The 50,641-nt window shown below is 58.4% G+C and carries 37 protein-coding genes and 2 pseudogenes; 15 read left to right on the top strand and 24 right to left on the bottom strand.

Translation table 11 applies throughout. The features are described 5' to 3' along the window. Window positions 1-137: 137 nt before the first annotated feature. Window positions 138-1,946, bottom strand: coding sequence for a sodium-extruding oxaloacetate decarboxylase subunit alpha (oadA, locus tag B0W55_RS00725; RefSeq protein WP_077044150.1), 1,809 nt, complete (start codon window positions 1,944-1,946; stop codon window positions 138-140). Between the two features lie 11 nt (window positions 1,947-1,957). Further along, a complete protein-coding gene (locus tag B0W55_RS00720) occupies window positions 1,958-3,373 on the bottom strand; it encodes an acetyl-CoA carboxylase biotin carboxylase subunit (RefSeq protein WP_007896523.1) in 1,416 nt (471 codons plus the stop codon). A gap of 191 nt (window positions 3,374-3,564) precedes the next feature. Here B0W55_RS00720 and B0W55_RS00715 point away from each other — a divergent pair, with 191 nt between their 5' ends. After that, window positions 3,565-4,527: a LysR family transcriptional regulator gene (locus B0W55_RS00715; protein WP_077044149.1), complete on the top strand. Its 963-nt coding sequence runs from the start codon at window positions 3,565-3,567 to the stop codon at window positions 4,525-4,527. Here the strand turns inward: B0W55_RS00715 and B0W55_RS00710 are convergent. The 3 genes from B0W55_RS00710 to B0W55_RS00700 all read right to left on the bottom strand — a co-directional run bounded on the left by B0W55_RS00710 (window position 4,469) and on the right by B0W55_RS00700 (window position 8,765). Further along, a complete protein-coding gene (locus B0W55_RS00710) occupies window positions 4,469-4,681 on the bottom strand; it encodes a PA3496 family putative envelope integrity protein (protein WP_077044148.1) in 213 nt (70 codons plus the stop codon). The genes B0W55_RS00715 and B0W55_RS00710 overlap by 59 nt on opposite strands. 217 nt (window positions 4,682-4,898) lie before the next feature. Then, window positions 4,899-5,765, bottom strand: a complete 867-nt coding sequence (gene hexR, locus B0W55_RS00705) for a transcriptional regulator HexR (protein WP_025131545.1) — start codon at window positions 5,763-5,765, stop codon at window positions 4,899-4,901. Between the two features lie 108 nt (window positions 5,766-5,873). Continuing rightward, window positions 5,874-8,765, bottom strand: a complete 2,892-nt coding sequence (locus B0W55_RS00700; RefSeq protein WP_077044147.1) for a bifunctional diguanylate cyclase/phosphodiesterase — start codon at window positions 8,763-8,765, stop codon at window positions 5,874-5,876. Window positions 8,766-9,022: 257 nt separating this feature from the next. On the opposite strand from B0W55_RS00700, the gene uvrD reads away from it, so the two are divergent. The 4 genes from uvrD (at window position 9,023) to B0W55_RS00680 (ending at window position 13,284) form a co-directional block, all read left to right on the top strand. Beyond that, the gene (uvrD, locus tag B0W55_RS00695) at window positions 9,023-11,206 is read left to right on the top strand and encodes a DNA helicase II (protein ID WP_077044146.1); all 2,184 of its coding nucleotides are present in this window, start codon (window positions 9,023-9,025) and stop codon (window positions 11,204-11,206) included. Between the two features lie 34 nt (window positions 11,207-11,240). After that, window positions 11,241-11,681 (top strand): EamA family transporter, encoded by a 441-nt coding sequence (locus tag B0W55_RS00690; protein ID WP_077044145.1) that lies wholly within the window; start codon window positions 11,241-11,243, stop codon window positions 11,679-11,681. Between the two features lie 180 nt (window positions 11,682-11,861). After that, complete coding sequence (locus B0W55_RS00685; protein WP_077044144.1) at window positions 11,862-12,740, top strand: Tim44 domain-containing protein; 879 nt, start codon at window positions 11,862-11,864, stop codon at window positions 12,738-12,740. A 136-nt stretch (window positions 12,741-12,876) separates the two neighbouring features. Next, window positions 12,877-13,284 carry an SMI1/KNR4 family protein gene (locus tag B0W55_RS00680; protein WP_014720555.1) on the top strand — a complete coding sequence of 136 codons (408 nt, stop codon included), beginning with the start codon at window positions 12,877-12,879 and terminating at the stop codon, window positions 13,282-13,284. A 21-nt stretch (window positions 13,285-13,305) separates the two neighbouring features. Here the strand turns inward: B0W55_RS00680 and B0W55_RS00675 are convergent, their stop codons facing one another. Next, a complete protein-coding gene (locus B0W55_RS00675) occupies window positions 13,306-15,069 on the bottom strand; it encodes a cation:proton antiporter (protein ID WP_077044143.1) in 1,764 nt (587 codons plus the stop codon). Window positions 15,070-15,354: 285 nt separating this feature from the next. On the opposite strand from B0W55_RS00675, the gene B0W55_RS00670 reads away from it, so the two are divergent. Further along, complete coding sequence (locus tag B0W55_RS00670) at window positions 15,355-15,837, top strand: acyl-CoA thioesterase (protein WP_077044142.1); 483 nt, start codon at window positions 15,355-15,357, stop codon at window positions 15,835-15,837. Window positions 15,838-15,983: 146 nt separating this feature from the next. Here B0W55_RS00670 and pdxY read toward each other — a convergent pair whose 3' ends face one another. Next, on the bottom strand, window positions 15,984-16,856 hold the full coding sequence (gene pdxY / locus B0W55_RS00665; protein WP_077044141.1) for a pyridoxal kinase PdxY: 873 nt from the start codon (window positions 16,854-16,856) through the stop codon (window positions 15,984-15,986). Between the two features lie 119 nt (window positions 16,857-16,975). Here pdxY and B0W55_RS00660 point away from each other — a divergent pair, with 119 nt between their 5' ends. Beyond that, on the top strand, window positions 16,976-17,389 hold the full coding sequence (locus B0W55_RS00660) for a DUF3301 domain-containing protein (protein ID WP_077044140.1): 414 nt from the start codon (window positions 16,976-16,978) through the stop codon (window positions 17,387-17,389). Window positions 17,390-17,517: 128 nt separating this feature from the next. Here the strand turns inward: B0W55_RS00660 and B0W55_RS00655 are convergent, their stop codons facing one another. Beyond that, window positions 17,518-18,489, bottom strand: a complete 972-nt coding sequence (locus B0W55_RS00655; protein WP_077044139.1) for a GTP-binding protein — start codon at window positions 18,487-18,489, stop codon at window positions 17,518-17,520. A 26-nt stretch (window positions 18,490-18,515) separates the two neighbouring features. Here B0W55_RS00655 and B0W55_RS00650 point away from each other — a divergent pair, with 26 nt between their 5' ends. Continuing rightward, entirely contained in the window at window positions 18,516-18,872 is a 357-nt protein-coding gene (locus B0W55_RS00650; protein ID WP_077044138.1) for an NADH:ubiquinone oxidoreductase, read from the top strand. Window positions 18,873-18,885: 13 nt separating this feature from the next. Here B0W55_RS00650 and zigA read toward each other — a convergent pair whose 3' ends face one another. Then, window positions 18,886-20,091: a zinc metallochaperone GTPase ZigA gene (gene zigA, locus B0W55_RS00645; RefSeq protein ID WP_077044137.1), complete on the bottom strand. Its 1,206-nt coding sequence runs from the start codon at window positions 20,089-20,091 to the stop codon at window positions 18,886-18,888. 518 nt (window positions 20,092-20,609) lie between these two features. Further along, window positions 20,610-21,131: a DUF3617 domain-containing protein gene (locus B0W55_RS00640; protein ID WP_077044136.1), complete on the bottom strand. Its 522-nt coding sequence runs from the start codon at window positions 21,129-21,131 to the stop codon at window positions 20,610-20,612. Window positions 21,132-21,263: 132 nt separating this feature from the next. Between B0W55_RS00640 and cls the strand changes: the two genes are divergently transcribed. Then, window positions 21,264-22,703 (top strand): cardiolipin synthase, encoded by a 1,440-nt coding sequence (gene cls, locus B0W55_RS00635; RefSeq protein ID WP_077044135.1) that lies wholly within the window; start codon window positions 21,264-21,266, stop codon window positions 22,701-22,703. Window positions 22,704-22,709: 6 nt separating this feature from the next. Here the strand turns inward: cls and cfaB are convergent, their stop codons facing one another. From cfaB to hflK (B0W55_RS00610), 5 genes are all read right to left on the bottom strand, one after another. Continuing rightward, window positions 22,710-23,897: a C17 cyclopropane fatty acid synthase CfaB gene (cfaB, locus tag B0W55_RS00630; RefSeq protein WP_077044134.1), complete on the bottom strand. Its 1,188-nt coding sequence runs from the start codon at window positions 23,895-23,897 to the stop codon at window positions 22,710-22,712. 196 nt (window positions 23,898-24,093) lie between these two features. Further along, a complete protein-coding gene (locus tag B0W55_RS00625; protein WP_077044133.1) occupies window positions 24,094-25,992 on the bottom strand; it encodes a cation-translocating P-type ATPase in 1,899 nt (632 codons plus the stop codon). Further along, window positions 25,989-27,047, bottom strand: coding sequence for a protease modulator HflK (hflK, locus tag B0W55_RS00620; RefSeq protein ID WP_077044132.1), 1,059 nt, complete (start codon window positions 27,045-27,047; stop codon window positions 25,989-25,991). Before hflK (B0W55_RS00620) ends, B0W55_RS00625 begins: the two co-directional genes overlap by 4 nt. Continuing rightward, window positions 27,044-28,081 (bottom strand): protease modulator HflC, encoded by a 1,038-nt coding sequence (gene hflC / locus B0W55_RS00615; RefSeq protein ID WP_077044131.1) that lies wholly within the window; start codon window positions 28,079-28,081, stop codon window positions 27,044-27,046. Before hflC ends, hflK (B0W55_RS00620) begins: the two co-directional genes overlap by 4 nt. Continuing rightward, a complete protein-coding gene (gene hflK, locus B0W55_RS00610) occupies window positions 28,078-30,036 on the bottom strand; it encodes a protease modulator HflK (protein WP_077044130.1) in 1,959 nt (652 codons plus the stop codon). The genes hflC and hflK (B0W55_RS00610) overlap by 4 nt, the downstream gene beginning before the upstream one ends. A 216-nt stretch (window positions 30,037-30,252) precedes the next feature. Here hflK (B0W55_RS00610) and lpdA point away from each other — a divergent pair, with 216 nt between their 5' ends. Then, entirely contained in the window at window positions 30,253-31,653 is a 1,401-nt protein-coding gene (gene lpdA, locus B0W55_RS00605; RefSeq protein WP_077044129.1) for a dihydrolipoyl dehydrogenase, read from the top strand. 63 nt (window positions 31,654-31,716) lie between these two features. Here the strand turns inward: lpdA and B0W55_RS00600 are convergent, their stop codons facing one another. Further along, window positions 31,717-32,190 (bottom strand): Lrp/AsnC family transcriptional regulator, encoded by a 474-nt coding sequence (locus tag B0W55_RS00600; RefSeq protein WP_077044128.1) that lies wholly within the window; start codon window positions 32,188-32,190, stop codon window positions 31,717-31,719. Between the two features lie 146 nt (window positions 32,191-32,336). Here B0W55_RS00600 and B0W55_RS00595 point away from each other — a divergent pair, with 146 nt between their 5' ends. Further along, on the top strand, window positions 32,337-32,966 hold the full coding sequence (locus B0W55_RS00595; RefSeq protein ID WP_077044127.1) for a LysE family translocator: 630 nt from the start codon (window positions 32,337-32,339) through the stop codon (window positions 32,964-32,966). Window positions 32,967-33,077: 111 nt separating this feature from the next. On the opposite strand, the gene B0W55_RS00590 is transcribed toward B0W55_RS00595, so the two are convergent. The 4 genes from B0W55_RS00590 to B0W55_RS00575 form a co-directional block, all read right to left on the bottom strand. Next, window positions 33,078-35,192, bottom strand: a complete 2,115-nt coding sequence (locus tag B0W55_RS00590) for a hypothetical protein (RefSeq protein ID WP_077044126.1) — start codon at window positions 35,190-35,192, stop codon at window positions 33,078-33,080. Then, the gene (locus tag B0W55_RS00585) at window positions 35,179-36,375 is read right to left on the bottom strand and encodes a DUF3142 domain-containing protein (protein ID WP_077044125.1); all 1,197 of its coding nucleotides are present in this window, start codon (window positions 36,373-36,375) and stop codon (window positions 35,179-35,181) included. Before B0W55_RS00585 ends, B0W55_RS00590 begins: the two co-directional genes overlap by 14 nt. Window positions 36,376-36,534: 159 nt before the next feature. Next, a complete protein-coding gene (locus B0W55_RS00580) occupies window positions 36,535-37,161 on the bottom strand; it encodes a glutathione S-transferase family protein (protein WP_077044124.1) in 627 nt (208 codons plus the stop codon). Window positions 37,162-37,293: 132 nt separating this feature from the next. Further along, complete coding sequence (locus B0W55_RS00575) at window positions 37,294-38,196, bottom strand: LysR family transcriptional regulator (RefSeq protein WP_077044123.1); 903 nt, start codon at window positions 38,194-38,196, stop codon at window positions 37,294-37,296. 569 nt (window positions 38,197-38,765) lie between these two features. Here B0W55_RS00575 and B0W55_RS30705 point away from each other — a divergent pair. Beyond that, window positions 38,766-38,912 carry a hypothetical protein gene (locus B0W55_RS30705; protein ID WP_175645446.1) on the top strand — a complete coding sequence of 49 codons (147 nt, stop codon included), beginning with the start codon at window positions 38,766-38,768 and terminating at the stop codon, window positions 38,910-38,912. A gap of 194 nt (window positions 38,913-39,106) precedes the next feature. Here the strand turns inward: B0W55_RS30705 and B0W55_RS00570 are convergent, their stop codons facing one another. Together B0W55_RS00570 and B0W55_RS00565 are read right to left on the bottom strand one after the other, a co-directional pair. After that, window positions 39,107-39,787, bottom strand: coding sequence for a response regulator transcription factor (locus B0W55_RS00570; RefSeq protein ID WP_077044122.1), 681 nt, complete (start codon window positions 39,785-39,787; stop codon window positions 39,107-39,109). A gap of 124 nt (window positions 39,788-39,911) precedes the next feature. Continuing rightward, entirely contained in the window at window positions 39,912-45,383 is a 5,472-nt protein-coding gene (locus B0W55_RS00565; RefSeq protein ID WP_077044121.1) for an AAA family ATPase, read from the bottom strand. A 523-nt stretch (window positions 45,384-45,906) separates the two neighbouring features. Here B0W55_RS00565 and B0W55_RS00560 point away from each other — a divergent pair. Then, window positions 45,907-46,341 carry a DoxX family protein gene (locus B0W55_RS00560; RefSeq protein ID WP_077044120.1) on the top strand — a complete coding sequence of 145 codons (435 nt, stop codon included), beginning with the start codon at window positions 45,907-45,909 and terminating at the stop codon, window positions 46,339-46,341. Between the two features lie 465 nt (window positions 46,342-46,806). Here the strand turns inward: B0W55_RS00560 and B0W55_RS00555 are convergent, their stop codons facing one another. Further along, window positions 46,807-47,085: a hypothetical protein gene (locus tag B0W55_RS00555; RefSeq protein WP_077044119.1), complete on the bottom strand. Its 279-nt coding sequence runs from the start codon at window positions 47,083-47,085 to the stop codon at window positions 46,807-46,809. A gap of 112 nt (window positions 47,086-47,197) precedes the next feature. On the opposite strand from B0W55_RS00555, the pseudogene B0W55_RS00545 reads away from it, so the two are divergent. Then, a pseudogene (locus B0W55_RS00545) lies at window positions 47,198-48,646 on the top strand (PLP-dependent aminotransferase family protein); the annotation flags it as partial. Window positions 48,647-48,698: 52 nt separating this feature from the next. Here B0W55_RS00545 and B0W55_RS31025 read toward each other — a convergent pair. Continuing rightward, window positions 48,699-48,856, bottom strand: a pseudogene (locus tag B0W55_RS31025) (VOC family protein); the annotation flags it as partial. A gap of 476 nt (window positions 48,857-49,332) precedes the next feature. Here B0W55_RS31025 and B0W55_RS00530 point away from each other — a divergent pair. After that, entirely contained in the window at window positions 49,333-50,388 is a 1,056-nt protein-coding gene (locus B0W55_RS00530) for a hypothetical protein (protein ID WP_077044117.1), read from the top strand. Window positions 50,389-50,641: the final 253 nt, after the last annotated feature.

The raw sequence follows: 50,641 nt of genomic DNA, 5'->3' as shown, positions 1-50,641 counted from the left end.
AGTCACCACTATCATCGACTGACACAACGCCTTCGCGAGCAAGCCCGCTCCCACAGGGTGTGCAGAGTTTCAAAAGGATAAAAAAAGGGGAGCACATGCCCCCCCGAGGTTTAAAGCGGTGTATCGAGGCTGTTAACTCAGCCTTCGATCTCGATCAGGATCTCGCCCGGGTTAACGCGGTCACCCTTGGCCACGTGAATCGCGGTGACTTTACCGGCGATGGCCGCCTGGACTTCGGTTTCCATCTTCATCGCTTCGGTGATCAACACAGCCTGGCCGGCCTTGACAGTGTCGCCTTCCTTGACCAGCACATCGACGATGTTGCCCGGCATGGTGGTGCTGACATGGCCCGGCGCTGTGGCCTGCTTGCGCTTGCTGCTGCCGCCGCTGACGAATTCGTTGAGCGGTTCGAACACCACTTCTTCCGGCATGCCGTCGATGGACAGGTAGAAGTGACGCTTGCCTTCAGCCTTGACGCCGACACCGGTAATGTCGACGCGGTAGGTTTCGCCGTGGACGTCGATGACGAATTCGGTCGGCACACCTTCGCCACCGGCCGAAGCGACCTTGCCCGCTTCCGGGATCGGCAGCAGCACTTCAGGGGTCAGGGTGCCGGCAGCACGTTCTTCGAGGAACTTGCGGCCGATGTCCGGGAACATGGCAAAGGTCAGCACGTCTTCTTCAGACTTGGCCAACGCACCGATGTCGGCACGCAGTTTGGCCATCTCCGGCTTGAGCAGGTCGGCCGGGCGCACGTCGATCACTTCTTCGCTGCCGATGGCCTGACGGCGCAGCTTCTCGCTCACAGTGCCCGGTGCCTTGCCGTAACCACCTTGCAGGTACAGCTTCACCTCGTTGGTGATGGTCTTGTAGCGCTCGCCGGCCAGCACGTTGAAGAACGCCTGGGTGCCGACGATCTGCGAAGTCGGGGTCACCAGCGGCGGGAAGCCGAGGTCTTCGCGAACACGCGGGATCTCTGCCAGCACTTCGCTCATGCGGTTCAGGGCGCCCTGCTCTTTGAGCTGGTTGGCGAGGTTGGAGATCATCCCGCCAGGCACCTGGTTGACCTGCACACGCGTGTCGACCGCGGTGAATTCGCTTTCGAACTGGTGGTACTTCTTGCGCACGGCGTAGAAGTACAGGCCGATTTCCTGCAGCAGTTCCAGGTTCAGGCCGGTGTCGTATTCGGTGCCTTTGAGGGCCGCGACCATCGACTCGGTGCCCGGATGGCTGGTGCCGGAGGCGAAACTGGAGATGGCGGTGTCGATGTGGTCGGCACCGTTCTCGATGGCCTTGAGTTGGCACATTGCGGCCAGACCGGCGGTGTCGTGGGAGTGGATGAACACCGGCAGCGACTGCTCGGCTTTCAATGCCCGGACCAGTTCGCCAGTAGCGTAAGGCGTCAGCAAACCGGCCATGTCCTTGATCGCCACCGAGTCGCAACCCATGGCTTCCATCTGCTTGGCCTGGGCCACGAACGCATCGATGGTGTGCACCGGGCTGGTGGTGTAGGCGATGGTGCCCTGGGCGTGTTTGCCGGCAGCTTTCACCGCTTCGATGGCCACGCGCAGGTTACGCACGTCGTTCATCGCGTCGAAGATACGGAACACGTCGATGCCGTTGACCGCCGCCTTGGCGACAAAGGCCTTGACCACATCGTCGCTGTAGTGGCGGTAGCCCAGCAGGTTCTGGCCGCGCAGCAGCATTTGCAGGCGAGTGTTAGGCAGCGCCGCGCGCAGTTGGCGCAGACGTTCCCACGGGTCTTCCTTGAGGAAGCGCACACAGGCGTCGAACGTGGCGCCGCCCCAGCATTCCAGCGACCAGTAGCCGACTTTGTCGAGCTTGTCGCAGATCGGCAGCATGTCTTCGGTGCGCATGCGGGTGGCGAGCAGCGATTGGTGGGCGTCGCGCAGGATGGTGTCGGTTACGTGAATCTTCTTGGACATTGTTTTATTCCTCACAGGCCTGCGTGGGCGGCGATGGCGGCGGCGATGGCCAGGGCCAGCTCTTCGGGTTTGCGCTTGATCGAGTAGTTGGTCAGTTCAGGGTGGCTTTCAACGAAGCTGGTGTTGAACTGGCCGCTACGGAATTCCGGGTTGCGAAGGATTTCCTGGTAGTACGCGGCGGTGGTCTTGACCCCTTGCAGACGCATGTCGTCCAGGGCGCGCAGGCCACGGTCCATCGCTTCTTCCCAGGTCAGCGCCCAGACCACCAGTTTCAGGCACATGGAGTCGTAGAACGGTGGAATGGTGTAGCCGGTGTAGATCGCCGTGTCGGTACGCACGCCGGGACCGCCGGGCGCGTAGTAACGGGTGATCTTGCCGAAGCTGGGCAGGAAGTTGTTTTTCGGGTCTTCGGCGTTGATCCGAAATTGCAGGGCGAAACCACGGTGCTGGATGTCTTCCTGTTTCACCGAAAGCGGCAGGCCCGAGGCGATGCGGATCTGCTCGCGGACAATGTCGATGCCGGTGATTTCTTCGGTGATGGTGTGTTCCACCTGCACCCGGGTGTTCATCTCCATGAAGTACACCTCGCCCTCGGCGAGCAGGAACTCCACGGTGCCGGCGTTCTCGTAACCCACGGCTTTGGCCGCACGCACCGAGAGGTCACCGATGTAGGCGCGCTGTTCCGGCGTCAGCTGCGGGCTCGGGGCGATCTCGATCAGCTTCTGGTTGCGACGCTGGATCGAGCAATCACGCTCGAACAGGTGCACCACGTTGCCAAAGCTGTCGCCGAGGATCTGCGCTTCGATGTGCTTGGGGTTGACGATGCACTTTTCCAGGAACACCTCCGCCGAACCGAAGGCCTTGGTGGCTTCGGAAATGACGCGGGGGAATGCCTGTTCGAGTTCTTCGCGGCTGTTGCAGCGACGGATACCGCGCCCGCCACCACCGGAAGTGGCCTTGAGCATCACCGGATAACCGATGCGATCGCCTTCGGTCAGGGCCTCTTCAATGCCCGACACGTTGCCTTCGGTGCCGGGGGTGACCGGTACGCCCGCCTTGATCATGCTGCGGCGCGCTTCGGTCTTGTCGCCCATGCGGCGAATGACTTCCGCCGATGGACCGATGAATTTGATACCGCGTTCGGCGCAGATGTCCGCCAGTTCGGCGTTTTCCGAGAGGAAGCCGTAGCCAGGGTGCAAGGCATCGCAACCGGTTTCCACCGCCAGGTTCACCAGCTTGCGCGGGTTCAGGTAACCGGCCAGAGGCTCGGCGCCGATGCTGTGGGCCTCGTCCGCACGTTTCACATGCAGCGCATGGCGATCGGCGTCGGAATAAATCGCTACCGAGCGAATGCCCATTTCGGCGCAGGCTCGTACGATTCGGACGGCGATCTCACCACGGTTGGCGATCAGGATCTTTTTTATCACTTGGAGTTTCCCTTGAGCCGGTAGTACCCACGACCCGATAGACCCAGGTCGACGCGTGACCAAATGTTTCAATTTGGTCGCAGCCCCACACTAGCGCTCGCAAGGGATTAACAAAAATGAATAATTATTGGGTCATGCATAAGTAAAGACTTATAGTTGGTGGATCTGCCTGCGTTGAGAGTTCCGGTAAAATGCGTAAGTCCTTGATGCGTATGACATTGCGTCAATTGCAGATCTTCAACGAGGTCTGTGATTTACGCTCCTACAGCCGCGCTGCCGACGAAATGTCCCTCACGCAACCAGCCGTCAGCCTACAGATCCGTCAACTCGAGGAGCTGATTGGTCAACCTTTGTTCGATTACGTCGGCAAAAAACTCTACATGACCGAAGCCGCGGAAGCCCTTCAGCGGGCCAGCCGGGATATTTTCGGGCGCCTGGAAAACCTCGACATGCAGCTGTCCGACATGCAGGGCTCGTTACAGGGTCAGTTGAAACTGGCGGTCGAATCCAGCGCCAAGTATTTCGTCCCGCATTTGTTTGCGGCGTTCAAGCGCCAGCATCCGGAGGTCAACCTGCAACTGACGGTGGTCAATCGCGGGCAGGTGATCCGCCGCCTCTCTGACAACCGCGATGACCTGGTGATCATGTCCATGGTCCCGCAGGACATGGGGCTGGAGTTTCTGCCATTCCTCAACAACCCGATCGTCGCGGTCGCACCACCGGATCACCCGCTGTGCCATATGGGCCCGTTGCGCCTGCAGGATCTTGAGCCTTACACGCTGCTGTTGCGCGAGCCCGGCTCGGGTACGCGCATGGCGTGCGAGGAGTATTTCAAAGAGAAGCGCGTGCACTTCAACCAGACCCAGGAAGTGTCGTCGGCCGAAGCCCAGCGTGAGTGTGTATTGGCGGGGTTGGGCGTTGCGCTGTTGACGCGTCACGCCCTGAACCTGGAGCTGGCGACCGGCGGCTTGATCGAGTTGCCGGTCGAAGAATTGCCGCTGTACCGCAGTTGGTGCGTGGTGCAGGCCAAGGCTAAACGCCTGTCACCGGTGGCTCACGCCTTCCTGGCGTTCGTGCGCAGCGAGCGGGTGCAGATCAGCGGGCTGGTTGAGCGTTTCGACGGGAAGTCGTCGACGCTGCCTGCCAGAAATTAAGTTCGAAGTCTTCGGGAAAATCGCCGATTTCGGCGAGAAGCTGGCGGCGTTCGCAGCGATCTTCAATAGCGCGACGGAATTCCATGCGGCGCTGATCTTCCTGCTGACGACGGGTTTTGACAGCGCTGTTGCGTTCTTCGTAGGGCTGGGCCATTTCGAGTCTCCCAAGGCGAGTACGGGAGCTTCAAGATAGGCGCAGGGGATGACGGTTTGGCGGCTGGCGGGTTACAGCAAGATGAAAGTTACCACTGCTTTTGTGGCGAGGGAGCTTGCTCCCGCTCGGCTGCGCAGCAGTCGCCGGCTTTGAAGGGCCGCTTCGCAGCCCGACGGGAGCAAGCTCCCTCGCCACAGGGATAGCGCCAACCCTTGGATCAATCGTCCAGCGCTTTCACTGACTTGGGCGACAGCCGCAAGCTGCGAAGGCTGCGCTTGACGCTCTTGAGGTGGTTCACCAGGCTCGGACCACGTGCCATGGCCACGCCCATCGCCAGCACGTCGATCACCACCAGGTGCGCGATCCGCGAGGTCAACGGCGTATATATTTCGGTGTCTTCGTGCACATCGATTGCCAGGTTGACGGTCGATAGCTCAGCCAACGGCGTCTGGCTCGGGCACAGAGTGATCAGCGAGGCTCCGCTTTCACGCACCAGGTTGGCGGTGATCAGCAGGTCCTTGGAGCGCCCGGACTGGGAGATGCAGATCGCCACGTCGCTGGGCTTGAGGGTCACTGCCGACATCGCCTGCATGTGCGGGTCGGAATACGCCGCCGCAGTCAGCAGCAAGCGGAAGAACTTGTGCTGGGCATCGGCCGCCACCGCGCCAGAAGCACCGAAGCCATAGAATTCGACCCGTTGGGCCTGGGACATCAGCGTCACCGCCCGTTGCAGTTCCACCGGATCGAGCTTCTCGCGAACCTCCATCAGGGTGTGCAGGGTGGTGTCGAAAATTTTCAGGCTGTAGTCGGCAACCGAGTCATCTTCATGGATAGCGAATTGCCCGAAACTGGCGCCTGCCGCCAGGCTCTGGGCCAGCTTCAACTTCAGGTCCTGAAACCCGGAGCAGCCGATGGCACGGCAAAAACGCACGATGGTCGGTTCGCTGATGCCGACGCTATGGGCCAGGTCGGCCATGGAACTGTGCATCACGGCCGCGGGGTCAAGCAGCACGTGATCGGCGACCTTGAGCTCCGACTTGCGTAACAGGTGACGAGACTGGGCGATGTGTTGCAGCAGATTCAAAGGGCTGGACTCTTTGTTATTGGCAGTTGCCGGGGATGTAGCAAGCTTGTAGTTATACTACATGAATCGGCTTTTTGCCTGCTCAATGCGTAACCACATCCCTCGATTTCAGGTGCTCGCGCCGGATGTAGCACCCGTGTCTTGCTCACGTAACAGCCCTGCAAGCCCCTCGGCCTCTATCGGCTGGCTGATCAGATAACCCTGCACCTCGTCACAGTGCTCGGTTTTCAGGAATTCCAACTGCTCGCGTCGCTCTACACCCTCGGCCACCACCTTCAACGACAACCCATGGGCCATGGCGATGATCGCCCGGGTGATCGCCGCATCTTCCGTGCCCTCCCCCAGGCCGCGAATGAACGCCTGGTCGATTTTCACGTAATCCACCGGAATCCGTTTGAGATAGCTCAGGGATGAATAGCCGGTACCGAAATCGTCGATCGCCAGTTTCACCCCCAGGTCGCGCAGTTGCTGGAACGTCGCGATGATGTGCTCGACGCTGTCCAGCAACTGGCTCTCGGTGAGCTCTAGCTCCAGATAGCACGGCGCCAGCCCGGTCTCCTGCAGCACCTGCCGCACCAGGCTCACCAATTTGCCCTGACGCAGTTGGTGCACCGACAAATTGACCGATACCCTAATCGGCTCAAGCCCCTGGCGTTGCCACTCGCAGGCTTGCCAGCAGGCCTGGCGCAACACGAACTCGCCGATGGGACCGATCAGGCCGGTTTCCTCGGCCAGGCCGATGAAATCCCCCGGCGGCACGCGCCCCATGGTCGGGTGATCCCAGCGCACCAGCGCTTCGGCAGCGTTCAATTTGCCCGTGGCCAGGCACAACTTCGGTTGATAGAACACCTTCAACTGCTTCTCTTCGACGGCTTTGCGCAGTTGGTTTTCCAGCTGCAATCGCTCCAGCGTGCTGGCTTGCAGGCTGTCGGTGTAGAACTGGAAATTGTTACCGCCCAAGTGCTTGGCATGCTGCATGGCCATGTTCGACTGGGCGACCAATGTGGAGATGTCCCGGGCGCTGTCCGGCAACAGGCTGATGCCCATCGACGCACTGACCACCAGCTCATGACCGTCGACCGTCACCGGCATGCGCAACTTGTTCGCCAGGCGCGTGGCGACCCGCGCCAGGCTCGACAGGTTGCCGTAGGCATTGAACAGCACGGCGAATTCGTCACCGGACAGGCGCGCAATGGTGTCTGCCTCCGGCAAGGCATTGATCAGCCGCCGGGCCATCTTCTGCAACAGCTGATCGGCCACTTCATGACCCAGGCTGTCATTGAGCTGTTTGAAGCGATCCAGATTGATGTGCAACAGCGCCAGGCTGCGATAACCGCCCTGGCGAACGCGCTGTTGCGCCTCGCTGAGCCGCTCGCGGAACATCGAGCGATTGGCAAGGCCGGTGAGTTCGTCGTGATGGGTCAAGTAGCGCATGCGCTCTTCCGACTCTCTTCGCGCCGACAGATCGGCGAAGAAGCCGACGATATGACTGACATTCCCCCGGGTATCGCGCACGGCATTGAGATGCAGCCATTGCGGGTACATCTCGCCGTTCTTGCGCGTTTCCACCAGCTCGCCCTGCCAGCTGCCGTGTTGTTCCAGTGCGTGGTGAATCGCAGCGTAGTGACGGCGGGCGTCGCGGCTGCACGGCAGCTCGACGACACTTCGCCCGAGTAATTCCTCGACCCCGTAGCCAGTGACACGGCTAAAGGCCTGATTGACGGCGATCAGGACATAGTCAGGGTCGAAAATCACGATGCCTTCGCTGGCGGCCTCGAACACCGTGGCTGCCAATTGCTGCTGTTCTTCATGCGCCTTGCTGATGCTGATGTCGCGGCGAGTGCCGACCATGCGGATCACCCGGCCGTTCTGCGCCCGCTCTACCGCACGCCCGCGGTCCTCGATCCACACCCAATGACCGTCGCTGTGGCGCACGCGGTACTCGACCTGATAATCCTCGGTACGCCCTTTGAAGTGCTCGACCAATGCCCTTCTCAGCGCTGGCAGGTCCTCGGGATGCAGTCGCGGCTTGAGGTGACGCAGCATGGCCGTCACGTATTCCGGTGCCAGGCCGAACAGTTCCTGAATCTGTGTGTGATGGACTTCGTCGGTTTGCAGGTTCCAGTCCCACAGCCCCAACTCGCTGGCCTTCAATGCCAGCGCAAGCCGCGCTTCACTTTTGCTCAATGCGTCGCTGGCCGCGTCGAGTTCCAGACCACGCTGGGCGACGCGGCTTTGCAGATCGACCTGAATTTCCCGCAGCTCCGCTTCGGCCCGCCGGCGCTGCTCGATTTCCCGGGCCAGCTTCTGATTGAGCTGGTCGCCACAGCTTCGTGCCTGCTGCAGATGCTCGATCAGCGCCTGATTCTGGAAGCGCTGCAACAAGCCACGATCGATCAACCGATGGACCTGCCAGGCCACCACGGTCAATGCACCCAGCAAGATCAGGCCAAACCAGCCCCACCCTTGCCCCTGCCCGTCGCCGTCCCAGAACAGGTAAGCGATAGCCGGCAACAGGCAGGGCAAGGTGAACGAAAGAAAAGCTGGCAGGCTGACCGCGTAGGCCACGCTCGCCGAGAGGGCCGCCGCGCCGATCAGGCCGAAGACCCAGGCTTGCTGAATGAAATTGTCGGCAGGCACCAGGGCGATGCCGGCCCCGGCCAGGGTCAGGCCGGTGAGGCCCGAGCCCAGCAAAAACATGCGGCGCCAGATTGGATGGGCCTGGCGATTGGGAATCGCCGAGTCGAAGGCTGCGACCTGAATCACTCGCAACGCCACCAGCGACAACAGCCACACCAGCCAGACCGAGACCAGGAAGTAGCGCTGCGGGCTCCAGAGCAAAGCGGCGCAGACCAGACCATTGGTCAACATGAACAGCGTGGGCAGCAGCGAGCCCTGATACAGCAGGCGCGTGCGTTCGACAGCCATTTCCATGGCGTATTGTTTACGGATAACCCGGGGCTCCACAGAAGGGCCCGACAGGTCGGAGTTGAGGGTCATAGGCAGTTTCTTGTTCTTATAATGATGAGCATGAGCCCGAAACGTCGACGGAGCATACACAAGCCAGTGCCCGGACCAAACTGCCCCCGGTCAAAAAACAATCAAAAGTGTCGGCCTCTCGACCCGGCCGCAAAGCCGTCAGACGAGACCGGCCAACGCTTGCAGCCGCTGACCGACCGGTCGTCCCTCACGCCTCTTTCATCGGCTAATGCAAAGCGGGGTTTGCCCGGTGTGGCGCCGCCCCCTAGAATGCCCCGATGCGCGATGACCTCTCCCTTCTGCTGAACTCCCTCAACGATGCCCAACGGCAGGCCGTAGCCGCCCCCGTGGGTCGTCAGTTGGTCCTGGCCGGTGCTGGTTCCGGTAAAACCCGAGTGCTGGTGCACCGTATCGCCTGGTTGATCCAGGTCGAGAACGCCTCGCCCCACTCCATCCTGTCGGTGACGTTTACCAACAAGGCTGCCGCCGAGATGCGCCATCGCATCGAGCAGCTGATGGGTATCAACCCGGCCGGCATGTGGGTCGGCACCTTCCACGGCCTGGCGCACCGCTTGCTGCGGGCGCACTGGCAGGAAGCCGGGCTGAGCCAGACTTTCCAGATTCTCGACAGCGACGATCAGCAGCGACTGGTCAAGCGGGTGATCCGCGAACTCGGCCTTGACGAGCAACGCTGGCCGGCCCGTCAGGCTCAATGGTTCATCAACGGGCAGAAAGACGAAGGCCTGCGTCCGCAACACATCCAAGCCAGCGGCGATCTGTTCCTGGCCACCATGCGCAGCATTTACGAAGCCTACGAGGCGGCCTGTTTGCGCGCCGGCGTTATCGACTTCTCCGAATTGCTGCTGCGCGCCCTCGACCTGTGGCGCGACCATCCGGGGCTGTTGGCGCACTACCAGAAGCGCTTCCGGCATATTCTGGTGGACGAGTTCCAGGACACCAACGCCGTGCAGTACGCCTGGTTGCGCCTGCTGGCCAAGGGCGGTGACAGCCTGATGGTGGTGGGCGATGACGACCAGTCGATCTACGGCTGGCGTGGCGCGAAAATCGAGAACATCTACCAGTATTCCGACGACTTCCCCGATGCCGAGATCATTCGCCTGGAGCAAAACTACCGCTCCACCGCCGGCATTCTCAAAGCCGCCAACGCCCTGATTGCCAACAACACCGGCCGCATGGGCAAAGAGCTTTGGACGGATGGCGGCGATGGCGAAGCGATCAACCTGTACGCCGCGTTCAACGAACACGACGAGGCGCGCTACGTTGTCGAAACCATTGAAAGCGCGCTGAAAACGGGCCTTTCCCGCAGCGATATTGCAATTTTGTACCGCTCCAACGCCCAATCCCGCGTTTTGGAAGAAGCGTTGCTGCGTGAGCGCATCCCGTATCGCATTTACGGCGGTCAGCGCTTCTTCGAACGGGCGGAAATCAAGAACGCCATGGCCTACCTGCGTCTGCTCGAAGGCCGTGGCAACGATGCCGCACTGGAGCGGGTGATCAATGTGCCGGCCCGTGGCATCGGTGAAAAAACCGTCGAGGCGATTCGCGATCACGCGCGCCATAGCGAAGTGTCGATGTGGGAAGCAATGCGCCAACTGGTGGCCAACAAGGGCCTGACCGGGCGTGCCGCGAGTGCATTGGGCGCGTTTATCGAGCTGATCGAAAACCTCGCCGCCAAGTGCATGGAAATGCCGCTGCACCTGATGACCCAGACTGTCATCGAGCAGTCGGGGCTGATCGCCTATCACGAAGCGGAAAAAGGCGAGAAAGGCCAGGCTCGGGTAGAAAACCTTGAGGAATTGGTCAGCGCCGCGCGCAACTTCGAGAACAGCGAAGAGGACGAGGACCTGACGCCACTGGCCGCCTTCCTCGGCCATGCCTCGCTTGAGGCCGGGGATACCCAGGCCGACGAACACGAAGACAGCATTCAGTTGATGACCCTGCACAGCGCCAAGGGCCTGGAATTCCCGTACGTTTTCCTGGTGGGCATGGAAGAAGGCCTGTTCCCGCACAAGATGAGCCTGGAGGAACCGGGTCGTCTTGAGGAAGAGCGCCGCCTGGCGTATGTCGGCATCACCCGCGCCATGCAGAACCTGGTGATGACCTACGCTGAAACCCGTCGCCTGTACGGCAGCGAGACCTACAACAAGGTGTCGCGCTTCGTACGCGAAGTACCGAAAGGCCTGATCCAGGAAGTTCGGCTTTCCAATAGCGTCAGCCGTCCGTTCGGCGGTAACCAGTCGATGAGTGGGAGCAACCTGTTCAGCGGCAGCGAGATTCCGGAAACCGGCTTCAGTCTCGGCCAGACTGTGCGTCATTCGATCTTCGGGGACGGCGTGATCCTCAACTTCGAAGGCGCCGGGGCTCAGGCTCGGGTTCAGGTGAACTTCAGCGAAGGCAGCAAGTGGTTGATGCTGGGGTATGCGAAGCTGGAAGCGATCTAGCTGCGATCCTTTTTGCAATGCCGGGGGCAACATCATGGGCTCAGGTTTCTTTTCTTCCTGGACATTCTGGGCCTTGTTATCCGCAGCATTCGCGGCATTGACGGCCATTTTCGCGAAGATCGGCATCGAGAATGTCAATTCGGACTTTGCCACGCTGCTGCGAACAGTGGTGGTACTGGTCAGTCTGGCCTTGATTTTGTACGCGACGGGCCAATATCAGTCATTAGGATCGATCTCCGCCAAGAGTTATCTGTTCCTGGTGCTGTCTGGCCTGGCCACCGGTGCGTCGTGGATCTGCTATTTCCGCGCCCTCAAGGTCGGGCCAGCCTCGCTGGTCGCTCCAGTGGACAAGCTCAGCGTGGTGCTGGTGGCCGTGCTTGGTGTTGTGCTGCTGGGTGAAAGGCTCGACCTGCGCCAATGGGGCGGAATCGGTCTGATCACGGCCGGGGTAGTGATGCTGGCGTTGCGACGCTAGACATACTTTCCTACACAACTTATCCACTTATCCTACAGCCCCAATCGAACAAGCCTTATTGCACTGACTGAAGCTGAACCCGACCTGTCAGGCAAAAGCCCGAAACACTCTGCCGCTAGCCAGTAACACTTCAGCTGTGCAACATGGCGCGCGTGCCTTCCACAAACGGGAATTCCCTTTATGAAACGTTTTCTTAGCATCGCCATGGCGTTGTGCATCGGCCTGACGATGAGTCTCGACGTCAATGCCGCCAAGCGCTTCGGTGGTGGCAAAAGCGCAGGCGCTGCGCCGACTCACCAGACCAGCCAGATGGCGCCTTCTTCTCCAGGCATGGGCGGCGCTGCGGCGACCGCTGGTGCTGCCGGTGCCGCTGGCGCCGCCGCCAAGGCCGGCGGTGCTTCGCGCTGGCTCGGCCCCCTGGCCGGTATCGCGGCCGGTGGCCTGCTGGCCTCCATGTTCATGGGCGACGGCTTCCAGGGCATGCAGATCTTCGACATCCTGATCATGGCGGTCATCGCGTTCCTGGTCTTCCGCTTCATCGCCGCACGTCGTCGCAAGCAGCAGGAGCAGTACGCTCCGGCCGGTCACGCGCCAATGCAGCGTGAAGCCTTTGAGCAGAAGCCAGCCATGGGGTCGATCTTCGGTGGTTCGTCAGCACCTGTTGCCGCCCGTCCGGTGATCAATGCGCCGGCCTGGTTCAATGAAAAGAACTTCGTCGAAGCGGCCCGCAACCACTTCCAGTCCCTGCAGCAGCACTGGGACGCGAACGAGATGGACAAGATCTCCGAGTTCGTGACCCCACAAATGCTGGAGTTCCTCAAGCGCGAACGTGCCGACCTCGGTGATGGTTTCCAGTCCACCTACATCGATAACCTCAATGTGCAGCTGGACGGTGTGGATGATCGCGCCGACAAGACCATCGCCACCCTGACCTTCAGCGGCGTGTCGAAGACTTCGCGTTTCGATCAGGGCGAAGTGTTCAGCGAAAGCTGGAACATGGAACGTGCCCAGGGCGAGAACCAGCCTTGGCTGGTGGCAGGTATCCGTCAGAACGGCTGATATCCCCCCGCGCTTTTCACGCTGTAATAAAAACCCCGGCTTGCCGGGGTTTTCTATTTCGCGGTTGCATCTATAGCGAGCTACTGTATAAACCGCCCCATATAAACCGCGCCACACAAGCAAGAGGATCCCGGACGTGGAAGAAATCATCGAACAACTGCGTGAAGCCAACGAACCGGTACCGGTCCCCTTGGAGTTGCCCGACGAAGATCTGCTGGTCGAAATCGAAGAACAACTGTTCATCGACATCCCATTCGTATTCAGAGAATTTCTGCTGACTGTCAGCGACGTGGTCTACGGCAGCCTGGAACCGGTGACCGTCACCGATCCACAATCCCATACCTACCTGCCGGATGTAGCCGCCAATGCCTGGGACGCCGGTGTCGACCGCAGCCTGATCCCGATCTGCCAGGACGGTGACGACTACTACTGCGTTGAAGAAGACGGCACGGTGGTACTGTGGTCCGCCGAAGAAGAGCTGGTGACCGAAGAAACCTGGGAATCGGTATGGCACTGGGCGCGGGACGTCTGGCTGGAAAGCTGAGTCAGCGCACGCCACATGGGCTCAGTGCCCTGGCGAATCCTTGTGGTTATCCAGGGTATCGAGCAAGGCCACCTGCATGCGCGTGTGCACACGGATAAACCAGCGCCACAGCAGCGCAGCCACGGCCGCCGCCACCACGGCGATCAGCATCAGCAACTTGTTGGTCGGCAAAATACTGGCCGACAAGGCTGCCAACAGCAGGAAAATCACCAGCAGCGAAATGATCGGGATCACCTCGGAGATCACCCGACGCACCCGCTGCGTGTGGCGCCCGGCCATCTCCGGTTTCACCCCCATTTCCGCCAGCAACATCGACAACGCCTTGAGCTTGCGATAAGCGGCAATCAAAAACGGCAGCGACACCAGCAGCGCGCCTCCCCAGATCAGCGCCTTTTGCCAGCTCGGGTCGCTGATCCAGTCCTGCAAATTGGTCGAGATGCGCTCGGCGAAGTACGCCCCGGCGAAAAAGATAGCGATCACCAACGCCAGATTGACGCCCACCTGCAACAGAATCCGCCGAATCATCGACGCCAGCAGCGCGCCCTCGCCCTGGGGCTGGATGCTGCGCAACCATTCGCCATACATCCCCAGCACTCGACCCAGTCGTTGTGGCATGACCGCGGCGAGCTTGATGGACAACGGATCGGCCGCGCGGATCAGATAGGGCGTCAACAAGGTGGTGATCACCGATACCGCCACCGCCACCGGGTACAGGAAGTTACTGGTGACCTGCAGGGTCATGCCCAGCGCCGCAATGATGAAAGAAAACTCGCCGATCTGTGAAAGCCCCATCCCCACCCGCAGCGACGTGCGTCCGTCATTGCCCGCGATAAAGGCGCCGAGACCGCAGGACAACATCTTGCCCAGCACCACCGCGACCGTGATCACGGCGATCGGCCAGGCATACTGCAGCAGGATCATCGGGTCGAGCATCAGCCCGATCGCCACGAAGAATATGGCACTGAACAAGTCGCGAACCGGCTCGATCAGGCGCTCGATTTTCAGCAATTGCCGGGATTCGGCCATGATCGCGCCGATCAGGAACGCGCCGAGCACCATGCTGTATTCCAGCTTGACCACCAGCAGGCAGAAGCCGAAACACAGGCCCAGCACGGTGATCAACAGCATTTCGTTGCTTTCGAATTTGGCCACGTAAGCCAGCAAGCGCGGTACCAGCAAAATGCCGATCACCAGCGCGACGATCATGAACAGCGAAAGCTTGCCGACGGTGGAAAACACCTCGCCCGAGCTGACCGTGCCACTGACCGCGATACTCGAGAGCAAGGCGATGATGCCGATGCCCAGAATGTCTTCGACGATCAGCACACCGAAAATCAGCTGGGCAAAGCGCTGGTTTTTCATTTTCAGATCGTTGAGTGCCTTGACGATGATGGTGGTCGAGGAGATCGCCAGGATCGCGCCCAGAAACAGCGAATCCATGGTGTTCCAGTCGAACCAGCGGCCGATTTCATAGCCGATCCAGATCATCAGGACGATTTCCAGAAACGCCGCGATAAACGCCGTGGCGCCCACCTTGAACAGCTTGCGCAGGCTGAATTCCAGGCCCAGACAGAACATCAGAAAGATCACCCCGAGCTCCGCCAGGGTCTTGATGGTCTCTTCGTCGTGAATCAGACCGAACGGCGGGGTGTGCGGGCCAATGATGAAACCGGCCACGATGTAGCCCAGCACCACGGGTTGCTTGAGCCGATGGAAAAGCACGGTCACCACGCCTGCGACCAACATGATCACTGCCAGGTCCTGAATAAAACTGATGGCATGCATGATGTGGGGCTCCCTGGTGACATAGCTCAAGCGTCAGACGTAGGAAGCGTCCGCTCAAGCAAAGTGAAAAATCCGCCTTCCGCGTAGGAATTGCCCCCTAAAGAGCGCTTTTGCAGGGTAACACCGCGACTTCCGGCTGAAAGGCGGTGCAATATATGGAAACAGATCGATCCGGCGTGACGGCGACTCGCCGCCCGGCGTCCCGATAACTGTTGGTTTGCAAAAACCACCGAGGCACCCGCAGAGGTGCGTCCTTCAAACCTTGCCCTGACCCGTGAGAGCGCTATGGAACCCGGAAACGCCCAGCTGTCGATGACGGTATTGATGACCCCCGACATGGCCAACTTCTCTGGCAATGTTCACGGCGGTACCTTGCTCAAATACCTCGACGAAGTTGCTTACGCCTGTGCGAGCCGTTACGCCGGCCGCTACGTGGTGACCCTCTCGGTGGACCAGGTGATTTTCCGTGAGCCGATCCATGTCGGTGAACTGGTGACCTTCCTGGCGTCCGTCAACTACACCGGGAACACTTCGATGGAGGTGGGCATCAAGGTGGTGACCGAGAACATTCGTGAGCGCTCGGTGCGCCATACCAACAGTTGCTTCTTCACCATGGTGGCGGTAGATGACCAGCGCAAACCCGCCCCGGTGCCGCCACTGCAACCGCAAAACAGCGAAGACAAACGTCGTTTCGTCCAGGCACAGCAACGTCGTCAGGTTCGTCAGGAACTGGAAAAGCGCTATCAGGAAATCAAGGGCGATGCCTGAGGCTCTGTCAGATAGTGTGATGGTGCTTTTTAAATAGTCTTCGCGAGCAAGCCCGCTCCCACAATGGATCCTGTCGTACACAACATGCGTGTCCGACCGTATTCAGTGTGGGAGCGGGCTTGCTCGCGAATGGGGTCAACGCACAATCAAAGACTGATCGACGTCGCCTCGAACCGTACCCGCGGATGAGCAATCCGGTCCTGGGCCCGCACCAGTTCCAGCTCATAGCTGGCGCAGGCCTGGGTTTCCAGCAATACCTCATGCACCGCCGATGCGGCGAATTCGAAAGCCGCCACCAGACTATCGCCCAGCAGTACGCGCGCCAGAAACAGCCCGGAAGTCAGGTCACCCACACCTACCGGCTGTCGCGGAAACGCCAGCAGCGGTCGCTGCAGATGCCAGCTGCCTTCAGCCGTCACCAGCAGCATCTCGAACACGTCCTGGTTTTTGCCAGGGTAGTCCAGATGCTTGACCAGCACCGCTTTGGGTCCGCGCACCAGCAGGGCCCTGGCCATCGCCAGGCAATCGAACAACGATTGCGGTTTGCGTCCCGAGAAGCTGTCGAGCTCCAGTTGATTCGGGCACATGAAGTCGGCCACGGCGGCGGCCTCCTCCAGCAGAAAATCGCTGACTTCGGCAGGCACGCTGCACCCCTTCTCCGGATGGCCCATCACCGGGTCGCACAAGTACAGTGCCTTGGGGTTCATCGACTTGATCCGCTCCACCCCCGTGAGAATGGCCCGGCCCTGAGCGGCGCTGCCGAGGTAGCCCGACAGCACCGCGTCGCAATTGCCCAGTTCGCCGATTGCCGCGATGCCCTCCACCAGGTCGGGGATCTGATGCGGCGCCAACACTTCACCGGTCCACTGGCCATATTGGGTGTGGTTGGAGAACTGCACGGTGTTGAGGGGCCAGACATTCACCCCGACCCGCTGCATCGGAAATACCGCGGCACTGTTGCCCGCGTGACCGAACACCACGTGGGACTGGATAGCGAGCAGATGGGGCGTACGTTTCATGCGGTGATTTTCCGTAAAACGAATGAAATTCGAGCGGCGCAGTATGCGACGAAAAGCTGCCTGTACGACAGACCGGCGACGCAGTTAAGCTGACACTATCTTGTTGGAGCACCCTGTTGATGCTGACCCTTGGAAATATTTTCGTGCTGATGCTGTTCGCCACCGCTGGTGCCTGGCTGTGGCACAACCACGGCTTGCGCGAACGTGCGCTGGAGCGGGTCAAACAGCATTGCAGCAACCTGGGCATCGAGTTGCTGGATGGCAACGTGGCGTTGAAAAAAATCGCCTTCATCAAGGATGGACGTGGCCGGCGACGTCTGGCGCGGGTATATAACTTCGAATTCACCGTGACCGGCGAGACCCGGCATAACGGCACCATCACTCAGTTCGGCGCCCACAGTGCGCAGATCGAACTGGCACCCTACCCGGTTCCCTTCGACGACACCCCGCCCGTGGTCGATGTCGTCAAGCCCGGCGGCAATGTGGTCGAACTGAGCCATTGGCGGCAGGAGCACAGCAAGTGGCGGCCATGACGCGCCTTGCTGCCCGTTAGATCCCTTCGCGAGCAAGCCCGCTCCCACACTTGGAACTGCGAACACAGCCCCAACTGTGGGAGCGGGCTTGCTCGCGAAGGGGCCCAGCAAAGCGCCACATCAATCTCTTAACCAGCCTGAAGCCTGCATCGGGCCAAACCCGCGTTCAGCCAATCAGCCTCCTGCGGCTCACTGAAAATCAGTTCAACCCGCGAATCCTGCCGCCATTCACTCGGTTGCCATTGCCGCACCGAGTTATCCACGGCATTGACCGACACCCAGCCATCGGTACTGTGGATGACCAGTTTGGCCCTCCGCCATCCGAGGCCGGCAAGCCATTGATCGACAAGTGATGCGTCGAATGTCTGGCTCGGGTGCCAACGCCATCCGATGCTCCAGCCACCGTCCTGTTCATGGCTTAAACAAATCGGCAACGCTGGATCCGTCCAGATAGCCGGCAGCTGGGCCAATCCTCTGGGTGCTGCAAGGTTATCCACACCCGCCACTGCTTTCGCCGTCAGACCGGGCAATTCGCTCAATGGCATCTGCGCCTGTTGCGTCCAGTACAGCGGCCGCGACGGCATTTGTGCAGCAAGGCGCCGGCGATCGGCCTCATCCAGGTTTTCCGATTTGTTCATTACCAGCAATCCGGCAGCACTCAATGCATCCTGTTGCGCCGGCGGCAACACCTTGCCCAACGCGAGCGCCTGAGCGTCCAGTATCAGTACACTTGGCTGTACACTCAGTACACCTTGCCAGGGTGCCTCACTCAACTGCCTGAGCAATTGCGCAGGGTGCCCCAAGCCTGAAGGTTCGATGAACAATCGATCAGGCCGCGCCTTGCGCAGCAATCGGCCCAGGCCGATCTGAAACGGCGCGCCATTGACGCAACACAGACAGCCTCCGGCCACTTCCCCCAGTGCGATACCATCAGCATCCTGGGTCAAGAGCGCAGCGTCCAGACCAATCTGGCCGAACTCATTGATCAGTACCGCCCAGCGCTCGTCATCAGGGCGTTGCGCCAACAGGTGCTTGATCAGGCTGGTCTTGCCCGCCCCCAAAGGGCCGGCGATGACGTGGGTGGGAATGTTCTGCAACATGATAAAAGGCTTCTGAGGAGGTAAGGATGCAGTGGACAGCATGGTCGTTACTGCTGACGTTGACGTGCGGCGAGGCCCTGGCCCAAGCCTGCGTGGTCCACAGCCAGGCGGAACGGCTCGACGTGAAAGTCTGCCAGCAGAACCGCAATATCCCGGAAAAACTGTTCGCCGACGGTTTCTGCCAGCCGACCCTGGCCGGGCAGAAAGTCGAGGTGCAATACGTCGACCAATGCCCCGAGGGAGCGTTCGGCGTGTGCAGCAACGCCCAAGTCGCCAATATGCCTTATCGACAGGATATTCACTATTACGGCGTGGCCACGGATGCGGCGTATCTGAAGCCATTTTGCCAGGCTCAGAGCCAGGGAACCTGGCTCACGCCCTGACGCGGTCGTTGGTTCAGGCCGCCTCATCGAACCATGGACCGAAAGGGTCCGGCAGCGATTGCCAGGCTTGTTCGCCCATCGCCATCTCGTCGTCGGTCAGCAGGCAATCGTCGAGCTCGGATGTGAGCTGCACAAAATCCATGTCCTGACCAATGAACACCAGCTCCTGTCGGCAATCACCGCCGTCCACGGCCCAGTTCTTAATGATGGCCGCGGTGCTTTCCTCGTCCTGCGGCCACTGATCCTTGGGCACAAACCGCCACCAGCGCCCGGCATGACCATAACGCATCAAGCCACCGGCCTGAGACCAACTGCCGGCCTCCATGTACTTGCTCGCCAGCCAGAAAAAGCCCTTGGAGCGCAGCAGCCTGCCATTGGGCCAGGGACGGTCGATGAAATTGAAAAAACGCTGCGGATGGAACGGCCGACGCGCGCGATAGGCGCTCGAGGCTATACCGTACTCCAGGGTTTCCGGTACATGTGCGCCGCGCAGCTCCTGCAACCACCCAGGGGCCTGCGCCGCTTTCTCGAAGTTGAACCGGCCGGTATTGAGGACCGTCTCCAGCGGCACTTCACCCATGAGCATCGGGATGATGTGCGCCTGCGAATTGAGTCGTGCCAGGATCGCCATCAGCTCCTGCCGTTCGTGGCTGCTGATCAGGTCGACCTTGCTGATCAGAATGACGTCGGCGAACTCGATCTGCTCGATCAACAGATCGGTGATGGCGCGCTCGTCCTCTTCGCCCAGGGTTTCACCACGGGAAGCCAGGCTCTCGGCAGCCTGATAATCGGCCAGGAAATTTACGCCATCGACCACAGTCACCAGGGTATCGAGGCGGGCGATATCGCTGAGACTCTGACCGTTTTGATCGCGAAAGGTGAATGTTTCTGCCACGGGCAACGGCTCGGAAATACCGGTGGATTCGATCAGCAGATAGTCAAAACGCCCGTCCCGGGCAAGCATGCTCACTTCCTCCAGCAGGTCTTCGCGCAGGGTGCAGCAGATGCAACCATTGCTCATCTCGACGAGTTTTTCTTCCCCCCTACTGAGGCTGACATCACGCTGTACCTCGCTGCCGTCGATGTTGATTTCACTTATATCATTGACGATTACAGCAACGCGCAGTCCATTACGATTACGTAATATGTAATTTAGAAGTGTACTTTTTCCTGCGCCAAGAAAGCCCGACAGGACCGTAACGGGAAGGCGATATGACATCAGAGGTTCCTCACAGTTATCCGAAAACAGATAGCTGTTCATTAAATGAGCAGCGCCGTTTAGGTTATAGTATAACATCCAAATCGGTAGCGCGATGGAACTGCTCATGAACGCCCGGATTCCGCCCAGCGCCGCACCCTCCTCACCACAAGCCATACGCTTGGAAGTACTCGCTCAGGGTTGATGCCCATTTGAAAACGCGATGTTCCACGTGGAACTAACAACCGAAGTTGTTTGTTCCCTCACACTCAAGCGAGCACATGGAAAGCCTGCACGCCCATGATGCAGTCGTCGAAATTTGCTAGAACAGGGGGAATGGATGATTCGGAGACTGAACGATGACGCAATCGTCGGCGCCCGAGGGAGCGTTGAAAGGAATCAGGAAAGGATTGGTTGGAGGTGGCGTGTGCGTGTGTGCGTCCGCCTGAGGTTTGATAGCGTTCCGGCAAACGCTATCGCGGGCAAAGCCATCCCTACCGTATGCGAGTGGGAGCACGGCTAGCCCGCGGTATTTTAAGTTAAGCCCTTGGCTTGACGGTACCGCAATCCTGTCCCAACCATACGGCGCGACTCTCCAGGCTGCCTTTCTGCTGAATGCCCGTGGCATTGAAGGTGCCATTGACCTTGGTGGTGAACTCACGGTCACTGAGAAAGGTGGCGACACCTGCTCCCTGCGCTTTCGGGCAGCTGAATCGGAATTTCCACTGATTACCGGTGCGATCGGTGATCTCCTGCTTGCAGCCCGATTGTGGATCGGTCAGTGGAATATCATCACTCTTGACCTGCTCAGGCGTCAGACACGCACGAATCCCCTTGCCCCCCATTGTGATGCCCTGTTTTTCAAGCTGAGCACGCTGTTGCGGGGTCATCTGGCTTTGTATCTGACCCAGGATCAGTTGCAGATCCGGCAGGTTCTGGTCGTCGACCTTCATGTTGCTGGTGGTCAATTCCCATAAACCTGGCTGAAGCATTTGCGCTTGAGCTGCCACAGGAAGCGCCAACCCCAGCGTAATGGCCAAACCCAGCAGACGAACTTTCATCATGTCACTCCTGATCGATAGTGGCCGTTAGACGCCGGCCACGGGCTTCGGTTCATGGGTCAATTAATTAGCGACATTCTGCCCGGAACATGGTCTGTTAAGCACTGAATCTTCAGGAGCAAGGCTGCCCCCATGGATTATTTTGGACCACACATTTTCGGTTACACCATCGCATTGCTGCACACCCTGGGTACGATCGCAGCGATCCATGCCGTGTTGACCGTTCGAACCGCCCAAGGCTCCATCGCCTGGGCGCTGTCATTGGTCTTCATGCCCTACTTGACCCTCATTCCCTACCTGGTCTTCGGCCGCAGTACTTTCGACGGTTACATCAAGGCTCGTCGTCAGGCCAACGAACAGATGCGCAAAGCCGTCTCAGAGCTCAACTGGCGCCCCTGGGTCGAGGAGGCACTCACCGCCCGCGCCTCCAACGCTTACGCCTCGCTACGGGCAATGCCGAAGCTGGGGCGCATGCCCTGCCTGGCCAATAACGAAGTACAACTGCTGATCAACGGCCGTGCCACGTTCGATGCGATCTTCAACGCCATCAGCCAGGCACGAGAAGCGGTGCTGATCCAGTTTTTCATCATCCACGACGATCGCCTCGGCCAGCGTCTGCACCAACTGCTGCTTAAGAAAGCCGCCGAAGGCGTGGTGATTCACCTGCTCTACGACCGCATCGGCAGCCATTCCCTGCCCCACGGCTATGTACAGTCGTTGCGCGATGGCGGCGTTCAGGTCAAAGCCTTCGCGACCCGCAGTGGCTGGCTCAACCGCTTCCAGGTCAACTTCCGAAACCACCGCAAGATCGTGGTGGTCGACGGCATGGTCGGCTTCGTCGGCGGGCACAATGTCGGCGACGAATACATGGGCGAGAAACCGCCCCTGGCGCCGTGGCGCGACACCCACGTGCAGGTGCGCGGTCCCGTGGTGGCCTGCATGCAGGAGTCCTTCGCCGAAGATTGGTTCTGGGTGGCCCGTTCACTGCCGCCGCTCATCCTTCCGGAGGTGTACCCGGACGATGGTGTGCTGTGCCAAATGCTCGCCAGCGGCCCGGCAGACCCTTACGAGACCTGCTCGCTGTTCTTCGTCGAGGCCATCCACGCAGCGACCGAGCGCGTGTGGATCACCACCCCCTATTTCATCCCCGACGAAGCGGTGTTCGCCGCCCTGCGTCTGGCCGTGCTGCGCGGGGTCGATGTGCGGATCCTGCTGCCATCGCGCCCCGACCACAAAATCGTTTACGCCGCCTCCAGCCTCTACGCCTTCGAAGCCGTGCGCGCAGGCGTGCGCGTATTCCGGTACGAACCCGGTTTCCTGCATCAGAAAGTGGTATTGATCGACAGTGAAATCAGCGCAATCGGCAGCGCCAACATGGACAACCGTTCGTTCCGGCTGAATTTTGAAGTGATGCTCCTGACCGTCGACAGCGTGTTCGCCGCCAAGGTGGAACACATGCTCAACGACGACTTCGCACAGGCCCACGAAATAGCCAAGGAAGAAAGCCGGGAGACCCACCGCCTGCAAAAAGTGGGCATGCGGATCGCCCGGCTTATTTCACCGATTCTCTAACGCGTTCTAGGGGTTGTAGATATCGTCCCTGGTCCATGGCAGTTCATGGCTGCCATCGGGGTGCGCCTTCACCGCAAGGATTTGATGCAAGTTGATCCAGCCCTTGGCGAACGCGTAGGCACAACCCGCCAGGTACAAGCGCCAGATCCGCAACGCTTGGTCTGGCACTTGTTTGGCGGCCGCCTCAAGGTTGTCTTCCAAGCGTTCGCTCCAGTGATCCAGAGTTCGTGCGTAATGCAGGCGCAGGCTTTCGACGTCGACAATCTCCAACCCAGCCTCGCTGATCTCGGCGGAAATCATCGACAGGTGGGGCAACTCACCATTGGGGAATACATATTTTTCGATGAAGTCACCCGCTCCGCGACCCACGGGACGTCCATCGGTGTGTTTGGCGGTGATGCCATGGTTCATCACCAGTCCGCCTTCTTTCACAGCGCCAAACAGGGTTTTGCAGTACTGCGCCAGGTTGGCGTGGCCGACGTGTTCGAACATGCCGACGCTGACGACCTTATCGAATCGCCCGTCCTGAGGCAGATCGCGATAATCGAGCAATTGCAGTTCGACGAGGTCTTCCAGGCCTTCTTCCTTGACCCGCTCGCGGGCCAGGGCCAGTTGTTCCTTACTCAGGGTAATGCCGAATACTTTCGCGCCGAACTCCCGGGCCGCATACCGCGCCAAACCACCCCAGCCGCAACCTACGTCCAGCAAGTAGTCGCCCGGCTGCAGGCGCAACTTACGGCACAGATGTCGGAATTTGGCTTGCTGGGCCTGCTCGAGGGTTTCGCTTCCGGTCTCGAAATACGCACATGAATAGGCCATGTCGCTGTCGAGCCACAGTTGATAGAAGGCATTGGAAAGGTCGTAGTGGTACGAAATCGCTTTGGCGTCGGTTTCTTTGTCATGGACCGTGCGCACCGGTGTTGCGCTATCGTCATCTTCCACCAGTGCCTGACTTAACTCATCGCAGACGCGAATCACATCGCTGATGGAACCTTCCAGCTCCAGCTTGCCTTCGACAAACGCCGCTCCTAGCGCGTCGAGACTGGGATGGGTGAACTGGGTAACCATTTGTGGGTCCTTGACCACAATCGTGACGCTGGGCGTCGGCCCCAGATTGAACTCATGGCCATCCCAGAGTCGCAGGCGTAGCGGTAACTGCAGGTTCTGTAAGGCCGGTGGAAGTTGCGCGAGCATGGATTATCCCCCTTGTTTCAGACGTCTGCTGAGAGGTTAGACCATCCTGGAAAAATAGCTGCCTATCGATTTGATAGCGGATTTCTATCCGAAGAAAATCACATAAATGACTGCTATCTCCCTAGATGACTGCGATATCTCTCTACAGTTCTATGAATCTCTGAATTCCCCTATGTAGGAGCGAGCCTGCTCGCTCCTACAGTTTCAGCAGTGGCTCCTGGAAACGGAGTAAGCGTCCTGCATTACCCAACACCAACAAAGTGCTGAGGTTGTGCAGTACCGCCGCAATCATCGCGCCAGCGGCACCCAGCCAGCCGAACGCAGCGAAGGCCACGATGGCCAGTGTCCAGCCCAGGCCAATGATCACGTTGACCTGCAAGGTTTTGCGGCACTGACGACTCAGGCGAACACAGGTTCCGAGGCGACGCAGGTCGCTGCCGATCAACACGATGTCCGCCGAGGCCAATGCGATATCCGCACCGCCCGCCCCCATGGCCACGCCCACGACACCGGCCTTCAGGGCCAGCGAATCGTTGATGCCATCGCCCACCACCATAGGTCGAAAACCATGACCGATTTCTTTCAGCACACGGTTGAGCTTGTCCTCAGGCAAGGCTTGCGCCTGGACATCGCTGATACCCACCTCCCCGGCAAGCGCATGCGCGACACTCTGGCGGTCACCGGTGAGCAACAGTTGCCGGCCCAGCCCGAGCTCCCGCAACTCGTCCAAGGCGTACCGGGCTTCGGGTTTCACGCTGTCAGCCAGCAACAGCCAGGCAAGGAATTGCCCATTGAGGGCCAGGCCGGCAATCGGACCGTCGTGGTCGGGAACGGCCAAGGCCCGGATGCCCAACTGATTGAACAACTCCGGTCGGCCGAGCGCAGCCTCACCCTGGTCAGTCATGGCTACCACACCCAGACCCTGTCGCTCATGAATGTCGGTCAGTGAAAAGAAGCGGTCCTGTTCCACCAGTCCGGCCAGTGCCCGGCTAACCGGGTGACTGCTGGCGGAACCGAGGCTGGCAGCGAGCGCCAGGATTGTCGGGGTAGCCTCCGCCGGGCTGTCGATGGACTGCAGCCGCAAGGTGCCGTAAGTCAGTGTGCCGGTCTTGTCGACCACCAGAGACGTGAGGTCGGCCAGTTCTTCGAGAAACGCCGAACTGCGAATCAGAATCCCGTGCCTGGCGGCCACCGCTACCCCGGCGATTGCCGTGGCCGGCGCCGATAGCACCAACGCGCAAGGACACGCCGCCACCAGCACCGCGAGCATGGCCTGAGCGTTGTTGGTGACGAACCAGGTCACCGCGGCCAGCAGCAATACCAGCACCATATAGCTGCCCGCATAACGCTCCAGCAATCGCGTGATCGGTGGTTTGGAACGCTCGGCGTTCTGCATCAGGGCAATGACTTTGCCCAGGGTCGACTCGCGGCCGGTGCGGGTCACTTCGATGTGCAACAGGCCGTCGAGATTGATCGCCCCGCCGAACACCGACATGCCGACGCCGGCCTCTACCGGTACCGATTCGCCGGTGATGGAAGCCGTGTCGAGACTGGCCTGACCGGACAATACCCGCCCATCCGCCGGCACCCGATCGCCAGCGCGCACCTCCACCCGATCCCCTGTCTTTAGGGTGCCGTTGTCGACTTCGACAATCGACCCATCCGCCTGAACCTTGCGCGCATGACTGCGCGTCAGTTTGCCCAAGGCATCAATGGCCTCCTGCGAACCGATCACGCTGCGCTCCTCCAGGACGTGGCCGAAAATCATGATGATTGGCAGCAAGGCCGCCGTGAGCAGATCACCGGTGGCCCAGGCACCGAGCATGGCCAGGGCGATCAACTGATCGGTGATGCCGTGCAAGCTCGGATAACGCAGGCTGTACCACGCCGACCGCATCACCGGCACGGCCACCAGCAGCGAAGCGAACCCCAGCAATAACTGGCTGACACCGGTCTGCTCAGGTGCCAACCAGCGCCAGATCAAACCCAGCGCCAGCAACCCGAGGGCGAGCATGGCCAGGGTCAATTGGCGGGCAGCGCTGCGTTGTTCGGCCGAGGACAAGAGGCTCGGTGCAGCGGCGGTTTGCGCAGTCATTGGGCAGCTCCCTGAATGATCAGGCGGGAATCGTCTTTGGGGTCGACCGTGGTCACGGATCCCGCCTGGCCGAGAATTTTCGGTATCCGCTCGCGGTAGATTCGCAGCAGCATCTGCGGGTCGGTGCCTTGTTGCCGAGCCTTTGCCAGGCTCAACACCGTGGCGGTGTCGGCGGAGGCCCTGGCCAGCCGTTCACTGGCCTGGGCGTGGGCGACTTGAAGTGTGTGATCGGCCTGTTCGTTAGCGCTCTGGGTCAGTTTTTCGGCGTCGGTTCGTGCATTGGCCACGGCTTTGTCGGCTTGCTGGCTGGCTGTCAGCACCGCGTTGAAGGCATTGACCGCAGGCCCCGGCAAACTCGATTGCACATCCACCCGCGCCACTTCGATGCCCAGCCCCTGCCCGGTCGCAGAGAGCTCTGCCAGCCGCTGATTGATGCCCCGCACCAGATCGCCACGCAGTCGTTCACGTCGCTCAGCGGCCTGATTGTCAGCGCCCACCAGCTCAGGTCGCGCCACCAGGATGGTGTCCAGATCCCGCGCTGCGGTCAGCGCCACAGTGCTTCGAGTCACGAGTCGGTCCAGCGCCGGCAACACGTGTTCACCTTGCAACACAAAGGCATAGGGATCGGTGACTTTATAGAACACACGCACATCCAGTTGCACCACCCCGGCATCACCGGTCAGCAGATAACCGGATCCCGCCAGGGCGTCGCTGATCGGTGTGGCGAAACTGGCAACGCGATCAGCTTGCAAAGCGGCATCACTGCGCAGCAGATTATCGACTCTCCGTTCAACCACCCGATCCGCTGCCGGCAACAAGATGACCTGTTCGATGGGGCGCGGCCAAGCCCACAACAACCCGGCATTCTGGATACGATCCAGCGCACCAAAGTGCAATACCACTGCACGATCCTGCGGATCGATCTGCCGCACATTGGAAAACGTCCATGCCAATGCGGCCAATACTGTTGCCGCGTACAAAGTAAGAAATGCCAGGCGACCTGCCTGAATCCAGGGGCTGCTCAACTCATGTGTTCCACGTGGAACCAAACTCATGGCTGCGATCCGGATTGGCTATCGAGGCTCGGCGGCCCGTCAACCAGTACGCGAAATGGCGCGGCGTCGGTACGCAGAATCAGTTTTGTCCCTGGGGTCACCACGGTTCCCAGTGTATCGAGTGAGCGCAGCAAGTTATAAAGCTGCGGCGAACCGGCGTAAGCGCGGCCATAGATTTGCGCCGCTTCCACCCGGGATTGCGCTTCGATGTCGGCTGCTTTCACTGATGCATCCGCTTGCACGATTCGCGCATCACGTTCGGCGGCTGAGCGAATTTGCGCCGCTTCGCGCTTGCCGATGGCGGTGCGTTCGGTGGCAATGGTTTCTCGCTCGGCGCGCATGCGATCAACCGTGGCGGTCAGCGTGACCGACGGCAACGTCAAACGCTCGATCCCCACTTGCAGCACGCGCACGCCATAAGTGGTGAGCAACTGCTGGTCAATCTGCCGGCGCAGTTGCGCTTCGAACTCGGCGATGTGCACCTGACTGGCATCGGTGTTGACCAGATTGGCCAGGTCGAAACTGCTGGCCGTGGTTTCCAGTGCCGAACCGACGAAGGTCCGAATCTGCCGCGCGGCTTCGTCAGGCTGATTCTGCACCGCGCGCATGAAGCGCTGCACATTGTCCGGATCACCCTGCACCTGCCAGGCCACGTAGGCCTGAATAATGATGCGCAATCCGTCCCGCGTGCCCACGTCCTGCAAACCGCTGGAGGTAGTACGCAGTCGCAGATCCACCGCAATGGCTGATTCGAATGGCGCTGGCCAACGCCAGCCCAGGCCCGGGTCCAACAACACTCGCGCAGGGTTGCCGAAACGCGTGATGACCGTGGCTTCCCCGGACCTCACCTGCACCAGGCACGCAGCGGCAATGGCAAACGCCACCAGCAACGCGGCCCACCCCATGCGTCGCCATGGAAAAGGGCCGGCCTGCTCTGGAGCGCCATGATGGTGATGATGACCGTGATGATGATGCCCTGCATGACCATGATCGGTGTGATCGTGACCATGGTCTGGCGTGTGCGCATGGCTCAATTTGAGGCTCCTGGCTGAGCGGTTTTACGCGACGGCGCGGGGTCACCCGGCAGCGTGAAAGTTCGCAGGTCGATGGTTGGCGCATTGCTGTCGCCGCCGAGACGATGATCGAGTACCAGCAATCTGGCATTGGCCAACCCTTGGGAAAGTTGGCTGAGGTACTGCTCCAGCACGAAAGCCTGGCCCGCATTGGCGTAGGCCTTTTGCTCGGCACTGAACTTGCGGTCGGCGGTTTGCGCAGTCGCGTTGATTTCATGGGCGCGGGCGGTGGCCTGATCGTGGGCGACGCTCGCCTGCAATTGCGCCTGGTTGGTGGCTTCGGCGGCGGCGCCACGCTCTCGGGCGATCAATGCCTGAGCAGCAATCTGCGCCGCTTGCACACTGTGATAGGCGTTGGCAGCGCCGGCTGGTGGGTGAATCGCCTCGACCACCGTGGCGAGGATTTCCACGCCACTGTCGAGCTTCTGCAGATCCGCTTGCACCGCACGGCCGATGTCTTCGGCAAGCCCTTCGCGGTCCTCACCGAGCAAACCGTCCAGCGTTCGTGAGGCAAAATCGTGGACCAGGATGCGACTGGCGATGCTGCGCACCAGAGTCGGGACATCGGCGCTGTTATAGGTGGCTGCCAGCGCAGCCTGATCGCTCAAGCCGACGCGATAGACGAAGCGTACGTCCATGTTGACGATCTGAAAGCTCTGTTTGTCGCCACGGCTACTGGCGATCACTTGGGACTTGTCGTTCACATGGCTGGCGTCCCACAAGCGATTGGCCGTTATCGGCGCAGGGCCCTCGGCAGGATCTGCCTGAGTGGCAATCGATGTCTCGCCCACGCTGGTGGCCAACTCATGCACCACGCCGTTTTCAACATTCAGCACCCGGCCCAGCGGCCAAGGCAGACCGGCGTGCAGACCGGGACCGATCACTGCCACCGGTTTGCCGAACCGCTCGTAGATGCCCCGCCCCTGCAGCGGTATTTCGTGAATGCCGGTCAGCAACCAAGCTGCGAACACCACCACCGCCAGCACCGGAAGAAAAGCGCGACGTATGTAGGTGAAGGCCCAGATTTGCCGCAAGTCGATGCCGAATCGGGTGTGCACCTCGTGCTGCAACGCCAACAACGGCTGCGGAGGCCAGCGCAGCATGTCGGCAACGAAACTGCGCGCCAGTAACCTGGGCTCAAGCTGTTCGCGACGGGGACTGAACAGCGACAACCCGGCGCGCAGCAATAACTCCGCTGCAACCAGCGCCGGCAGCAGACCGATCAATACAGCCAGCCGAACCGGCCACACCGCCGTTTCGCTACCGAAAAAAAGACACAGCGCGCCCAACACCAGGCTGATGATCGGCACCCGCACCCATTGCGCCAGCGCTTGCGCTTCGGGCCACTGAGCCGGGTTTTCCTGGGCCAGTTGACGCTCCAGCACCAGCAAACCAAACGCCAGCAACAACGCCAGCGCCGCGCCGACCGTGGCCGACGAACCCAACGGGGTGGATGGCAACGCCAGGTTCCACAACGCTTGCACGCACAGCAGCGCCAGCAATGCCCAACCACCGAGCCACAGGGTCGGCGCACCGATCTGCCTGAGCAGGTGCAGCCAACGCTGCGACATCCGATCGAGCAGCCGGTCATACCATCCCACCGGCGCCTCGCGCTCTTGTAAAGCCTGCGGCAGCTGTGCGGGGCCCATCGCTTGCGCACGCCATCGACTGACCCACCACGCCGATTGCAGGCCCGCCATCAGGACCAGCATCGCGGCGCTTTGATTGAACAGCAGCGCTGGCCAAAGGGATTGCGGTGCAAACAGGCCGGTGAAGAAACCCAGCACCAGCCCCATCGTCACCAGCACAGCGCAACCCATCGCGAGCTTACGCAAGCGACGCGCCTGGAAAAGCGCCTGCTGAAAGCGCGGCAGCTCGGCTACCTGCGTCCCTTCCATTTCTAGATCAACTTGCATACCACTCCAGTGCCGGCTTGGTTCTCATAACAGTTCGTTACGATATAACGAAAGCGGTGAAATATTTGTACTCACTCAGCTATCTAAAAACCCTGAACCTGTCGCTTGGCTGAAGCCTTGACCGAAAGGCGCGATTGCGCACATATTACGTTCGTAATTTTTTCCAAAGACTACGTTTACTCCTTTCTCGATCCCTTTCCCTCCAGGAGCAGATCCATGAGCACTTATGACGTCGTGATACTCGGTGGTGGTCCCGGCGGCTACAACGCAGCCATCCGCGCCGGGCAACTGGGGTTGAAAGCCGCCTGCGTGGAAGGACGCGCCACCCTGGGTGGTACCTGCCTGAACGTTGGTTGCATGCCGTCCAAGGCACTGCTGCATGCCTCGGAGCTTTACGATGCCGCCATGGGTACGGAATTCGCCAACCTGGGCATCGAGGTCAAACCCACCCTCAATCTCGCGCAAATGATGAAACAGAAAGATGAGAGCGTGGCCGGGCTGACCAAGGGCATCGAGTTTCTGTTCCGCAAGAACAAAGTCGACTGGATCAAGGGCTGGGGCCACATCGACGGGCCGGGCAAGATCACGGTGACGGACAACGCCGGTGTTAAAACCGAACTGAGCGCCAAGGACATCATCATTGCCACCGGCTCGGAACCCACTCCCCTGCCCGGTGTGGACATCGATAACCAGCGCATCCTCGACTCAACCGGTGCGCTGTCGCTGGAACAAGTGCCCAAGCATCTGGTGGTGATCGGCGCTGGCGTGATCGGTCTGGAGCTTGGCTCAGTGTGGCGGCGCCTGGGTGCTCAGGTGACCGTCGTCGAATTCCTGGACAGAATTTGCCCCGGCGTGGATGGCGAAGCGGGCAAAACCCTGCAACGTTCTTTGACCAAGCAAGGCATCAGTTTCAAGTTGAGTTCGAAAGTGACCCGTGCAACCACCAGCGACAGCGGTGTACAGCTGACCATCGAACCTGCGGCCGGAGGCACCGCCGAGACACTCGAGGCCGACTATGTGCTGGTGGCCATCGGGCGCCGGCCGTACACCCAAGGGCTGGGGCTGGAGAATGTCGGCCTCGCCACCGATAAACGCGGCATGCTCGCCAACAAGGGCCATCGCACCGAAGCCGCCGGCGTCTGGGTGATCGGCGACGTGACGTCCGGGCCAATGCTCGCGCACAAGGCCGAAGACGAAGCCATGGCCTGCGTCGAGCAGATCGTCGGCAAGGCCGGTGAAGTGAACTACGCGCTGATTCCCAACGTGATCTACACCAAACCCGAACTGGCCAGCGTGGGCAAGACCGAGGAACAACTGAAGGCCGAAGGGCGCGCCTACAAGGTCGGCAAATTCCCCTTCACCGCCAACAGCCGAGCGAAGATCAACCACGAAACAGAAGGCTTCGCCAAAGTGCTGGCCGATGAGCGCACCGATGAAATCCTCGGCGTCCACTTGGTGGGGCCGAGCGTCAGTGAAATGATTGGCGAGTACTGCGTGGCCATGGAGTTCAGCGCCTCGGCCGAGGACATCGCCCTGACCTGCCATCCACACCCGACACGCTCCGAGGCGTTGCGTCAGGCGGCGATGAATGTGGAGGGGATGGCGACGCAGATGTAGCCAGATCAAAGGATCGCAGCCCAGGGCAACGCCTGCAGAAGCGCGCCGAAGGCTGCGGTCTCTTCAGATCGGCAAATGCTCCAACGGCAGAGCCCCAGGCGACTTCACCGTATGAATCGCAAAGTTGCTGCGGATATCGCTGACACCCGGCAACTTGAGCAACCGCCCGGTCAGAAACCGATCATAGGCACGTAAGTCCGGCACCACCACTTGCAACAGGAAATCCGACTCCCCTGACACCAGGAATGCCGAAATCACCTCCGGCAATGCCGTGACGGCCAGGCGAAAGGCTTCGGCTTGTTCGTCGTTATGCCGCTCGACCTTCACGCCGACAAACACCGTCAAGCCAAGCCCCACTTCATCGCGATCCAGATTGGCCTGGTAGCCTCGAATCACCCCGGCCTCCTCCAGCATCCGCACCCTGCGCAGGCAGGGCGATGCCGACAGGCCAATCTCGTCCGCCAACTGCACGTTGCTCAAGCGACCGTCCCTCTGCAGCGCGGCAAGTATCTTGCGGTCGTAGGCATCGAGTTTCATGGTTTGGCAGATCCTGATGGTTTGATTGGCATGGATCGGCAGATTATGCCAATACCACGCTTATTTGAAGCGAAGTACGCAAGCACTTGCTCCGCCCCCAAGCCCTAGACTGGGCCTACTGATTCGACGACTAAAAGGGGTTAGAGATGGCGGAGTTCTGGCTGTTTTTCATGGCGCTGGCGGTGGTTTTCCTGTTACCGGGGCCGGACATGATCCTGTTGTTGCAGACCGGTGCTCGTGAAGGCAAAGTTGCCGCGCTGGCCACAGCGGTGGGGTTGGCCATAGCCCGAGGCTGTCACGTGGCATTGGCGGCATTGGGACTGGCGGCACTGTTCAAGGCCGCACCCTGGACATTCGATGTGGTCCGTCTGGCAGGCGCTGTTTACCTGTTGTGGATTGGCATTCAATGCCTGCGCACGACATTGATGCCAACAGTGAATGACCCCAACGCAACCGGCGAAGCACCGCAGTATCGACAGGCGATCCAGCGTGGTTTGCTGACCAACCTGCTCAATCCCAAGGCCCTGCTCTTCTGCTCGGTGCTACTGCCGCAATTCGTTGACCCACACGCGGGCCCGGTGCTCGCGCAATTCGCCCTGTTGGGCGTGGTCCTGGTCGCCATAGGCTTTCTGTTCGACAGCGCTTACGCCCTGCTCGGCACCGTGCTCGGCCGATGGCTGCAACGCAGTCCGTCAGCCCAACGTATGCAGCAATGGTTGTTTGGCAGCCTGCTGATTGGCTTTGCAATACGACTGACCTTCGTTCAGCAAGCCTGAACCGTACGCGATCACCTGTAGGAGCGAGCTCGCTCGCGATGAACCAGAGAGCGCCGCGGGCTCTCAGTTTCCCAGCGTTATCGTTGACGACCATCGCGAGCGAGCTCGCTCCTACAGGGGCTTGCGGCGGCGCAGGATCAACAATAGCGCGGCGGCTGTAACTGCCAGCACGCTGCCAATCTGCAGCGGAGTTTTATAAGGCCGCAGGGTCGAGCGCAACCCGTCGGTGATCTGGGTGATGTAGCGTTTGTCGGCTTTCTGGAAGTCCGGGTCCTGGCATTGATGCCCGAAATCACCGGCCCATACAACGTAGGGGCCATTCTCGACATAGCGCTGATAGAACGCGCTCTGCTCCTTCTGGCTTGTCCCCCACATCGACGCCTTGCATAGCACTGCCGCAAATGCCTGGCTGCTGTGGGGCAAGTGATCCGCTGCCTTATTGGCAAGTGCCGTCGCGACGTAACGGTAATGAAAGCGCTCGTCCGGTTTTGCGATTGTGGCACGCTGACGCTGCACCTCTTGCTCGGCCATCAGAGGCCCCACCTTCAGCTCGCTTGTCTCCAGGCTGTAGTTACCGTCAAAAGTCGCGAAATCCGGTGCCATTTCATAGCCTAACAATTCCATACCGTTGTAACGGGCTACGGTCGCGGCATGGTAATAGGCGAACGCACGCTTGCTCGGCCACCATTTCGATTCGGCCTCCTGGCGCAAGTCGCCGTACCACTTGGCCCTGGCCTGCAACTCGGAATTGTCGAAATAAGCAGGTGCTTCATCGAATCGATCTTCACGTAGCAAACGCCGCCCGAGCAGATTGCGTAATTTCGCCGCCACCGGCAGTGGCACGTAGTGATCGCGATCTTGTTGAGTCAGCTCCGGCGGTGCAGGCACCTGGGTGTCGACGTAGTGTTTGAGTTCATCGAGTGTCAGCACGCGCTCGGCAACGGTGGCCGCATCAAACCAGTAGATACCTTTGCTGCGATAAAGCTGATCGAAGGCTTGCAGATAATCGCCGCGCTGCAAGGCCAGAATCGCGCTTTCGCCGTCGACGCGACATTTGGGCTGCAGGCTTTCGAAAGCCCAGTCCGGTGTCCGCCGCTCGCCCCAGGATTCATCCTGCGGGAAGGCTTGAGCCGCTTTCGCGTAGGCTGCGGCCGCTGCGTTTTTATCGCCATCGCGCACCGCCAGCTTCGCCCGCAGCCACCAGGCCAGGCCGCCATCACCGGCGTGTTCGAGAAACGCCTTGGCGCTGGCGTAATCACCCTGTTGATAATTCATCGCGGCCAGTCGATCGGCGTTGTCGAGACTGCCACGGGTACTGCTTTGCAGGAGCTTGATCAGTTTCTTCTCGTTTTCCGGCTGCTCACCGAAGGACCAGCCGAGACGGCTGATCAAGGATGCCGTCACCAGTTGCTGCACCGGTAGATTCTTGAGCAGGGCCGCCAGTTGCGCATCGGGCATCGCTGCCAGATCGGCCATCAACAATTTCAACGAGGTGTAGCCCACTGTCGAGCCGTGGCGGTTTTGCGTGGCGTAAAGCTCGATGGCACTGTTCCAGTCTCCTGCGGTGCGAGCCACACGTGCCTCTTCTCCGAGACTGGCCACGCCCAGCTCCAGCGGATCACTGAAACCCTCGATGCTGAGTTGCCGGGTTTGCTGGAACGCCTTTCGTGATTGCGCCAGCAAGTCGGGGTTCGCGTCTGCCGCTGAGCTCATAGCGAACAATGCCCTCCCCAACGAGTACGCCGCCCAGGTGCTGCGCAACGCGCGCTGATCCTTCGGCAACGCCAGTACCTTGTAAAAATACTCTGCCGCCAGCCCCTGTTCACCGTTGGTAAACGCCACTGCTCCAGCCAGGTACAGCCGTAGCTCGGCAGGAAGACCCGCACCTTGCACCTCGACCTGGCGGGCATCGGTCAGCCCGCGCAGTTGTTGCACCAACGCTTGCTGCTCGGTGCTCAAACCAATCTGCTCGGCCTGGCTGCGCTGTTCGGCATAGTCGTTGGCATCCACCCCGTAGGTGACTTCGGTGACGTCCTTGAGCCCCGCAATCGCATGCCCCAGTCGATTGATCTCAAATCGGAAGTTGCCCTCTGGCAGTTCCGCCAGTGACTGGTCCCGATTATCCAGCAGGCGCATGGGGAAGTCGGGGCCGCACGCCAATGCCGAACCCAGTGGCAGACTCAGGCTCAGGCACAGCAGGTGACGGGGCCAGTTACGGGTGAACATTCGACTCTCCTTGATCAATTGTTGCGCAGCGTGCCCAACCAATGGCTCGCTGCCCGCCGGCCGCTATCCGGCCTTCGCGCAGGCGGGTGAAGGTAAGCAGATCCGTCTCCTGTTGCAATGCGTAACCTGCCAGCGCATCCGCGCCCTCGCAACCTTGGACCACCAAGGTAACGCGCTCGGGCCAGGCGCTGTCGAGGTTGCCTTCGTTGGCGATGCCGATGTCGTAAAGGCCCTGCTGTGCCGAGAGCTTAAGCTTCAATTGGCTGTGCAGCTCATCTCCATTGGCCACCGCGCGCAACGTCGTCAGGCTCCACGCCCGACGGTCGTTGGCCAAGGGCAGGCGAAACCAGATCAACCCTTTCAGGTGCTCCGGTGGCGCATCGCGCAATTGCGTGGCGAGTCGGCCCAGTTGCTGCGGATCGGCCAGCAGTTCCCGACGCTCGCCCACACGTTCGATGCTGACTTCACTCTCGACAATGGGCGCACCGCTGGCGCTGGGCAACAGCGCCACGCCATAGGCGGGCAGTGCCAGGTAGAACGGTTTCACCGTGATGCGGCTCCAGGCGTTGGCCCATTGCAGGGCTTGGTCGGGATCAAACAAACCGCGACGCGGGTCACGCACCGCATGGACCTGCAACACGCTGCTGTCGACGGTGGACAATAGCTTGGGCAATTCGGGACTGTCGGACCAAGCGGGTAACGCAGTGATGCTCAGGGGCAAGGAGGACGGTAGTGCATCGCGCAGGTGAGTGAGAAATTCGCGATAGGCCGGGAGTCGGGCGACACCTGCGTCATGGTCGATTTCCACGCCGGCAAGGTGCAGGCCTTGGGACTGCCAATCATTGATCAGTTGCTGGACCTGCCTGGTGATCTCATCCTGATTCAATGATTGGAGCTGGCCATCCAGGCGGATCACGGCAATGAGTGGCCGACCATCCGTCTTGAGCAGCACAGGATCGATCCTCGCCCGGCTCCAACCTGCCTGCGCAAACGCCTGTAATGCCAGCACGCGCAGGGTCGAAAAATCGTCGCGTGAATCACTCAAGGCAACTTCGTGCCCCGCCGTCCATTGTCTTTGCCAGACATAAAGCTGCTGATCGAGCAGCGGCGCATCTTTGCGTTCGCAACCAGTGAGGAGCGCCAGCGCCATCAACCCCGCCAGCAATCGTAAAAATAACGCCATGAAAAAAATGTTCCATAAGATGCAAAAAGGGCCGCTAACGGCCCTTTGTTCGCCCATTGGTCCTGGGTAATAAACACCCTGAACAATGAAACTACGCGACTTATGTTCCACGTGGAACCATCGATTTTGCAGGCAGGGGTTGCTTGCCCCGGCAATTCATCACACAGTTTTTTGCAGGCCGGCAACCGTGCGCGGCATGCCGACAAAACCTGGCAACGCTTCGACACGTGCCAGCCATGCGCGAATGTTGGCGTAGTCATCCAGCGATACATTGCCTTCAGGCGCATGGGCGATGTAGCTGTACGCCGCGACGTCGGCAATGGTCGGTTCGCTGCCAGCGAGAAACGGAGTATCTGCCAGTTCCTGATTGATCACCTTGAGCACGGTATGGGCGTAAGGGATCACTTCATCAGGGTTGTACGGCGCGCCAAACACGGTGATGAGCCTTGCCCGAGCAGGGCCGAACGCGATGGGGCCTGCGGCGACGGACAACCAGCGCTGCACTTTTGCTTCACCAGCCGGGTCGGAAGGCAGCCAACGACCGTTACCGTACTTTTTCGCGAGATAAACCAGGATCGCATTGGAGTCGGCGAGCACCAGACCCTGATCATCCAACACCGGGACCTGACCGAACGCATTGAGCGCCAGGTATTCCGGCTTCTTGTGCTCACCTTTCGCGAGGTCGACGAAGATCAACTCGGTCGGCAAATTCAGCAGCGAGAGCATCAACTGCACGCGATGAGCGTGGCCGGATTTTGGGAAATTGTAGAGTTTGATGGCTTGCATGGTCGACTCCGCAGAATGAGTGGCGCTGCTCACGATGATCAGCTCCCGAGGTAAGCCCATCATCCACCGACGGGTGCAGCAGCAGAATCACCAGCAAACGAAATCCGTTGTTTCATCGGGTGAAATAAACGCTCACTTCTGCAATGCCGGATGCTCCCTGAGAGTCTTGACCGTGAAATCGACGAAACTGCGAACCCGCGTAGGCGCCTTGCGACCACCCTGATAAACCACATGGATGGGCAGCGGCGGCACTTCAAAATCCGCTAGTACAATCTCCAATGTTCCCTCAGCCACCTGACTTGCCACTTGGTAAGACAGGACCCGGGTATAACCCAGGCCGAGCGCGGCCGACTTGATCGCAGCCTGATTCGCTGTCACCACCAAACGTGGTTCCGGGCGGATATTCAATGGTTCGTCGCCATCGATAAAAGGCCAGGTCCTGTGCTGACCAATCGAGGAAATTCCAATGATCGGTGCCTGGCAAAGATCCTGCGGATGTATTGGCCGACCGTGAGAGTCCAGATACTGTGGCGACGCAACAATCACCCGACGCACTTCACCCACCCTGATCGCATGCTGATTGCTGTCCGGCAGTTCACCGATGCGCAGGGCAACGTCCACGCCCTCCTCCACCACACTGACCACTCGATCCACCAACAGCGCATTGATGGTCACGTCCGGGTATTGCTTGAGAAAATCCACCATGATCGGTGTGATGAACAACTCACCGAACAGCACCGGCGCCGTGATTGTCAGCTGTCCTCGCGGCTGTGTGTGGCTGCCAGCTGCAGAATTCTCCGCTTCCTGCACCTGCGAAAGAATCATGCGACAGTCTTCAAGGAAACGCTGACCCGCTTCGCTTACATACACATTGCGCGTAGTGCGCGTCAGCAACTGAGTGCCGATTCGCTTTTCCAGCGCCGCCACCGCCCGGGTCACGCTGGCCGCAGACATACCCAAACGCCGCGCTGCCGCCGAAAAGCCCTGGTCCTGGGCAACGGCAACGAAAACCTGCATTTCCTGGAAGCGGTCCATCAGAAATCCCCGATTCAGATAAAAAAATCGCAACCCAAGGGCTGCGATTTTCATAGGTGATTTTAGAGAATTAAAACTGTCGCAACTACCCCTTCAGTTTCGCGGGCTGTAGCTTCGCCGAAAGAAAACGCAAAACTGTCGCAACAGCCTCAAAAGCGGTCAACAGCGCAAGCTCTAGAGAATTAAAACTGTCGCTGATCGGTAAGTTTATGATTTTCATGATTTTTATTTCTTATCGGTTCCGCGAATGGCAGTAAGTTCACATCGTGCATCTTCTGCCTCGCGCCCTTATGAGTTCTTGCTGCCTTACGCGTGGCCCCATGCCGTTATCACTTGCCCCATCTCTCGCTCGCTGCTTACGCATTGACCCAACAAGCCCGGGTACCAGCTCAGTGCTTCAGTGGTACGTGTAATATCGATTAAACAACGGAATATGCGCGTTGTTGGCCTTGCGAAATCATCGAGGATCACGGCAAAACTTCGTGCAGCTGCTTCGCCAGGATCTTGGCGCTCCCGCAAATGCGATGCGAAAATCTAGTCTGCCAACCAAAACCAAAACAGGATTACACATGCAATGGATCGATGAAAAGGATCTTGCAACGTGGGCGAAACGTACTGACTCGCGCGCGTTGTTGATCGACATGGTGGCTGACTTAATTAAAGACACCGGGGGCGGCGAGTCCACTGAAGGGCTGCTTCAGATGACGCAGCGCTGAGCTGTCACAAATTCGAATCTTTTTCCAAAGCAGGACGCTATGAATCCTCAGAAGCGACTGAAAACTTAATGGTTCGCTGTATCCTTTTGGGTCTCGCGAGGTCGGTTGCTTGGAAGCTTTTTGCTGCCCCTCTTCCCAGCGAATTTACAAGCTTGGGACGGTGGAGCAATTCGGCCACAATCATGGCCGCGGTCTCACGGACTGCGCCTTGGCATGTAGGTCATGGGCTTAACACAGGCCCGGTTTTCAGAAATGGCTACAGCCATTCGCACCAGCTCTGCGAAAGATTTGGCATGCATTTTTTTCATTACGCGGGAGCGATAGCCCTTGATCGTGACTTCACTCAGGTTCATTTGGCTTGCGATCTGTTTATTCATCAGGCCTTTAACCGCTAACGCCATGACCTGTGCTTCACGCACTGTCAGAGACTGGTAGTTAGTATGCAGATTCAAAATTTGCCGCTCAACCTCACGACGTTTGAGGTCGGTCTGAAGTGCGACGGACACCGCGTCCAATAGATTCTGATCACGAAAAGGCTTCGCTAGAAAATCCACCGCACCAGCTTTCATCGCCATGACTGACATTTCGATATCTGCGTAACCAGAGATGAAAATAATCGGAATTTTCTCATTCGACTCAACCAGTTGGCGTTGGAAGTCGAGGCCGGAGACTCCATGCAAGCGCACATCCAACACCAAACAGCTCGCCCCTCCTGACTTCGGATGATTTACAAACTCCGCAGGAGTCGAGAAAGCAACGACATGCATACCAGCAGAGCGCAAAAGATTGCTCACGGCGTATCGAATGGAGGCATCGTCATCGACTACGAAAACAGTGGAATCATTATCCTGAGATTTACAGAATAGGTTGCTCATGGAGGAACTCCAAAAAAGGAAAACAGTGAATAACAACGTCACTAACAGCTCGAGGCCTGACGGTAATTCATAAAACTGGAAGCGTCGTGGCGCAGACTGTTGTCTCGGGCTGGCGGACGGTGATTCACTGTTTCACTACTGGAAGTGTGAATTGAAAAGTGGCACCGCGGGGTTGGTTGGCGCTCGCCCTCAATCGCCCACCATGCGCCTCGATGATCGATTGGCAGATCGACAGCCCCATGCCCAACCCGGTAGCCTTGGTTGTATAGAAGGAGGCGAAAACTTGGTCGGGATTATCCGTGTCAAAACCGTGTCCCGAATCGCTGACGCTCACCAGCAGGTAGCCTTTGTCCCCCGGCACCGCGCTGATATGCAAATGACGCTCGCCTTTGGGTGTAGCGTCCATCGCCTCAAGCGCGTTCATGATCAGGTTGAGCAGTACTTGCTGCAGCTCTACACGATCGCCGACGACGAGTTGCAAATTATCGGTGAGCTGGATCTGCACCGACGCGCCTGCCTTCGTAATCTCGCCACGGCTGAACTCGACCATTTCACCGATGGCCTCGTTGATGTCTACCGGACCTTTTTGCGGCGGTGCCTTGCGGATATGACTACGGATTCGCCCCAGCACATCTGCAGCCCGGTTGGCATTCTGGATCAGGTGAGCGAGTACTTGGCGAACCTCGTCGAGGTTCAGAGGTTGAATGCTCAGCCACCGCTGTGCAGCATTAGCGTTGAGGACGGCCGCAGCAATCGGTTGGTTAACCTCATGTGCGATCGAGGCCACCATCTCTCCCATAGTGGCGACACGATTCGCATGAGACAGTTCGGTCTGCACCTCGCGATAGCGCCGCTCGCTTTCACGGATTTTTTCCTCCGCCTGATTAAGCTCTGTCCGGTCCAGCACGAAAGCGACCCCTTCCCTCATATCGGCGTCCAACCTGGCGAGACAAACGATCGCCGGCAGCGTGCTGCCGTCCCTTTTGAAATACTCCTTCTCGAAAGGTTGCGCGCGACCGCTGCGAGCCGCCTCCTCAATGGACCGCTCGCTGATGTCGAAATACTGCGGTACCGTCAGATCGCGCCAGTGTAGCCGGCTCAACGCAAAGTCTTCGCGGGTGTAGTGAAGCATATCCAGAAAGGCATCATTGGCCTCGACGATGTCACCGTCGGACTTCCAGACCACGATTCCGATGATGTTGGCGTCCAACAGGCGCCGAATCTTTGATTCGCGCTCGGCTACTTCACGATACAGTCGCGCGTTTTCCAGCGAGATGGCCGCCTGAGACGCCACCAATTTCAGTACGGCGATCCGGTCTCGACTGAACACGCCAGCCATCAAATTGTTTTCGAGGTAAAGGGCCCCTATTAGCTTGGCCTGAATCACCAGTGGGAGGCAGAGAATCGAGCGGGCACGATTCTCACAGATGTAATAGTCTGCAGCGAACGGCGCTTCAGCAGCAGCATTGGTCAGGACAATACTCTCTCGGGTTCGCAGAACATGATAGAGAACGGATTCAGGTAATTGCTCGGCGCTGACTGGCGCATCGCGCAACTCTGTCACGTCGTGTCCGCTAGTCACTTGGGCGGCGATCCGAGGCTCGCCAACATCCGACAGGATCAGCAGTCCGCGTTCGGCACCGGCCTGTTCGATGGCTGTGAACATCAACTTATCAATGAATTTATCCAGAACGATTTCGCTCGAGACGGCCTGGGAGACCTTGAGCACAGTCGCCAGATCCAAGTGCTCGACCGCCGTGGCCATGGTGGTGGTCGGGCCAAAGGTATGCTCATCTGTACGCAGCGACGGATACTGCGTATCAAGCTGGAGCACCTTGCCGTCAGCCCCCCAGCGCAGATAGCAATAACGGGCGTCCTGCAGATAAACCTGGGATATCTTGCTAAGGCCACGCTGGGCATAGAAGCGAGATGCCAGCTCATTGGCGAGCGCCTCGATCTGGGTGAAGCCATTGTGCTGCGCCAGACTGGTGGCTTGTTCGTAAAGCAACTCGGCATCCATCACTCGCCCTTCGACCCGAGCGATCTCCGCGCCGACCAAAGTAGCCCGACTCGCAAAATTCTCCGGACACTGTTGAGCCCACATCTGAAGCTGCCGAAAAGCGGCCTCCATCACGACCAGGTGCAGTGCATGTTCACGCTCCGGAACGCAGTCGCACCACGCGGCCCGAACCAGTGCATGATAGAAGTAGAACTCGGCCTCCTCGAAGAACGAGTTCGACGTCCAAAGCAACCGCTCCGCCTGTGCAGAAGCTTCCATCGCCGCCGGATAATTGCCGGCTATGTAGTACGCCTGTATTTTTCGTACCCAGTACCAGCATTCCGCAAGGGCCAAGTCCGGACTGCTAGACAGATAGGCTTCGGTCGTGCGTTCGTTGAACAGTTGATCGTCAAAGCAACCCAAAGATGACGTCTTGCCTCGAAGCATCCGGATCAGCGCAAATTGAGTTTCGATTAGATTGGTAACCAAGCCGAACTTCACCTTAACGGCGTATGCTAGTCCACGCTCGGCTTCGCGCTGTACATCGCATAATTGTTCTCCCGCGAACAAAGCGTCAGATATAAGACTATTGCCAGCGTAAGCACCGTAAGGCAAATCTCCTACACGATTCGCCACCGAAAACGAGCGGCGCAGCAGGTCCCGACAGTGCGCAACTGGACTCATCCAGCGCACTGTGAAGTTGGAAAAGCAAAGAAAGGTACTCGGCTCGAAGCGTGTAAACCCACGCTGTTCGACGAGTTTGCAACCCAGTTGGCCAAAGCGGTACCCTGCCTGATAGTCTCCAAACCGCCGTCCGGCTACTCGGAATACATTGGCATAATGCACACACGATGCATCGCTGTTGCCGCGTTCAAGACTTAGGCAGACCGCTCTACAGATCGACAGGCACGTCAAGTTCTCATCCGTCTGCAAAGCAGGCGGGAAGAGCTTGGCCAAAATATTGACTGCTATCAGAGATGGGATGTCCTCCATCATTGGTAAATCGACAAGCTCTTCGATTTTCCAATCGCCCAGCAGTGGCCAGATTCGGTCGTATTCCTGGCGAACCTCATCGTCGCTTGGATGGGGCGACCATTCAATGCCAACATGCCGCAAATAGTCCAGGCACACAGCAACCGAAGCGTCGCTGCGATCCAGCAGCAGGTAGACATCCATATGCAGGCGGGCGACGTCGGCGCGATCAATCACAGTCGTTGCGTGCTTGGCCAGTGCGGTCAAACGTTTATCGGCAACGAGCAACTCGCCGGTAAGAAACTCGCACTCGGCCCGGTTCAACTCCAGGGCGAAGCTGAGTTCTTTGCGCCGCGTCCAGCAATCGTTATCCAATAGCTGGGCACCGGTGGTGAGGTAATTGAGCGCCGAGACGTAAGCCGACGACGCCTTGGCGCGCTGACCGGCCATCAGGTTGTACTCGGCAAGTTGTTCACGCTCGTCCTGCTCCGTGATTAAGTCGATGCCTCGATTGAGCTGGCCGACGATTTCGAAGATCGCCTCTTCTACGTCTTGCGCTGGAGACTGCGCGGAAAGAAGCCGGCCAATTCGCAAATGTGCTTGGGCCCGTGAGTCCTTGGGGATTAACGAATAGGCGGCCTCCTGGATTCGGTCATGAACGAAACCATATCCATCCTCTAGTCTCTCGATAATCCCTTGGCGCGTTGCCTCCCACATCACAGTGAGCAACTGCTCCTTTGGAACTTCCATGGCGGTGGCGAGCATTTGGACATCGGCGACGTTGCCCAAACAGGCGAGATGTTGCAACGCATGGAGAGTGTCAGCCGGTAGGCGAGCCAACTTGTCGACCAGCAGGTCGACGATGTTATCGGTGTAGCCCTTGGTATGGATTCGATCCGGGTCCCAGAACCAGCGACTCAGGTGGTGATCGAACGTCAGCAGCTGTTCATCGACGAGGGTTTGCAAGAACTGGATCACGAAGAATGGATTACCGGCAGTCTTGTCCAGCACCAGTTGTGCCAGAGGTACGACCCGATCAACTTGATCATCGAGCGTCTCAGCGATCAATTGTTCGATATGGTTCTTGGTAAAGGGTTCTAAGTTAACTTCCACGACCCTGCCACCGGCTTCGCGTATAGCTTGAATCTTCTCCGACAATGGATGCCCGGCATCCACCTCGTTGCTGCGGTAGGCGCCGATAAGCATCAGGTGTGGCGTATGCAAGCTGGTCAACAGTTTCTCGAGCAAATCGAGTGTTGCCGCATCGAGCCATTGCAGGTTGTCGAGAAACAGTACCAGCGGATGATCCTCCTGCGCGAACACCCCGATAAAGCGGTGCAGCACCAGCAGAAATCGACATTGTGCCTGTTGCGGATCTAGCGTCGGGACCGGTGGGGTTTCGCCGATGATCAGTTTTAGTTCGGGGATCAGGTTGGTCATAAGCCGCGCATCCGGCTGCAGCGCATGCTGCAGGGCGTCACGCCAAGCAGCTAGTTCTCTGTCGTTTTTGCCCAATAGATTACGTACCAGACTTCGAAAAGCCTGCACCAGTGTGGAATAGGGTATGTCGCGACTGTATTGGTCAAACTTTCCGGAAGCAAAGATTCCCCTCGTCGGCACCAACACCTTGTGGAGTTCATTGACCACCGAGGACTTGCCAATACCCGAGTACCCGGTGACTAGCACCAGTTCCGTCGCGCTACTAGTAATAATCCTATTGAACGCAGTCACCAGCGTTTCGACCTGCCGCTGACGTCCGTAGAGTTTCTCCGGAATCAGCAGCCGGTCCGACGCATCATGCTGGCAGAGGGTGAAGGGCTTAATCTGGCCCGCCTGCTGCCATTCATCCAAGCATCGGCGTAAATCGATCTCGACTCCAACAGCGGATTGATAGCGCTCCTCCGCAGTTTTGGCTAGGAGTTTGCTGACAATGTCACAGAGCACTTTGGGAATGCTAGGGACCTTGGAACTAGCCGGAACTGGTTTTTTCGCGATATGGCAATGCACCCATTCGATCGGATCGACGGCGGTGAATGGCAGCGTGGCGGTCAGCATTTGGTACAAGGTGACGCCGAAGGAATACAGGTCGCTGCGCGAATCGATCGAGCTATTCATTCGGCCAGTCTGCTCGGGGGACATGTAGGCCAGCGTACCCACAATCTTCTCCGGCACCAGACGTTCACGGGCCACCCTGACTGCCAGGCCAAACCCTGTAATTCTGGCTTGGCCATCGGAGCAATTAACCAGAATATGACCGGGTTTTATGTCTTTGTGAACAAGTCCTCGCTGATGAAGCTTACCCAATGCCCTTGCGATACTGATAGCGTGCTGTAGAAACGTTGTGATACCCATGGGAGTTGCTAGCAGATGCAGTAAAGGCTGGCCGCCCGGATCTTCAAGTACCAGGTGCATTTGCCCGTCTTCACGCAACATCTCCAACGGTTGAACTGCCCAACTTGAATTCAACTCCTCCTTCAATGCAAATTCGTTGGCTAGACGAGCAAGGCTAGCTGGCAAAGGTTGTTGGGTGGCAGGCATTGACAACAAAATGCTGCGATCACCATTTGCGCCTGTACGCAATACCCGACAGAAGACGCGCTCACTGTCGCCCCATAATATTTGCATGCTGAAATCCAAAGAACTAAAACTAAAAAAAATTTTACGCCGATCCCATCCGTGGGATTTTCTTTTGAAGCTTGACTGTCTAAAACAGCGCAACGGCAGATTCCATGGAACGCAGGCGTACATTCACTTATTTAGATATTGCAATGCAGCATGAAATTTTCGTTCTCGACAATACGCGATGAGAAATAATCATTAGGCGTATGAAAGGAGCAGAAAAATGTCACTGAACGGATGTCGATGCACGCATACAAATATTTATTTTTTTAATACCTTGGTATATTTTAATCAGTAAAATCCGACGAATGGTATAAATGCACGATACATATATTTCCACCAGTCCTCCCTGTTGTCTGTGCACAGCGGGACATGCGCCGTAGAAAAATCCACAAGAGATTTATGGGCAATACATCAACAACGTATCAACAGAACAAACTGAAGTATTATTGTAGCTTCCGATTTCCTCGGATAGAGTTATTGATCAATATCAACCCCACGACGTTCCTTTGAAAAAATGGATACAAGTATGAGCACACTAATCAATAAATTACTGTTAACCCGCGCTGGTTACGGGGTGACTGTTTTACGAATTTTCGTCGGCATCATCTTCGCTGCCCACGGTTCGCAGAAACTATTTGGAGCATTCGGGGGTTACGGCTTGGTCGGAACTGCGCAATACATGGAAAGCCTGGGACTGACGCCAGGCTACCTAATGGCGACGCTGGCGGGCGGTACCGAGTTCCTCGCCGGTTTGGCATTCATTATTGGCCTGCTGGTTCGGCCTGCTGCATTAGGCCTAACTTTCTTAACACTGGTGGCGATTTTTTCGGTACACATCAGCAATGGATTGTTCATGGTTAACAACGGCTGTGAGTTCGCTCTAAGTTTACTCGGTGGCTGTATAGTGGTATTGATCGAAGGTGCAGGAAAGCTGTCCTGCGACCGTGTTATGGCAAACTGATCTACTGGTAGTCGAGATTGATTGCCGCGAGCCCTCGAACTTATGTACCAAATGAGAAAGTTTGTAATATTTTCGACCCTCGCAGTTAATTAATCCACCCTCATTAAGTTCCATAACATCTAATACAGGCTCGCGCCTAACTACGTCTGCTTGTTAACTTTCATGTTCACATCACTGCTTGAATCATCCGAAAGGCCATCAGTGGTTGATGTGAGAAGATAAGCCGGTAGTGTTATCATGAATTTGAACAAGACTTCTTATTTTGACTAATCACCATGCCCCTCCTGAAATTTCGTGCAAATATCGTTTGCTGAGTTTTGCGGGAGGGACAGTTAAAACCGGCGACTAGGATCACAATCTCATTAACGCCATAACCTGCATCCAATAACGTTGCTTACGGTAGTCAACTACCGATGTTGAACGTAGCTTGCAAAAGCGAACATTTCAGCAACTCCTAATCCCCCGCTAATCGAAACCTACCCGCATGCCCGATATCGCCAGAATAATGATGACCGCCACCAGTGCCGCCATTACCGTTCCCGAGGCCAGCACTCGCCACGCTGTGCGTTCGCTGCCACTGTGCGCCAGCATGAAGCCACGCAAACCGCAGAATGCGTGGGAGATGACGTGGAACACCGCCAGGAAACAACACGGCAACAGACGGATGCTCCATGGGTCTTTCAACTCCGTCTGAGGCTTGACTGCCGAAACCTCCCAAACCGACTGCATTTCAAATGTGCGCATAAAAAATCCAGTAGCGTGAAAACCATTGAGAGGTGAGCATCTTTGACTGGATCTGGACTAAAGTATTGATCCAGTTTTCAACAATATAATTGAGCCACTTCAAGCACTCTCCATGAAAGTCAAAGCTTCAAACCAAGTCACCTGGTCGCTTTCGCTCGATGCACGCCAGGAAGGTGAAACCCTCCAGACGTGGCTGTACCGGGCACTTCGCCAGGACATTCTAGGTGGGCGCCTTCCGCGCAACCATCTACTGCCCAGTACACGCAACTTGGCCGCCCAATATGGGCTGGCAAGAGGCACAGTCCAGGCGGCATACAATCAGTTGCTGTCCGAAGGATATCTTGAGGCCGTGCAAGGCAGCGGAACCAGGGTCAGCCTCACACTCCCGCACGACCACCTCGCGCGTGCGAACGATACGCCCAAAATCACCGAACCAACGGAGGCGGCTCTCCCTCTACCGACCTCTCGCTGGGCCCGAGATCTAGTCAAACAGTCGCCCGCGTTTCTCCTTGATACCCACCACCCGTCAAAACCTTTCGTGCCTCACTGCTGCGATGTTGCCAACTTTCCGATCGATACCTGGCGTCGGTTGCACGCCAAACACTTGGCCGCCGTCCAGCCTTCAATCCTGTCCAGGCGTAATGCGCAAGGGTCACCGGCACTGCGCAAGGCCATGGCAGATCACCTGGCAATCGCGAGAGGCGTGGCGGTGAGCGCGGAACACATAGTGCTGGTCAGCAGCGTTCAGCAGGCCCTGGATATTTGCCTGCGCCTAATCATCGAGCCTGGCGATACTGTGTGGATGGAGGACCCGGGTTACCCCGGTGCCCGGCAAATCATGCAAGGCGCCAATGCGCAAATCGTCGACGTACCGGTGGACGAGTTCGGGGTGGTTGTCGACGAGGGCATCAGGAAAGCGCCGACGGCCCGTCTTGCCTACGTGACTCCCTGTCGACAGGCACCCATGGGCGTAGCCCTGGCGCCCGAGCGACGGCTGAAGCTCCTGCAATGGGCCAGGAACAATGGCGCCTACCTGTTCGAAGATGACTACGACAGTGAGTACCGATTTATCGCCAAACCTATCCCTGCGCTCAAGAGCATGCCTCATGCCGACCGCCATGTGATCCTCGCCGGCACCTTCAGCAAGCTGCTTTTTCCCGCAATTGGACTGGCTTATCTGGCCCTTCCGCCTCAACTGGTCGATCCCTTCACCCGGGCCATGTCATTGACAGCGCGCAATGCCAACAGCCTGGCCCAGGCTGTGCTGGCGGATTTTATGGCCGAGGGGCATTTCGATCGTCACATCCGCAAGATGCGCAAGATCTACGCCGCCAGGGCGAAGACTTTTGAAACCCTGGCCCGGCAGTTATGGGCCGACATCATCGAGTTCGCGCCGATCCACGCCGGGCTTGACGTGGCAGGACGGCTGAAGGGTTTGACAGAGGCTGAAGCGATAGCGTTGCTGCACCGTGTTGGTATCGGCGCCTTTCCCCTGAGCCGATACACTCAGAGTGGTGATATACCGCCGGGCCTGGTCATGGGGTTCGCCGCGCACACGGAACAACAGATAAAGCAGAAAATGATTCTTTTCGCACAAGCTCTAGTTGACCCATGGTCAAAGGCGCAGTCAGCCATTGACCCGCGTCCGAATCAACATGCTCAAGCATTACTTGAGCACCATTTAAATCAAGGTATGCAAATCCATCTTCCGGGCGTTGATAAGCTACTTTGAACCCCAGACAAGAAACCAAAAAGCCAGGCTGCTCTCCAGGTTGCTACATGAACATCATCCCAGCCTCGACAACTCTGAAAGGTTATTTGGGCTCGGCACGTTTTCTCCATGCCTGGCTTGTTGCTCGGCGCAGCAGCGTCGGCCTGGCTGTTGAGGTACCGCGTGAAAGCAAGTTTGCCGTGGATCGTCGCGGGCATTGGCTTTCTGGGAGCTGCCTTGGGATTCATGGTCGCCCAGATACTTGTGTGCAACACGCTGATGTATTGCAGCCCGCTGTCAATTGGGTTTTAACGCTGGAACCGAGCGTCCGATCTTGGCCGTTTATGCCTATCACGAGAGGCAGAAAATGGCCGGAAACGAACCTGGCTCGACCGTGCTTCAGGCCGATTTTGTGGAAAAATTCGGTTTTCTGAAACGGGCAGGAAAGCGATCGGTTACTTGGGACGAAAAGCATGTGGGTCGGGGAACAATAGCTATCATTTTGACTTACCCATCAGTCCTGTGGACGTCGCCGGATGAAGCTCAAGCGGGAAGCTAAAACCCTGAAGAACAAGGCTATTGCCTCATTGCGGCGCGGATTGGAGGTTTTCAATGGCCACGACGATCACGGTCGCACAGAATCAGTTCTCCTTCATCTCCAGCACAGCAGTGAGATGCTGACCAAGGCACTTCTCGTGCAAAAGTCGAAGGAAGTTTTCGATAAGCAGAAGGGAATTGCCATTGGGCTTGATCGGGCACTAAATGTAGCCACAGCTAGTGGATACATGACAGCTGCACAGGCAGGCTCTATCCGTGCCCTCAACACCATGCGAGATGCTGCTCAGCATTGGATGATTGTTGTGCCTGAAGACGCGTTGTTCGTTAATGCGAGAGCGCTGCTGACAACGCTGGATGAAGTATTGGTCGAGCATTTTGACGACTCGCTGGCAGACAATCTTCCTCTTCGCGTTATGCCACTCTCAACCACCGCATTACCCAGCTTTGATGTTCTAGTGGACCGAGAATTTCGGCATATCGCCGAACTTCTCGCACCCAATAAGCGCGCCCGAGACGAGGCAAGAGGACGCATACGAACCCTTCTGGCAATGGAAGCTCATGTGAGCGAAACCGTTGAGGTGTCAGAAAGGGACATTGATCGTATCGAGAAGGCAATCAAGGTCGGCACTCAAGTAGATCAGGTCTTCCCAAGGTTGATTGCCTTAGCGAGCAACATCACCGGTGAGGGCCCTACTCTTCGCGTCCACATCAGCAAAAGGGAAGGCGCACCTGTTCGGTATGTTTCAGGCGATGATCCCGAAGCCGCAGGTGCAATACGGGAAGTTGATTTACAGAAAAAGTACCACCTCAGCCCCACTGCACTTGCTGAACGGTTAGGGCTCAGCCCGAACAAATGCAAAGCGTTACGAGAGATGCTGGGGCTCGACAACGACCAATCTAACATGATGATTTTTGAGTTTGGCAGCCAAAAACACGCGCGCTTCTCAGATAACGCGCTGCGTATTTTGCAGGAGCACAATCAGCCAGAAATAGTTGAGGCGGCTTGGCAGGCACGTCCGAAACCTAGGCGTTAACCACAGTGCGTCTAAAATATTTAGAGAAGCTGGATGACAGCAAGTCTCCATAAACCGGTAGGCAAACGAAGGACTATTAGGTCGATTGTGTTGAAAAAGTCGGTCCTTGACCGCGTACTGGTTGCTGAAAGCGACTTTTTTGCGCGCAGCTATGCGAAATCTGAGCCCCGAATCCTCTGCTCATAGTGAAGATTTTAATCTCAAGCACGTACTTTTCTGCCGTGAAAACCATAGCCGACTTTTTCACAGAATC

Origin of the sequence: Pseudomonas sp. KK4 (assembly GCF_001984065.1) — a bacterium.
GTDB lineage: Bacteria > Pseudomonadota > Gammaproteobacteria > Pseudomonadales > Pseudomonadaceae > Aquipseudomonas.
This window is presented reverse-complemented; position numbering and strand designations above follow the sequence as displayed.

Excerpts from the sequence above, each read along its gene's own strand:
- B0W55_RS00650 (WP_077044138.1), top strand. The coding sequence starts at position 18,516 with ATGCAGTGGACAGCATGGTCGTTACTGCTGACGTTGACGTGCGGCGAG.
- B0W55_RS00690 (WP_077044145.1), top strand. The coding sequence starts at position 11,241 with ATGGGCTCAGGTTTCTTTTCTTCCTGGACATTCTGGGCCTTGTTATCC.
- B0W55_RS00555 (WP_077044119.1), bottom strand. The coding sequence starts at position 47,085 with ATGCGCACATTTGAAATGCAGTCGGTTTGGGAGGTTTCGGCAGTCAAG.
- uvrD (WP_077044146.1), top strand. The coding sequence starts at position 9,023 with ATGCGCGATGACCTCTCCCTTCTGCTGAACTCCCTCAACGATGCCCAA.
- B0W55_RS00655 (WP_077044139.1), bottom strand. The coding sequence starts at position 18,489 with ATGTTGCAGAACATTCCCACCCACGTCATCGCCGGCCCTTTGGGGGCG.
- oadA (WP_077044150.1), bottom strand. The coding sequence starts at position 1,946 with ATGTCCAAGAAGATTCACGTAACCGACACCATCCTGCGCGACGCCCAC.
- B0W55_RS00715 (WP_077044149.1), top strand. The coding sequence starts at position 3,565 with ATGCGTAAGTCCTTGATGCGTATGACATTGCGTCAATTGCAGATCTTC.
- B0W55_RS00685 (WP_077044144.1), top strand. The coding sequence starts at position 11,862 with ATGAAACGTTTTCTTAGCATCGCCATGGCGTTGTGCATCGGCCTGACG.
- B0W55_RS00640 (WP_077044136.1), bottom strand. The coding sequence starts at position 21,131 with ATGAAAGTTCGTCTGCTGGGTTTGGCCATTACGCTGGGGTTGGCGCTT.
- hflK (WP_077044130.1), bottom strand. The coding sequence starts at position 30,036 with ATGCAAGTTGATCTAGAAATGGAAGGGACGCAGGTAGCCGAGCTGCCG.
- B0W55_RS00565 (WP_077044121.1), bottom strand. The coding sequence starts at position 45,383 with ATGCAAATATTATGGGGCGACAGTGAGCGCGTCTTCTGTCGGGTATTG.
- B0W55_RS00570 (WP_077044122.1), bottom strand. The coding sequence starts at position 39,787 with ATGAGCAACCTATTCTGTAAATCTCAGGATAATGATTCCACTGTTTTC.
- B0W55_RS00530 (WP_077044117.1), top strand. The coding sequence starts at position 49,333 with ATGAAGCTCAAGCGGGAAGCTAAAACCCTGAAGAACAAGGCTATTGCC.
- B0W55_RS00575 (WP_077044123.1), bottom strand. The coding sequence starts at position 38,196 with ATGGACCGCTTCCAGGAAATGCAGGTTTTCGTTGCCGTTGCCCAGGAC.
- B0W55_RS00660 (WP_077044140.1), top strand. The coding sequence starts at position 16,976 with ATGCTGACCCTTGGAAATATTTTCGTGCTGATGCTGTTCGCCACCGCT.
- B0W55_RS00560 (WP_077044120.1), top strand. The coding sequence starts at position 45,907 with ATGAGCACACTAATCAATAAATTACTGTTAACCCGCGCTGGTTACGGG.
- B0W55_RS00700 (WP_077044147.1), bottom strand. The coding sequence starts at position 8,765 with ATGACCCTCAACTCCGACCTGTCGGGCCCTTCTGTGGAGCCCCGGGTT.
- B0W55_RS00625 (WP_077044133.1), bottom strand. The coding sequence starts at position 25,992 with ATGACTGCGCAAACCGCCGCTGCACCGAGCCTCTTGTCCTCGGCCGAA.
- B0W55_RS00675 (WP_077044143.1), bottom strand. The coding sequence starts at position 15,069 with ATGCATGCCATCAGTTTTATTCAGGACCTGGCAGTGATCATGTTGGTC.
- B0W55_RS00670 (WP_077044142.1), top strand. The coding sequence starts at position 15,355 with ATGGAACCCGGAAACGCCCAGCTGTCGATGACGGTATTGATGACCCCC.
- pdxY (WP_077044141.1), bottom strand. The coding sequence starts at position 16,856 with ATGAAACGTACGCCCCATCTGCTCGCTATCCAGTCCCACGTGGTGTTC.
- lpdA (WP_077044129.1), top strand. The coding sequence starts at position 30,253 with ATGAGCACTTATGACGTCGTGATACTCGGTGGTGGTCCCGGCGGCTAC.
- cls (WP_077044135.1), top strand. The coding sequence starts at position 21,264 with ATGGATTATTTTGGACCACACATTTTCGGTTACACCATCGCATTGCTG.
- B0W55_RS00595 (WP_077044127.1), top strand. The coding sequence starts at position 32,337 with ATGGCGGAGTTCTGGCTGTTTTTCATGGCGCTGGCGGTGGTTTTCCTG.
- cfaB (WP_077044134.1), bottom strand. The coding sequence starts at position 23,897 with ATGCTCGCGCAACTTCCACCGGCCTTACAGAACCTGCAGTTACCGCTA.
- B0W55_RS00590 (WP_077044126.1), bottom strand. The coding sequence starts at position 35,192 with ATGTTCACCCGTAACTGGCCCCGTCACCTGCTGTGCCTGAGCCTGAGT.
- zigA (WP_077044137.1), bottom strand. The coding sequence starts at position 20,091 with ATGTCATATCGCCTTCCCGTTACGGTCCTGTCGGGCTTTCTTGGCGCA.
- B0W55_RS00600 (WP_077044128.1), bottom strand. The coding sequence starts at position 32,190 with ATGAAACTCGATGCCTACGACCGCAAGATACTTGCCGCGCTGCAGAGG.
- B0W55_RS00585 (WP_077044125.1), bottom strand. The coding sequence starts at position 36,375 with ATGGCGTTATTTTTACGATTGCTGGCGGGGTTGATGGCGCTGGCGCTC.
- hflK (WP_077044132.1), bottom strand. The coding sequence starts at position 27,047 with ATGAGTTTGGTTCCACGTGGAACACATGAGTTGAGCAGCCCCTGGATT.
- B0W55_RS00710 (WP_077044148.1), bottom strand. The coding sequence starts at position 4,681 with ATGGCCCAGCCCTACGAAGAACGCAACAGCGCTGTCAAAACCCGTCGT.
- B0W55_RS30705 (WP_175645446.1), top strand. The coding sequence starts at position 38,766 with ATGCAATGGATCGATGAAAAGGATCTTGCAACGTGGGCGAAACGTACT.
- B0W55_RS00580 (WP_077044124.1), bottom strand. The coding sequence starts at position 37,161 with ATGCAAGCCATCAAACTCTACAATTTCCCAAAATCCGGCCACGCTCAT.